At 63.0% G+C, this 57,671-nt stretch carries 48 protein-coding genes and 4 tRNA genes (1 of these 52 running past the window's edge); 44 read left to right on the plus strand and 8 right to left on the minus strand.

The window, feature by feature from the left end:
• Window positions 1-143 precede the first annotated feature (143 nt).
• From sucC to SAJA_RS08030, 5 genes are all read left to right on the plus strand, one after another.
• On the plus strand, window positions 144-1,307 hold the full coding sequence (sucC, locus tag SAJA_RS08010) for an ADP-forming succinate--CoA ligase subunit beta (protein WP_123658152.1): 1,164 nt from the start codon (window positions 144-146) through the stop codon (window positions 1,305-1,307).
• 46 nt (window positions 1,308-1,353) lie between these two features.
• Window positions 1,354-2,223: a succinate--CoA ligase subunit alpha gene (sucD, locus tag SAJA_RS08015; protein WP_123658153.1), complete on the plus strand. Its 870-nt coding sequence runs from the start codon at window positions 1,354-1,356 to the stop codon at window positions 2,221-2,223.
• Window positions 2,224-2,836: 613 nt separating this feature from the next.
• A complete protein-coding gene (locus tag SAJA_RS08020; protein ID WP_123658154.1) occupies window positions 2,837-3,259 on the plus strand; it encodes a GFA family protein in 423 nt (140 codons plus the stop codon).
• A gap of 108 nt (window positions 3,260-3,367) precedes the next feature.
• The gene (locus SAJA_RS08025; protein ID WP_184999803.1) at window positions 3,368-3,814 is read left to right on the plus strand and encodes a GFA family protein; all 447 of its coding nucleotides are present in this window, start codon (window positions 3,368-3,370) and stop codon (window positions 3,812-3,814) included.
• 11 nt (window positions 3,815-3,825) lie between these two features.
• Window positions 3,826-5,442 (plus strand): NAD+ synthase, encoded by a 1,617-nt coding sequence (locus tag SAJA_RS08030; protein WP_123658156.1) that lies wholly within the window; start codon window positions 3,826-3,828, stop codon window positions 5,440-5,442.
• 78 nt (window positions 5,443-5,520) lie between these two features.
• Here SAJA_RS08030 and SAJA_RS08035 read toward each other — a convergent pair whose 3' ends face one another.
• Entirely contained in the window at window positions 5,521-6,447 is a 927-nt protein-coding gene (locus SAJA_RS08035) for an outer membrane protein assembly factor BamD (protein WP_184999804.1), read from the minus strand.
• Window positions 6,448-6,566: 119 nt separating this feature from the next.
• Between SAJA_RS08035 and rluD the strand changes: the two genes are divergently transcribed.
• Together rluD and pgeF are read left to right on the plus strand one after the other, a co-directional pair.
• Complete coding sequence (gene rluD / locus SAJA_RS08040; protein WP_123658158.1) at window positions 6,567-7,541, plus strand: 23S rRNA pseudouridine(1911/1915/1917) synthase RluD; 975 nt, start codon at window positions 6,567-6,569, stop codon at window positions 7,539-7,541.
• Complete coding sequence (pgeF, locus tag SAJA_RS08045) at window positions 7,538-8,293, plus strand: peptidoglycan editing factor PgeF (RefSeq protein ID WP_123658159.1); 756 nt, start codon at window positions 7,538-7,540, stop codon at window positions 8,291-8,293. Before rluD ends, pgeF begins: the two co-directional genes overlap by 4 nt.
• A gap of 805 nt (window positions 8,294-9,098) precedes the next feature.
• Here the strand turns inward: pgeF and uvrA are convergent.
• A complete protein-coding gene (uvrA, locus tag SAJA_RS08050; RefSeq protein ID WP_123658160.1) occupies window positions 9,099-12,044 on the minus strand; it encodes an excinuclease ABC subunit UvrA in 2,946 nt (981 codons plus the stop codon).
• A gap of 210 nt (window positions 12,045-12,254) precedes the next feature.
• Between uvrA and SAJA_RS08055 the strand changes: the two genes are divergently transcribed.
• Window positions 12,255-13,628 carry an MFS transporter gene (locus tag SAJA_RS08055; RefSeq protein WP_123658161.1) on the plus strand — a complete coding sequence of 458 codons (1,374 nt, stop codon included), beginning with the start codon at window positions 12,255-12,257 and terminating at the stop codon, window positions 13,626-13,628.
• A gap of 35 nt (window positions 13,629-13,663) precedes the next feature.
• Window positions 13,664-14,203, plus strand: a complete 540-nt coding sequence (gene ssb / locus SAJA_RS08060; RefSeq protein ID WP_123658162.1) for a single-stranded DNA-binding protein — start codon at window positions 13,664-13,666, stop codon at window positions 14,201-14,203.
• Between the two features lie 277 nt (window positions 14,204-14,480).
• Here ssb and SAJA_RS08065 read toward each other — a convergent pair whose 3' ends face one another.
• On the minus strand, window positions 14,481-15,302 hold the full coding sequence (locus SAJA_RS08065; protein ID WP_123658163.1) for a TlpA disulfide reductase family protein: 822 nt from the start codon (window positions 15,300-15,302) through the stop codon (window positions 14,481-14,483).
• 15 nt (window positions 15,303-15,317) lie between these two features.
• Window positions 15,318-15,770, minus strand: coding sequence for a protein tyrosine phosphatase family protein (locus tag SAJA_RS08070; RefSeq protein ID WP_123658164.1), 453 nt, complete (start codon window positions 15,768-15,770; stop codon window positions 15,318-15,320).
• Between the two features lie 214 nt (window positions 15,771-15,984).
• Between SAJA_RS08070 and SAJA_RS08075 the strand changes: the two genes are divergently transcribed.
• Window positions 15,985-16,878, plus strand: a complete 894-nt coding sequence (locus SAJA_RS08075) for a GNAT family N-acetyltransferase (RefSeq protein WP_123658165.1) — start codon at window positions 15,985-15,987, stop codon at window positions 16,876-16,878.
• Here the strand turns inward: SAJA_RS08075 and SAJA_RS08080 are convergent.
• From SAJA_RS08080 to SAJA_RS08090, 3 genes are read right to left on the minus strand one after another with little or no spacing between them, the layout of a single operon-like run.
• Window positions 16,852-17,928: an ABC transporter substrate-binding protein gene (locus SAJA_RS08080; RefSeq protein ID WP_123658166.1), complete on the minus strand. Its 1,077-nt coding sequence runs from the start codon at window positions 17,926-17,928 to the stop codon at window positions 16,852-16,854. The genes SAJA_RS08075 and SAJA_RS08080 overlap by 27 nt on opposite strands.
• A gap of 2 nt (window positions 17,929-17,930) precedes the next feature.
• Window positions 17,931-19,319, minus strand: coding sequence for a sensor histidine kinase (locus tag SAJA_RS08085; RefSeq protein ID WP_123658167.1), 1,389 nt, complete (start codon window positions 19,317-19,319; stop codon window positions 17,931-17,933).
• A complete protein-coding gene (locus tag SAJA_RS08090) occupies window positions 19,316-19,984 on the minus strand; it encodes a response regulator (RefSeq protein WP_123658168.1) in 669 nt (222 codons plus the stop codon). The genes SAJA_RS08085 and SAJA_RS08090 overlap by 4 nt, the downstream gene beginning before the upstream one ends.
• 152 nt (window positions 19,985-20,136) lie before the next feature.
• On the opposite strand from SAJA_RS08090, the gene SAJA_RS08095 reads away from it, so the two are divergent.
• From SAJA_RS08095 to SAJA_RS08230, 29 genes are all read left to right on the plus strand, one after another.
• Entirely contained in the window at window positions 20,137-21,138 is a 1,002-nt protein-coding gene (locus SAJA_RS08095) for a Bug family tripartite tricarboxylate transporter substrate binding protein (protein WP_123658169.1), read from the plus strand.
• On the plus strand, window positions 21,138-21,590 hold the full coding sequence (locus tag SAJA_RS08100) for a tripartite tricarboxylate transporter TctB family protein (RefSeq protein WP_123658170.1): 453 nt from the start codon (window positions 21,138-21,140) through the stop codon (window positions 21,588-21,590). The genes SAJA_RS08095 and SAJA_RS08100 overlap by 1 nt, the downstream gene beginning before the upstream one ends.
• 9 nt (window positions 21,591-21,599) lie before the next feature.
• A complete protein-coding gene (locus SAJA_RS08105; RefSeq protein ID WP_123658171.1) occupies window positions 21,600-23,096 on the plus strand; it encodes a tripartite tricarboxylate transporter permease in 1,497 nt (498 codons plus the stop codon).
• A 117-nt stretch (window positions 23,097-23,213) separates the two neighbouring features.
• The gene (locus SAJA_RS08110; RefSeq protein WP_123658172.1) at window positions 23,214-24,464 is read left to right on the plus strand and encodes an acyltransferase family protein; all 1,251 of its coding nucleotides are present in this window, start codon (window positions 23,214-23,216) and stop codon (window positions 24,462-24,464) included.
• A gap of 37 nt (window positions 24,465-24,501) precedes the next feature.
• Window positions 24,502-25,884 carry a tRNA (N6-isopentenyl adenosine(37)-C2)-methylthiotransferase MiaB gene (gene miaB, locus SAJA_RS08115; RefSeq protein ID WP_123658173.1) on the plus strand — a complete coding sequence of 461 codons (1,383 nt, stop codon included), beginning with the start codon at window positions 24,502-24,504 and terminating at the stop codon, window positions 25,882-25,884.
• Window positions 25,885-25,923: 39 nt separating this feature from the next.
• Entirely contained in the window at window positions 25,924-26,916 is a 993-nt protein-coding gene (locus SAJA_RS08120; protein WP_221180169.1) for a PhoH family protein, read from the plus strand.
• The gene (ybeY, locus tag SAJA_RS08125) at window positions 26,913-27,386 is read left to right on the plus strand and encodes an rRNA maturation RNase YbeY (RefSeq protein WP_245963268.1); all 474 of its coding nucleotides are present in this window, start codon (window positions 26,913-26,915) and stop codon (window positions 27,384-27,386) included. Before SAJA_RS08120 ends, ybeY begins: the two co-directional genes overlap by 4 nt.
• Before the next feature lie 54 nt (window positions 27,387-27,440).
• Window positions 27,441-28,286 carry a CorC family transporter gene (locus SAJA_RS08130; RefSeq protein WP_123658174.1) on the plus strand — a complete coding sequence of 282 codons (846 nt, stop codon included), beginning with the start codon at window positions 27,441-27,443 and terminating at the stop codon, window positions 28,284-28,286.
• 7 nt (window positions 28,287-28,293) lie between these two features.
• Window positions 28,294-29,847, plus strand: a complete 1,554-nt coding sequence (gene lnt / locus SAJA_RS08135; RefSeq protein ID WP_123658175.1) for an apolipoprotein N-acyltransferase — start codon at window positions 28,294-28,296, stop codon at window positions 29,845-29,847.
• A gap of 794 nt (window positions 29,848-30,641) precedes the next feature.
• Window positions 30,642-33,083, plus strand: coding sequence for a leucine--tRNA ligase (leuS, locus tag SAJA_RS08140; protein WP_123658176.1), 2,442 nt, complete (start codon window positions 30,642-30,644; stop codon window positions 33,081-33,083).
• Window positions 33,084-33,087: 4 nt separating this feature from the next.
• Window positions 33,088-33,654: an LPS-assembly lipoprotein LptE gene (locus SAJA_RS08145; RefSeq protein ID WP_123658177.1), complete on the plus strand. Its 567-nt coding sequence runs from the start codon at window positions 33,088-33,090 to the stop codon at window positions 33,652-33,654.
• 4 nt (window positions 33,655-33,658) lie between these two features.
• Complete coding sequence (locus tag SAJA_RS08150; protein ID WP_123658178.1) at window positions 33,659-34,249, plus strand: nitroreductase family protein; 591 nt, start codon at window positions 33,659-33,661, stop codon at window positions 34,247-34,249.
• A 125-nt stretch (window positions 34,250-34,374) separates the two neighbouring features.
• The gene (gene rplM / locus SAJA_RS08155; RefSeq protein ID WP_123658179.1) at window positions 34,375-34,803 is read left to right on the plus strand and encodes a 50S ribosomal protein L13; all 429 of its coding nucleotides are present in this window, start codon (window positions 34,375-34,377) and stop codon (window positions 34,801-34,803) included.
• Between the two features lie 3 nt (window positions 34,804-34,806).
• Complete coding sequence (gene rpsI / locus SAJA_RS08160; protein WP_123658180.1) at window positions 34,807-35,199, plus strand: 30S ribosomal protein S9; 393 nt, start codon at window positions 34,807-34,809, stop codon at window positions 35,197-35,199.
• Window positions 35,200-35,253: 54 nt separating this feature from the next.
• Window positions 35,254-35,327 (plus strand) — tRNA-Gln (locus tag SAJA_RS08165).
• Between the two features lie 990 nt (window positions 35,328-36,317).
• A complete protein-coding gene (locus SAJA_RS08170) occupies window positions 36,318-36,704 on the plus strand; it encodes a hypothetical protein (RefSeq protein WP_123658181.1) in 387 nt (128 codons plus the stop codon).
• A gap of 214 nt (window positions 36,705-36,918) precedes the next feature.
• Window positions 36,919-37,131, plus strand: a complete 213-nt coding sequence (locus SAJA_RS08175; RefSeq protein ID WP_123658182.1) for a hypothetical protein — start codon at window positions 36,919-36,921, stop codon at window positions 37,129-37,131.
• A gap of 567 nt (window positions 37,132-37,698) precedes the next feature.
• Entirely contained in the window at window positions 37,699-37,902 is a 204-nt protein-coding gene (locus SAJA_RS08180) for a hypothetical protein (protein ID WP_123658183.1), read from the plus strand.
• Between the two features lie 278 nt (window positions 37,903-38,180).
• A complete protein-coding gene (locus tag SAJA_RS08185) occupies window positions 38,181-39,239 on the plus strand; it encodes an ABC transporter ATP-binding protein (protein WP_123658184.1) in 1,059 nt (352 codons plus the stop codon).
• A 2-nt stretch (window positions 39,240-39,241) separates the two neighbouring features.
• A complete protein-coding gene (locus tag SAJA_RS08190) occupies window positions 39,242-39,883 on the plus strand; it encodes an ABC transporter permease (protein ID WP_425471657.1) in 642 nt (213 codons plus the stop codon).
• Complete coding sequence (locus SAJA_RS08195) at window positions 39,880-40,635, plus strand: ABC transporter permease (protein ID WP_221180170.1); 756 nt, start codon at window positions 39,880-39,882, stop codon at window positions 40,633-40,635. The genes SAJA_RS08190 and SAJA_RS08195 overlap by 4 nt, the downstream gene beginning before the upstream one ends.
• 66 nt (window positions 40,636-40,701) lie before the next feature.
• Complete coding sequence (locus tag SAJA_RS08200; protein WP_184999805.1) at window positions 40,702-41,586, plus strand: ABC transporter substrate-binding protein; 885 nt, start codon at window positions 40,702-40,704, stop codon at window positions 41,584-41,586.
• A gap of 424 nt (window positions 41,587-42,010) precedes the next feature.
• Window positions 42,011-43,315, plus strand: a complete 1,305-nt coding sequence (locus SAJA_RS08205) for an MFS transporter (RefSeq protein ID WP_221180171.1) — start codon at window positions 42,011-42,013, stop codon at window positions 43,313-43,315.
• A 236-nt stretch (window positions 43,316-43,551) separates the two neighbouring features.
• Window positions 43,552-43,704, plus strand: a complete 153-nt coding sequence (locus SAJA_RS15120; protein ID WP_184999806.1) for a hypothetical protein — start codon at window positions 43,552-43,554, stop codon at window positions 43,702-43,704.
• Window positions 43,705-43,735: 31 nt separating this feature from the next.
• Entirely contained in the window at window positions 43,736-45,016 is a 1,281-nt protein-coding gene (locus SAJA_RS08210) for an NAD(P)/FAD-dependent oxidoreductase (protein ID WP_123658188.1), read from the plus strand.
• Complete coding sequence (locus SAJA_RS08215) at window positions 45,016-47,706, plus strand: nitrate reductase (protein ID WP_123658189.1); 2,691 nt, start codon at window positions 45,016-45,018, stop codon at window positions 47,704-47,706. The genes SAJA_RS08210 and SAJA_RS08215 overlap by 1 nt, the downstream gene beginning before the upstream one ends.
• Before the next feature lie 211 nt (window positions 47,707-47,917).
• A complete protein-coding gene (locus SAJA_RS08220) occupies window positions 47,918-49,867 on the plus strand; it encodes a NirA family protein (protein ID WP_123658190.1) in 1,950 nt (649 codons plus the stop codon).
• Between the two features lie 303 nt (window positions 49,868-50,170).
• Window positions 50,171-51,739: a sulfite reductase subunit alpha gene (locus tag SAJA_RS08225; protein WP_123658191.1), complete on the plus strand. Its 1,569-nt coding sequence runs from the start codon at window positions 50,171-50,173 to the stop codon at window positions 51,737-51,739.
• A gap of 65 nt (window positions 51,740-51,804) precedes the next feature.
• On the plus strand, window positions 51,805-52,371 hold the full coding sequence (locus SAJA_RS08230) for an EF-hand domain-containing protein (protein ID WP_123658192.1): 567 nt from the start codon (window positions 51,805-51,807) through the stop codon (window positions 52,369-52,371).
• Window positions 52,372-52,468: 97 nt separating this feature from the next.
• Here the strand turns inward: SAJA_RS08230 and aldA are convergent, their stop codons facing one another.
• The gene (gene aldA, locus SAJA_RS08235; protein WP_245963269.1) at window positions 52,469-53,944 is read right to left on the minus strand and encodes an aldehyde dehydrogenase; all 1,476 of its coding nucleotides are present in this window, start codon (window positions 53,942-53,944) and stop codon (window positions 52,469-52,471) included.
• Window positions 53,945-54,104: 160 nt separating this feature from the next.
• Between aldA and SAJA_RS08240 the strand changes: the two genes are divergently transcribed.
• From SAJA_RS08240 to tig, 5 genes are all read left to right on the plus strand, one after another.
• A tRNA-Arg gene (locus SAJA_RS08240) sits at window positions 54,105-54,180 on the plus strand.
• Window positions 54,181-55,228: 1,048 nt separating this feature from the next.
• A tRNA-His gene (locus SAJA_RS08245) sits at window positions 55,229-55,304 on the plus strand.
• A 15-nt stretch (window positions 55,305-55,319) separates the two neighbouring features.
• A tRNA-Lys gene (locus tag SAJA_RS08250) sits at window positions 55,320-55,394 on the plus strand.
• 115 nt (window positions 55,395-55,509) lie between these two features.
• Entirely contained in the window at window positions 55,510-56,505 is a 996-nt protein-coding gene (locus tag SAJA_RS08255; protein ID WP_123658193.1) for an aldo/keto reductase, read from the plus strand.
• A gap of 137 nt (window positions 56,506-56,642) precedes the next feature.
• Window positions 56,643-57,671: the 5' portion of a trigger factor gene (gene tig / locus SAJA_RS08260; RefSeq protein ID WP_123658194.1), read on the plus strand. The gene runs 297 nt beyond the window's last position; the window shows 1,029 of its 1,326 coding nt (coding positions 1-1,029); it begins with the start codon at window positions 56,643-56,645; its stop codon lies off the right edge, out of view.

Raw genomic sequence — 57,671 nt, forward strand, 5'->3', positions numbered from 1 at the left:
CGGACACGATTTGCGGTCTCCAACGCGGCGCTCGTATGAAACGGCAACAGACCCTAGGCCAGGCAAGTTGTGGTCACGGACACATCACGCGACAATGCCTCCCGATTTACGAGTCGGTTTCGATCCTTAAGTGAGGCGATGAGATGAACGTTCACGAATATCAGGCCAAGGAAATATTCGCGCGCTACGGCGTGCCGGCGGGTGTGGGCAAGGTGGCCCATTCGGCCGATGCGGCACTGGCCGTGGCCAACGAGCTCGGCGGCGAGCGCTGGGTGGTCAAGGCCCAGGTCCATGCCGGCGGGCGCGGCAAGGCCGGCGGCGTGAAGATCTGTGATTCCGTGGACGAGGTGAAGAAGGTCGCCTCCGAGATGATCGGTTCGACCCTGGAAACCAAGCAGTCCGGCGGCGTGGCGTTGCCGATCAACTGTGTGTATGTCGAAAAGCCGGCCGATATCGAATCCGAGCTGTATCTGTCGGTACTGGTCGATCGCGCCACGCGCCGCGTGACCTTCATCGCCTCGCCGGAAGGCGGCATGGATATCGAGGAAGTGGCCGAGGCCACGCCCGAGAAGATCATGCAGATCGCCATGCACCCGGCGGCCGGTTTCCAAGCGTTCCAGGCGCGTCAAGTCGGGTTTTTCCTGGGCCTGGACAAGAAACAGGTCGGTCAGTTCGTCAAGGTCATGAAAGGCCTGTACGAGATGTTCACCGAGTGCGACGCCTCGCTGGTGGAGATCAATCCGCTGGTCACCACTGCCGACGGCGGTCTGGTGGCCCTGGACGGCAAGCTCAATTTCGACGACAACGCGCTGTTCCGCCACGCCGAATTCGCCGAGATGCGTGATGTGAGCCAGGAAAACGAGCGCGAGGCCAAGGCCGCCGAGTTCGATCTCAACTATATCCAGCTCGATGGCAACATCGGCTGCATGGTCAACGGCGCAGGCCTAGCCATGGGTACGATGGATCTGGTCAAGCTGCACGGCGGCGAGCCGGCCAACTTCCTGGATGTCGGCGGCGGTGCCACCACCGAGCGCGTGACCGAGGCGTTCAAGCTGATCACTGCCGGTGAAGGCGTCAAGGCCATTCTGGTCAACATCTTCGGCGGTATCGTGCGATGCGATCTGATCGCCGAAGGGATCATCACCGCGGCTAAGGATGTCGGTATCAAGGTGCCGGTGGTCGTGCGTCTGGAAGGCACCAACGCCGAGGAAGGCCGTAAAGTGCTGGATGAGTCCGAATACGACCTCATCGCTGCCCAGGACCTGACCGACGCGGCCAAGAAGGTCGTCGCCGAGGCCGGCAAGTAAGCGCTGCCGTCGTCAAGCCACACGATTTCAAGATCAGGATCGATTCATGAGCATTCTCGTCAATAACGACACCAAACTCATCGTCCAGGGCTTCACCGGCAGCCAGGGCACGTTCCACTCCGAACAGTGCATGGCCTATGGCACCAATATCGTGGGCGGTGTCACACCCGGCCGCGGCGGTGAGACCCATCTCGAGCGCCCGGTGTTCAACACCTGCGCCGAAGCCGTTCGTGAGACCGGCGCCAACGCAACGATGATCTACGTGCCGGCGCCGTTCGCCGCCGATGCCATCCTCGAGGCCGAGGCTGCGGGCATCAAGACCATCATCTGCATCACCGAGCATATCCCGGTCATGGACATGCTCAAGGTGCGCGCGGTGCTGGATGAGTCCGACTCGGTACTCGTCGGGCCCAACTGCCCGGGCGTGATTACGCCGGGTGAGTGCAAGATCGGCATCATGCCGGCGCATATTCACCAGAAGGGCAAGATCGGCATCGTGTCCCGCTCGGGCACGCTGACCTATGAAGCCGTCTTCCAGACCACACACAACGGCCTGGGCCAGTCCACCTGTGTCGGCATCGGCGGTGACCCGATCCACGGCCTGGACTTCATCGACGTGCTGGAGATGTTCGAAAACGACCCGCAGACCGAAGGCGTGGTCATGGTCGGCGAAATCGGCGGCACGGCCGAAGAAGAAGCCGCCGAGTTCATCAAGCACAGCATGAAAAAGCCCGTCGTGGCTTATATCGCGGGCGTGACCGCGCCCCCGGGCAAGCGCATGGGCCACGCCGGGGCGATCATCTCCGGCGGCAAGGGCACGGCCGACGACAAGTTCGCCGCTCTGGAAGCCGCCGGTGTCGCCACCGTGCGCTCCACCGCCGAAATCGGCACCAAGATGGAAGAAGTGCTGGGCTAAGTTCCAATCCGCTTCCGGCTGATGAAACCGGCGTCCTTCGGGGCGCCGGTTTTTTTTCGGCTTTGTTTTTTAAGACGATCCGCAGATTGCGCAGATTTTGGGCGGATTACCCGTGAGTCGTAGCGGTCTCGGGGCGCCACATTTGTCCCAGTCGTTGCTGCGAGATTTTTTATCCGCAGATGGACGCAGATAAACGCAGATGGGCGGTGCGATGTTAAGTCGTTTCGAAATCGCGGCGCCACGGCCTTCCGCGTCGTAGTCGCCAAGAATGAAAAGTCTGTTCACGTTCTTGGGCCCATCATTTTTTAGTAGCCGCTTACGATGCCGCAAGCCGTGGCGCCCGTGTGGCTTCGTTCGAGCTTCTTGCTAGTCCGCCATCTGCGTTTATCTGCGTCCATCTGTGGATCAATGTCTTAAAGAACCGACTCGAAAACGGTGGCGCCCCGAAGTCGCCACGACGCCCGGGCCGTCCGCCCAAAATCTGCGCAATCTGTGAAATCTGCGGATAGACTCAAAGAACGAAGCCGCAAGGGTGACTAGAGTTACCAGGGTTATAGGATTACATCGCCGGTACGTGCTGTCATGGCGTCAACACTCGAAAGCGTTCAACACCATGAGCGAGACGTACGAACTGAGCTGTGACTGTGGTCACGTGACGATGACGGCCAAGGGCGAGCCGAAGCTGTCGCTGTTCTGTCATTGCGGCAGTTGCCGCCAGCTTTATAACGCTGACATGCTGTCGGCCACGGGCTGGGCGCATGACAACGTCGAGCTGCCGGACGAGTCCAAGCTGTTCGTTCACAAGATGGACGGCAAGGACATGACGCGTTACGGCTGCCCGAGATGCGGCATGACGATGTACGGCGTGCACAAGCCGGGCATTCCGGTGATTCCGCATGCGTTGTTCCGCAAGATCAACGGCGGCGAGCTGCAAGACGAGCTCAAGCCCACGCTGCATCTGTTCTATCGTGATCGGGTCGTCGATGTAGACGATGATCTCGAGAAATCGCAGGGCGGCGAGGCTGTCGGTCTGTAAGCGTCGGCCAGGTCTTTGAGCGCCATGCCGGGCACCGGAAACGGGCCCGGCATTTTTATTGCCGATAAGGCATGCGATGATGACGCGCTTTCGAGCGGAGAGCCTGTCTTGGCCACGATCTATCATCTCGCCTGTGACTGCGGCGCGGTCGAACTCGATGTCAGCGGTACGCCGGTCGTCAGTGCGTATTGTCATTGCCGAAGCTGTCGCGAGATGTATGGCGTGGAGATGCTCTCGGCCAGCGCCTGGGCCAACGATGCCGTAACGCGCCGCGTTGCGGCCGGCACCGATCTGATCGCGCATCGCCAGCCCGGGCGGCGCATGTGGCGTTATCACTGCGCGGCCTGTGGCCGCCTGGTTCACGGGCGTAACCGCCATGGCTATCTGGTCATTCCCACCGAGCGCTTTCGTGTGGCCGGCGACGACCGTCTGCCCGGCCCGCTCGAGCCCACCGTGCATCTGTTCTACGATCAGCGTGTGATCGACATGGGCGATGAGCTGCCCAGACACGCCGACGACGGCGATCTGTTTTCCAAATCCCACACCGAGGCTTGAGGGCGTCACGCATGGCAGACCATTCGCTTCGTATCGCCATGGCCCAGCTCAATGTCTGGGTCGGCGATATCGCCGGCAACACCCGACAGATCATCGAGGCGGCCCATACCGCCCGGGATCGTGATCGCGCGGATATCGTCGTGGTTCCCGAGCTGGCCCTGATCGGCTATCCGCCGGACGACCTGTTGCTGCGGCGCGGCCTGCCGGATGCCATTGCCGCAGCGCTGGATGAGCTGCAGGCCGGTATCACCGGCATCACGGCGGTGGTGGGCTATCCCGAATACGCGGGAGAGGCGATCTACAACGCCGCCCGCGTGATCCGCGACGGCCAGGCCATTGCCCATTACCGCAAGCAGTGCCTGCCCAACTACGGCGTGTTCGACGAGCGCCGGCACTACAGGCCGGGTGACGCGCCCTGTGTATTCGAGCAGGCCGGGCACGCGATCGGCGTGACCATCTGTGAGGATATCTGGGAGACGGGCCCGGCGGCGCAGGCTCGTGCGGCCGGGGCCGAGATGCTGGTCAACCTGAACGCTTCGCCGTTCCATGCCGACAAGCAGCCCGAGCGCGAGCGGCTTCTGGCCGGGCGGGCCACGGACAACGACGTGGCGATCTGCTACGTCAACTGTGTTGGCGGCCAGGACGAGCTGGTCTTCGACGGCCAGTCGTTTGCCGTGGCGCGGGACGGCACCGTGGCGGCCCGCGCACCCGCCTTCGAGGCTGGGGTGTTCACGGTCGAGATGACAGGCACTCGTTCGAGCGGTGATATCGCCGAGCGCCCCGCGCCCGAGGCGCTGGTCTATGACGCGCTGGTACGCGCCACGCGCGACTATGTCGATCGCAACGGCTTTCCCGGGGCGCTGATCGGGCTGTCCGGCGGCATCGACTCGGCGCTGGCATTGGCGATCGCTGTGGATGCACTCGGCGGTGATCGGGTCTGGGCGGTATCGCTGCCCTCGCGCTACACCGCCGATATCAGCAACACTGATGCCGCCGACCAGGCCGAGCGCATGGGCGTGCGCTACGATGAGATGCCCATCGAGGATGGGTTTTCCAGTCTGTTGAATACGCTGGCGCCGCTGTTTGGCGATCGGGCCCCGGACACGGCCGAGGAGAACCTGCAGTCGCGTATTCGCGGCGCGCTGCTGATGTCGTTGTCCAACAAGTTCGGCCACGTGGTGCTGGCCACCGGCAACAAGTCCGAGATGGCGGTGGGCTACGCCACGCTCTACGGCGATATGTGTGGCGGCTTTGCCCCGCTCAAGGATGTCTACAAGACCTGGGTCTATCGCCTGTCGAATTTTCGCAACACCCGCGGTGCGGTGATCCCCGAGCGGGTGATCACACGTCCGCCCTCGGCCGAACTGCGTGATGATCAGGCCGATACCGACACGCTGCCCGAATACGACGTGCTCGATCCGATCATCGAGGCCTGGGTCGAGGAGGGCGCATCGATCGACGACATCGTGGCGCGCGGCTTCGTGGAGGCCGATGTCCGTCAGGCCGCCGGTTTGATCCGGCGCAACGAATACAAGCGTCGTCAGGCCGCACCGGGGCCCAAGATCACGCATCGGGCCTTCGGGCGTGACCGGCGCTATCCGATCACCGCCGTCTACGGTGATCTCTAGCTGTGTAACCCAGCCGTTCGCCACGCACAAAAAAGCCGAGGCAGCACCTCGGCTTTTTTGTGCCCGAACGCTTATCGTTCAGCCGGCGTTGGCCCTATCCGCATCGCCGGTGGCGGTGTCGTTTGTACCATCGATCGGCGCGCCGCTGGCCGGTGTGCTGTCCATGGCCGGCAGCTCGTAGTCCGGTGTCTCGCCGGCCTGCTGGCGATAGAACTCGTCGCGGTGCAGGAGATAGTTCGGGTAGGAGGCCTGCAGAATCGCGCGGCTGTCCTCGGCCAGATCCGGCTGATTGAGCTTGGCGTAGGAGACCTCCATGATCTCCAGCGCGCGGGGCACGGCATTCGAGCCCTGATAATCCTCAACCACCTGTTCGGCACGCCGGGCGGCTGCCACGTAGGCATGCCGCTTGAGATAATACTCGGCGATATCCAAGTCAAAATGCGCCACACGATTACGGATATCGATCATGTGCAGCTGGGCGTCCTTGGCATAGACGCTGTCGGGATAGTTATTCACCAGCAGGCTGAAGTCGTTGAACGACTGTTTCAGGTACTCGACGTTGCGCCGATCCGGGTTGGCGCTGATCAGGCTCTGCTGGTTCTGGGCATAGTTGGATACGCCGCGCATGTAATAGACGTAATCGATATGCTGATTACGCGGATGCTGCTTGATGAAACGATCGGCCGCGTCGGTGGCCTGGTCGTAGTCTTCGGCTTCGTAGTGCGCAGTGATCGATTCCAGCTCGGACTGCGGCGCGTAAGGCGTAAACGGGAAACGCGCGGTCACCTCGGAGTACAATGGCAGCGCCTGTTCGGGCTGGCCGTGCATGAGAAAGTCACGAGCCGAATCGTACAGGCGCGCGGCATCCGCGGATTTCAGCTTTTCGCCCTTGCGGTTGACCAGCGGCGTCTTGCTGTAGCCGGTGTCTTCGATGCTCTTGTCCGAAGCACAGCCGGTGACCAACAGTGCCGCGGTGATGCCGAGCGCGAGAACGATGTGTCGCATTGAAGCCCCGAGCGCGTCCCCGCGCTTTTCCAAGCAAAACAAAGCGAAAGTATACCTATGATGATTCCAGCGAGTCATACGCGTGGCCGTTTCGTGGCTTGTACGCGAGGCATGGGCCGATGAGTGCCCCGGCCGACGCGGCGGTACACGATTTCCTGCTGCCCGAGAGTGCGGCCGGCAAACGCCTGGACAAGGCACTGGCCGAGGCCTTGCCCGACTACTCGCGCTCGCGTCTGAAACAGTGGCTCGAACAGGGCGCGCTGACCGTGGACGAGGCCACGCCCGCGCCCAAGACCGCCGTGGGTGGCGGCGAGCGGATACGACTGATCGTGCCCGAGACGCCACACGACGAATCGGTCGAGCCCGAGCGGATGCAGCTCAACATCATCCACGAGGACGCCTCGATTCTCGTGCTGGACAAGCCCGCGGGCCTGGTCATGCATCCGGGGGCGGGCAACCAGAGCGGTACGCTACAAAACGCGCTGGTGGCCTACGACGAATCCCTGGCGGCCTTGCCGCGCGCCGGTATCGTGCATCGCCTGGATAAGGACACCTCCGGCATCCTAGTGGTTGCCAAGACGTTTGCCGCGCACAAGCAGCTTGTTGATGATCTGGCCGAGCGCACCATCAAGCGCGAGTACGAGGCCGTATCGGTCGGCGTGATGACGGCTGGTGGCCATGTTGATGCCCCGATCGATCGGCACCCGGTCGATCGCAAGAAGATGGCGATCCGCGAAGAAGGGCGCGAAGCCGTCACGCACTATCGCGTGATCCATAAATATCGCGCGCACACCCATATCCGTTGTCAGCTGGAGACCGGGCGTACGCACCAGATTCGGGTCCATATGGCCTACGTGCGCTTTCCGCTGCTGGGCGATCCGGTCTATGGCCGGCGTCTGGCGCTGCCCAAGGACGCCAGCGAGGCCTTCGTTGGTGCCCTGCGCGGCTTCAAGCGCCAAGCCCTGCATGCCGCCACGCTCGGCCTGACCCATCCGGAAACCGGCGAGGCCATGCAATGGAGCGCGCCGCGCCCAGCCGATTTCGAAGCCCTGTTGGCGGCCCTGGCCGCCGACGCACGCGAGCACGGCAAATGAACCCGGTCAGCGATATCGTCTGGGCCGACTGGCCGGCCCTGGCCGGCGTGCGGGCCGGCACGACGCGGCGCACCGGCGGCGTGAGCGCGGCCCCATTCGCGTCGTTGAATCTCGGGGATCACGTCGGCGATGCCCCCGATGCCGTGGCATTGAACCGCGCGCGTCTGGTCGACACCTTGGCACTCCCCAGCGCGCCCGCCTGGCTGAGCCAAATCCACGGCACGCGGGTCATTGATCTCGACCAAGAAACAGGCGAGGGCATCGAAGCCGATGCCGCGGTCACACGGGATCCCACACGGGTATTGGCGATCCTCACGGCTGATTGCTTGCCGGTGGTGTTTTGCAACGCCGAGGGTACGGCTCTAGGGGCGGCCCATGCCGGCTGGCGCGGCCTGGCCGCTGGCGTGCTCGAAGCCACGATCGAGGCCATGCCCGGCCCGCCGCGTGAACTCATGGCCTGGCTCGGACCGGCCATCGGCCCCACGCGCTTCGAGGTTGGCGCCGACGTGCGCGCGGCGTTCGTCGATCACCACAGCGACGACCACGCCGCCTTCCGCGAGGCCCGCCGCCCCGGTAAATTCGTGGCCGATATCTACGCGCTGGCCCGGGCCCGCCTGCGGCGCGCCGGCGTTATCAACGTCACCGGCGGTGAACACTGCACGATCAGCGATCGCTGCTTTTTCTCGCATCGCCGCGACAAGGGCCAGACCGGGCGCATGGCGACACTGGTCTGGCAGGTGGAGCGTTTTTGAAGAACATCGTCCGCAAATGAACGCAAATCAATACAGACATTTATCCGCAGATGAACGCAGATGAGCGCCGATGAGCGCCGATGAAGAAGACGATGGTCTGGATATAGCCGCTTATCGGGCAAGATATTCATCCGCAGATTACGCAGATTTCACAGATTAAAAGACAAGGTTTTTATCGATTGATCTGGTGAGTGCGACGACTCCGACCTCATCGCATCGGCCAATCAATCTGCGTCATCTGTGTAATCTGCGGATTGTCTTTCTGTCTGTATTCATTCGCGCTCATTCGCGTTCATTGGCGGACGATTCAGAGAGAACCGCCGACCGCCGGTGAAGACGATGATGGTTTGAAGATAACGGCTGATCGGACAAGATATTCATCCGCAGATTTCACAGATTAAAAGACAAGGGTTTTATCGATTGATCTGGTGAGTGCGACGACTCCGACCTCATCGCATCGGCCAATCAATCTGCGTCATCTGCGCAATCTGCGGCTTGTCTTTCTGCCTGTATTCGTTCGCGCTCATTTGCGGACGATTCAGAGAGAACCGCCGACCGCCGACCGCCGATGAAGACGATGATGGTTTGAAGATAACGGCTGATCGGACAAGATATTCATCCGCAGATTTCACAGATTAAAAGATGAGATTTTATCGATTTACCCGGTGAGTCCCACGACTCTGATCTGAACGCATCGACCAACCAATCTGCGTCATCTGTGTAATCTGCGGATTGTCTTCCTGTCTGTATTCATTCGCGCTCATTCGCGTGTATTGGCGGACTGTTCAAAGAAGAGCCGCCAAGCCTATTTACGCTTGGCGACCATGCCCTTGGGCTGTGGTTTTTTCTCTTTCTTTTCTTTTTTCGGCGGCAGGGCGAGGTCTTTCTTGTCGCCGGCGGTGTTGTGCCCGGTGCCGGGACGGCCTGTGCCCAGCATGGGTTTGAGGAAACGACCCGTGTGTGAGGCTTCCACGTCGGCCACGTCCTCGGGGGTGCCGGTGGCGATGATTTCGCCGCCGCCGGAGCCGCCTTCCGGGCCGATGTCGATGAGCCAGTCGGCGGTCTTGATGACGTCGAGATTGTGTTCGATCACGACCACGGCGTTGCCGGCTTCGCGCAGGCGCAGCAGTACGGCCAGCAGTTGCTTGATGTCGTGGAAATGCAGGCCGGTGGTGGGTTCGTCCAGCAGATAGAGTGTGCGCCCGGTATCGCGCTTGGACAGCTCGCGGGCCAGCTTGATGCGCTGGGCTTCGCCACCGGACAGGGTGGTGGCGTTCTGGCCGAGCTTGACGTAGGACAGGCCCACATCCATGAGCGTGTCGAGCTTGCGTTTCAGGCTGGGGACCGGCTCGAAGAACTCGGCCGCGGCCTCCACGCGCATATCCAGCACCTCGGCGATCGTCTTGCCCTTGTAGTGGACCTCCAGCGTCTCGCGGTTATAGCGCGCGCCGTGGCAGGTCTCACAGGTGACATACACATCCGGCAGGAAATGCATCTCCACCTTGATCACGCCGTCGCCCTGACAGGTTTCGCAGCGCCCGCCCTTGACGTTGAACGAGAACCGCCCGGGCTTGTAGCCGCGCTGCCGGGCCTCGGGCGTATTGGCGAACAGATCACGGATCGTGCCGAACAGGCCGGTATAGGTCGCCGGGTTGGATCGGGGGGTGCGCCCGATCGGCGCCTGGTTGATATCGATGACCTTGTCGAGATGCTCCAGGCCCTCGATGGCGCTCACGGGCGCGGCGCGGGCCACGGCCCGGTTGACCTGGCGCGCTGCGGCCGGGAACAGCGTTTCGTTGATCAGCGTGGATTTACCCGAGCCGGATACGCCGGTGATACAGGTCAGCTGGCCCATCGAGAACGCGGTGTTCACGTTCTTGAGATTGTTGCCCCGCGCGCCCTTGATGCGGATCTGGCGGGTCTTGTCGTAGGCGATGCGCTCGGCCGGAATCGGGATGCTGGCCTTGCCGGAAAGATATTGCCCGGTCAGCGATTCCTCGCAGGCCGCGACATCTTCAGCCGTGCCCTGGGCGATGAGCCGGCCGCCGTGATCACCCGCACCCGGGCCCATATCGACCAGATAATCGGCCTCGCGGATGGCGTCTTCGTCGTGCTCGACCACGATCACGGTGTTGCCGATATCACGCAGGTGCTCCAGCGTGTTCAGAAGACGGCGGTTGTCGCGCTGGTGCAGGCCGATCGAGGGTTCGTCGAGCACATACATCACGCCCACCAGCCCGGCGCCGATCTGGCTGGCCAGGCGGATACGCTGGGCCTCGCCGCCGGACAGCGTCTCGGCCGAGCGCGACAGGGTGAGATAGTTCAGGCCGACGTCCAGCAGGAACTTCAACCGCTGGCTGATCTCTTTGAGGATCGGCTCGGCGATCTCGGCGCGATGGCCGGGGATATCCAGAGCCTCGACGATGTCGTAGGCGCCGGCGATGCTGGCGGCGTTGATCTCGGGCAGCGTCTGGTCGGCCACGCGCACATGCCGGGCCGCCACGTTCAGCCGCGCGCCGTTACAGGCCGGGCAGGACTTGTCTGATAGATACTTGGCCAGCTCTTCGCGCACGGCCATGGAGTCGGTTTCGGCGTAGCGGCGCTGCATGTTGTCCAGCACGCCTTCAAAGGCATGCTTGCGCCGGCGCGTGTTGCCGCGGGCGTTGGTATAGCGGAACTCGATCTTTTTCGATCCCGAGCCGTGCAGGATGACCTGCCTGGCCTCGTCGGAGAGTTCGTGCCAGGGCTGATCCACGTCGAAGTTGTAGGTCTCGCCCAGCGACTCGATCAAGCCGAAGAAATAAGGGTTGCGCCGGTCCCAGCCGCGCACGGCGCCGCCGGCCAGGCTCAAGGTGTCATCGGTGATCACGCGGTCGACGTCGAACACGCTCTGCGAGCCCAGGCCGTCGCAGGTGGTACAGGCCCCGTGTGGCGAGTTGAACGAGAACAGCCGCGGTTCCATGTCGTTGATGGAGTAACCGCATTCCGGGCAGGCGAACTGGGAGGAAAAGACCTCGGGCTCGCCGTCGCCGCGCCAGGGCATGATCCAGGCCATGCCCTCGGACAGGCGCAGCGCGGTTTCAAATGATTCGGCCAGGCGCTGCTGGATGCCCTCGCGGATCTTGAAGCGATCGACCACCACTTCCAGGTCGTGTTTCTTCTTGGGATCCAGCTCGGGCACGCCGTCGTCCAGCTCGATGATATCGCCGTCCACGCGCATACGCACGAAGCCGGCGCCGCGCATCTGCTCGAAGATCTCGCGGTGCTCGCCCTTGCGCGAGCGGATCACCGGGGCCAGGAGCATCCAGGCGGATTCGTCTTCCTTGGTCAACGTCTGATCGACCATCTCCGACACGCTCTGGGCGGCCAGGGGTTCGTCGTGGTGCGGGCAATAGGGCGTGCCGGCGCGGGCGAACAGCAGCCGCAGATAGTCGTGGATCTCGGTGACCGTGCCGACCGTGGAGCGCGGGTTGTGCGAGGTCGATTTCTGTTCGATCGAGATCGCCGGCGACAGCCCCTCGATGGAATCCAGATCCGGTTTTTCCATCATCGACAGGAACTGGCGCGCATAGGCCGATAGCGACTCGACGTAGCGGCGCTGGCCCTCGGCATAGATCGTGTCGAAGGCCAGAGAGGATTTGCCGGAACCGGACAGGCCGGTGATCACGATCAGCTGATCGCGCGGCAGGTCGACATCGACGCCGGCCAGGTTGTGCGTGCGGGCACCGCGAATGCGGATATGGCTTTCCATGCGACGAACTCGCCAACAGACCAAACCACACAGTATAGCCCCCGTCACAAGTCAGACCGATAAAACGGCCGATCACGAAACAGGCCGGCTCGGGCGCTGTGTTAATCTTTCGCGCCTGTTGCCGGACGCCGGCCGGAAACGCGCCGGACGCCTCGGCCGACCCATCAGCTGCGTAGTCATGCAGCATTCAAGACGTATCCAGGGCGGCCCATGACACCAACTGAATCACGCGCGGCATTCTCGCTGGCCGGTATTTTCTCGCTGCGAATGCTGGGCCTGTTCATGATCTACCCGGTGTTCACGTTCTATGCCGAACACCTGGCCGGCTCCACGCCCACCACGGTCGGCCTGGCGCTGGGGGCCTACGGGCTCACCCAGGCGCTGCTCCAGATTCCTTTCGGCTTTGCCTCGGACCGCATCGGGCGCAAGCGCATGATCGCCATCGGCCTGCTGATCTTTGCCGGTGGCAGCGTCGTGGCCGCGCTCTCCACCACGATCTACGGCGTGATCTTCGGGCGTATCCTGCAGGGCGCGGGCGCCGTAGGCTCGACGATTCTGGCGCTCAACGCCGATCTGACCCGCGAGGAATCGCGGACCAAGGCCATGGCGACCATCGGGCTAACGATCGGTCTGGCGTTTGCCCTGGCGCTCGTCGCCGGGCCGGTGATCAACGCCTGGGCCGGCGTACCGGGCATCTTCTGGTTCACGGCCGTGCTGGCGATCCTGGGCATCGGCGTGCTGTATCTGGTGACGCCGACGCCGGCGAACATCCGCTCGCACCGGGATACCCAGGCCGTTCCGGAACTCTTTGGCCGCGTGCTGGCCGATCGCGAACTATTGCGCCTGGATTTTGCGATCTTCGCGCTGCACGCGATTCTCACGGCTAGTTTCATCGCGTTGCCGAGCATGCTGCGTACGGTGCTGGGTATTCATCAGGACTGGCAATGGGTGGTCTATCTGCCAACGCTGGCGGTGTCGGTGGCCATCATGGTGCCGGCGATCATCGTCGCCGAGTCCAAGCGCCAGATGAAGCCGGTGTTCGTGGCCTCGGTGGCCGTGCTGTGTATTGCGCCCGGCATTCTGGCGTTCTATCGCGATAGCCTGGTCGAGATTCTGGTACTGCTAACGCTGTTCTTCGCGGCCTTCAATATCATGGAGGCCAGCCTGCCGTCGCTGATTTCCAAGGTGGCCCCGGCCGATGCCAAGGGCACGGCCATGGGGATCTACTCGTCGTCGCAGTTTTTCGGCATCTTTGTGGGCGGCACGGTGGGCGGCTGGGCCTACGGCCAGTTCGGCACCGGTGGCGTGTTCGGCTTTGCGGCACTCGTCGGGCTGATCTGGCTGGTCATCGCCGCCGGCATGCCCAAGCCACGCTTTGCACGCTCGCATATGGTCAATGTCGGTGCGATCAGCGATCATGAGGCCCGTCGTCTGGCGGCCGAGATCGAGGCCGTCGAAGGCGTGTTCGAAGCGGTCGTCGTGCCGGCCGACCAAGTCGCTTACATCAAATTCGACGGCCGTGTGGTCGAGCCCGATGTGCTCAACCGTTTCGCACCGTCTCATTCCACGCCAGCGCCGGCCTGAGGCCGGGGCGTCGTTCATCGAGCAGGGAGGCCGTCATGGCCAGTCGAGGCATCAATAAAGCCATCATCGTCGGGAATCTCGGCGCCGATCCAGAAACTCGCTACACCGCCGGCGGTACCGCCGTGACCAACTGCAACGTCGCGACCTCGGAGACCTGGCGCGACAAGACTTCGGGCGAGATGCAGGAGCGCACCGAGTGGCATCGCATCGTGTTCTTTGCCCGTCTGGCTGAAGTGGCCGGGGAATACCTGAAGAAAGGCTCCAAGGTCTACGTCGAAGGGCGTATCCAGACCCGTAAATGGCAGGGCCAGGACGGCCAGGATCGTTACACGACCGAGATCGTGGCCAACGAGATGCAGATGCTCGACTCCCGTGGCGGCGGGGGCGGCCAGGGTGGCGGCAGTGCCCCGTTTGGCGGCGGTCAACAACGAAGCAGCGGGGGCAGCCAGCAGCAGGGCGGCGGCACCGGCGGTGGCAATCAGGGCGGCGGTGGCGGCCAGCAGGGCTACCAACAGCCACAGCCGGCCAGCGAACCCGGCTTCGATGACGATCTGGACGACGATATTCCGTTCTAGGGGCTGTTGCCGTTTCGTACGAGTCCGCGCCAAGCGCTGTTTTGCGGCAAGACGAAGCGTAGCTCACGCCGCGCAGTCATTCTGCGCCAGTGGGCTAGAACGCTGGATTCCCGCAAAACAGCGCTTGTCCCGAAGGGTTGGGCCCAAAATCTGGCCATGCCGCTGGATCACCTTGATCGTGGCACGCCACGACCTGCGGCTCGCGCCTTGCCTGGCCAGATTTTGGGCTCCAACGCGGCGCTCGTACGAAACGGCAACAGCCCCTAGCTCAGACGCGCTAAGAACCCGTCAGGCCACGTAGTCGTGCGGCCAGCGTGGCCGGCGATAACAGGCCGGTATGACGCGCCTGGCGCTTGCCGTGGCCGTCAAAGAACAGGGTTGTCGGATAGCCGCGCACGGCCCATGTTTCGGCCAGTCGATGTTGTGTATCGATCAGTTGATGCTTGAGTTTCAGCCCGGCGTCGGAGAGAAACCGCTGCATGGCGGCGCGGCTGTCGTCTTCGTTAACGAACACGAAGACGACGCCCGGGTATTGTGTCTGTGCCCGGGCCAGCATCGGCATCTCGCGACGACACGGCCCGCACCAGCTGGCCCATAGATTGACCACCATCGGCTTGCCGGGGGCCGCGTCGGCCAGGCCGGCAAGCGAGATGTCGGCCTGATTCGGGCGTGCCAGCGGTATCGTGGTCAGGTGGGTTGGCTGGGTATCGAGTGCGGCCAGCCCCCAGAACCCCAAGCCAGCACTCAGCCCGCCGGCCGCCAGTGCCCCGGCCAGAGGCAGGCGAAGTGCGGGGACGCGGCAGCCGGCAACGAGCGCGTAGAGTGCTGCGCCCGCCAACCCGCCCCAGAGATCGAACCCCTGGTCGCGCAGGTCCAGAATCTGTAGCGGGTGGGGCGCGTAGAGCGCGGCGTAGCGCGCCACGAACACCAGGCGTGCCGCTACCAGCCCGACGAATGCGAGCGCGAACAGGCGATCGACAAGTCGGGCACGTCGTGCTCGGGCCAGGATGATGCCCGCCAGCACGGCCACGCCGAAGGCGGCTAACCAGACGAGCCGATCCCCGCCAATCAGAAACGGCCCGATAGCCACGAGAGTCACCGTGTTAGCGGCGGGTCAGTTGGTCACGCCGAGCTTGTCGCGCATGGCACCCAGCAGCGGTGAGCTCGGGTTGAGCCCGGTATCCAGGCCGATCTGTAGCGCGCTTTCGGCCGGTTCGTTGTGCAGATAGCGGGCGCGATAAGCCATCAGAGCGCCCACGCGATTACTGCTGGCACAGTGCACCAACGCTGGCGTGCCGCCATCCAGGGCATCGTCGAGCTGCTTGGCGTTGCCGGCGTTGATGTCGTCCGGGCCGGCCACGGGAATCACGAGATACGTCATGCCGGCCGCGGCCACGGCTGCGGCCTCGTCGTATTCGTTGAACTCGCCGGCCGGGCGGAGATTGATGACCGTGCGTACGCCCTCGCGGGCTGCGGCCTGGAGCTGGGCCTCGCTCGGCTGGCCGGCGGTGACGATCTCGTTGCCGTAACGTGCGGCGTGGCTAAGATCACTCGTGTAGTCGCTCATGTGGGTTCCGTTTGGAAAAGTCCTGTCTGCATGATCGCGTTTCGTGCGCCAGAGACAAGCGGTGCGACATCATTTTAGCGCGCATGCCCGGATGCCGACCGATCATTCGCGTCATGAAAATGACTTGAAAACAGTTGGTTGCATCACGTCCTGTCACAAATGAGTCATTTTGCGATGATAAGGTTTCGCTCTACACTCATCGAGCAGCTGCGACATGGCTTATCGATTCACGCCGTTTGTTCTGCCTATGCGAGCGCCGTGGCAGGGCTCACTGTTCGAGCGCTTGCCCAACCGACTGGTCAGGCAAGCGCGCTGTCGAATGATCCGCTCACGTTTCCCGGCCCTGATATGGGATAACGTTCCCGAGCAGATGTCGCCCGCGACTCGCGTGTGGCTGCGCAGCGCTTTCGTGCCCTTGGCACAACGTGTTTTCGACCGTACCAGTCGTCGATTCTGGTTGACGTGGTTATCCGACGACAGTTTGAATCAGCTCAAGCGTTTCATTCTGGTGTTCGATCAGACGGGCCAGCCGATCGCCTGGGCCGCGGCCGGTGCGTTCGAGGTCGATGGGCGACGGTGTTTTTACGGCAGCTCGGCCGGGGTCGATCCGGCCTGGCAGGGTAGCGGCATCACAAGCTCGGCAGCACGCCACCTGTTCCTGCCGGCGCTGGGCGCGGCCGCTCCGCGCACGTTGTATGCCGTGGTGCGGACCGGCAATCCGCTGGTCTACAGCGCCTGGCAGGCCGGCCAGGTCGGCCGGCAGCCGATTTATCCCGCGCTGGATGGGCGCGAGCCGCCGGCCGCCATCGCCGCGATCGCTCGCGAGGCCGCGGATCGGCTGGGTCACGGTGATCGGCTCGATCCGACGACGTTGATCATGCGTGATTGCTATAACGACGAGGCCGCCGGGCTGTGGTCGAAACGCCCGCCCTGCGACGACGACACCGTGGGCCGATGGTTCAACGACAATCTTACCGCGCACGACGGGGTCATGATGGTGGTGCCGTTCGACCCCGCCGCCACGTTTGCCCAGGAAAGCATGCGCCTGGTTCAGAAACGCCTGGGGCTGAACACCGGTCGATCATCGCGACGGGCCAGCGCTGCCTGAGGCGCCACAGCCGGGTTGGCCGGGCACTGAAAAGCGCGCCTGCCATTGGGCCAGATCACGACGGCGTTGGGCCGGGTCAACTTGTGCCAACAGGCCGGCGTCGAGTGCGATCGGCATGATGCGTGCCTGATCGGCCGGGCGCGTCCCGTTTGAGCGGTCGGTCGATGTGCCGGCACGGGGCGGGCCGGCAAGTTGTGTCTGGCGCGTCAATACGCGTTGGCCTTGCCCGGAGAGTAGATAGGTGACGAATTTATGCGCGGCTTCGGGGTGTGGGGCCGCGCGATGCACGAACACCATACGACTGAGCATCAGCGTGTAGTCCCTGGGTGCGACGATGCGAATCTCTGGATGGCGGCGGGCATAGCGTCTGGCATAAGCGCCCAGCAGGTTATAAGCCAGCACGAACCGGCCCTCGGACAGCCCGGTTAGCATGGCGCGGGTATTGGACACCTGGCGGGCGCGGGCCTGGCCAAAGGCGCTGACCAGTTGCCAGAAGCGCGCGGTATGGCCGGCATCGGCCTGATAGAGGGCATACCCCACGGCACTTCGCGCCGGGTCATAGATCGCCACGCGCCCACAGAATCGGGGGCGCCGGTCGGTGAGTGCGCGGTAGAGCGCGCCGTGGGAATCCAGCGCGATGTCGGCCGGCAGCAGATCCGCGCGATAGGCGAACACCACGGGCTCGAACGTGAAGCCGAACACCGAGTCGCGCCATTTGAAACGCGCCGGCCAGCCATCAATCACCGGCCCGGACAGACGCGCGGCATAGCCGGCGTTGGCGGCCGCCAGCTGTGAGGGCATCGCTGAGCTGATGACCACATCCGGTGGCCGGCTCATGTCGTGAATACGGCGCTCGACCGCACGGGTCGCCAGATCGGCGTAGCGGATATCGATATCCGGATGGGCGCGTTCAAAGGCTGCCAGCACGGGGGCGATGGCTGGTCGGTCCAAGGCCGCGGCGATATGCAGCGACGTGGCGGCCGGTGCCGAGGCTGCCGTGCCGGAGAGGCAGAGTGCGAGCAGCAGACAGGCACAAGGCAGGCGGCGCATCGTCACGGCCTGGCGCGCGGCAGGCACAGACAGGCCCGGCAGCCGCCGGCGGCGCGCTCGTCGAGCGAGAACGAGCCGCCGTGGGCCTCGGCGATCGAGCTCACGATCGCCAGCCCCAGCCCGGAGCCGGGCTGCTCGGTGTTCTCGCCGCGACGAAACGCAGCGCGCAACGCCTGCGGCGACGCACTGGCCAGCCCCGGCCCATCGTCGATGACGCACAGCCAGAACACGGCGTCGCGTTCGGATAACCGCACCGTAACGGCCGTGCCTGCCGGCGTATGGACGAGCGCGTTATCAATCAGGTTACGCAGCGCCTCTTGCAAGGCCCAGCGCGTGCCGGTCACGGCGGCCGGGCCGGTTAGCGCGTTGATATAACTGAGCTCGTGCGGGGGGCTGTCGCAAAGCGCGACCTGTTCGGCGTGTTCGCGCGTGATCTGCTCGGCGAGTGTGGCCAGCTCGATCGACTCGTCGCCGGGTGTGGTGTCGTGGCTTAGACGGGCCATGTGCAGAAGCTGGCCGGCCAGACGGCCGGCATGTTGGGCCGTGGCATGAATACGCGCCAGCGCAGCGTGCCAGACAGCGGGGTCATCCGATTCGAGCGCGGCCTCGCTGGCATTGGCCAGGCCGGCCAGCGGTGTCTTCAGCTGATGGCTGGCATCGGCGGTGAAACGCAGCAGGCTGTCGCGTGCGGCGCGCTGACGCGTGAACAGGCTATCGAGCGTGGCGGCCAGCGGGGCGATTTCGCCCGGCACACGCGCATCCAGCGCGCTGAAATCATCCGCACGCCGTGCGGCCAGGCGGTCACGCAGCCGGCGTACCGGTGCCAGCGTACTCGCGATGGCCACCAGGCCCAGGCCGCCGGCGGCCAGGATGAGAATCACGAATCGCATCACGGCCGGCTCGAACAACCGGGCCGCCAAGGCACGGCGCCCGCCCAGGGTCTGGCCCATCCAGATCGTCAGCGACGTATGCGCCGACCAGCCCGCCAGATCAAGCTGGCGGCCGTGCAGGCGCCAGCGCGTGCCGTCATGGCTGACGGTGCGCCAGGCCGGCAGGGTCGGGTGGCTGCCCGGCTCGACCGGCAGATCCAGGTTGGCCGTCAGGCGCTGCCCGGCCTGGTCGAACACGCCGTAATACACGCGTGCCTCGGCCGTGCCCGACAGGATACGCAGCGCCGCCGCCGGTACGGTCACCACAGGCTCATCGCCGGCCCAGCGGATAGCATCGGCCATCGTCAGGGCCGCGGCGGTAAGCTGGGCGTCGTAGGCGCGCTGTGCGTTTCGGGTGGCCGAGATATGGGCCTCGATGAGCAGAATCGTGCCCAGGGCGGTGGCGCCGGCCAGCAGCCAGAGCATCAGGCGCGCGCGCAGGCTGGTGGTGATCCGGATCAATGGCCGTCGTACTCAAGCCGATAGCCCAGCCCGCGCAGGGTGCGGATAGCAAGCCCCGAGCCGGCCAGGCGCTTGCGCAGGCGGCTGATATAAACTTCCAGCGCGTTAGAGCCCACGGCATCGAAGCCGAACAGCTGGGCCTCCAGCGTCTCGCGCGCGACGATGCGCTGGGCGTGGCGCAGCAGGTTCTCGGCCAGGCGCAACTCGCGCCGTGGCAGATCGAGTGCCTGGCCGGCCAGGGTCAGCGTGCCGGTCACCGGGTCGAAGACCAGCGCGCCCAGTACCAGCCGATCATCGACGCGTTGCTGGCTGCGCCGGCCCAGCGCGCGTACCCGGGCTCGCAGTTCGGCCAGCGAGAAGGGCTTGGCCAGATAATCGTCGGCGCCCAGATCCAGGCCGCGCACCCGGTCGTCCACGCCGTCGCGGGCGGTGATGATGAGCACGGGTGTGTCGTCATCGGTGCCGCGTAGCTGGGCCAGCACATCCAGGCCGCTGCCATCGGGCAGGCCCAGATCCAGCAGCACCAGATCGAAACGCTCACGGGCCAGCGCGGCCTGGGCCTGGCCCGCACGGGCCAGCCGATCGACGGTATGTCCGACCGCCGTCAATGACATGGTCACCGACTCGGCGATGAGCGTGTCGTCTTCGATCAGCAGCAGGCGCATGCGACTAAAGTCGGCGCGAATCGGCTCGGTTCTGACAGGTTCATGACAGCAGGCCTCCCTAGCATGGTTCGCACGATCACAAGAGCATAACGACCCCGTCGTGTGCCAGCACGTGCCCGGCGCTGCCGCCGGGCCGTATCGAGGAGAGTCTCATGCAAGAGCCTGCCCGCCGCGGCGCAGCCCGGTGGTGGCGCGTCGCGTCTATCGCGCTCGTCGCTATCGCGTTGATCGGCTGCCAGAAACAGGTCGCCGGTGATCATCCGGAGTGTATCGCGCCCGCCAAGCCCGGTGGGGGTTATGACCTGACCTGTCGTCTGCTGGCCAACGGCCTACAGAAGACCGGCCTGATGACCACGCCCATGATCGTGAGCTATATGCCTGGCGGCATCGGGGCGGTGGCCTACAACCACGTCAACGCCACCCGCGATCACGACGGTGATCTGGTTGTGGCCGCCAGCACCGGGGCGGCGGTGAATCTGGCGCTTGGTAAGTTCGGTTCCTACGACGCCGACGCCGTGCGCTGGCTGGGCGCGTTTGCCGCTGATTACGGCGTGCTGGTGGTGGCCGCCGATTCGCCCTACAAGACGCTGTCCGATCTGGTGGCGGCACTGAAAAAAGATCCCGGCAGCGTCGTCGCCGGGGCCGGTGGCTCGATCGGCAGCCAGGACTGGATGAAGATCGCGCTGGTGGCCAAACGTGCTGCCGGCGTGGCGCCCAAGGATCTGCGCTTTGTGTCTTATGAAGGCGGCGGGGAGGCCATGGGCAGCCTGCTGGGCCATCACATCGATGTCTTCACCGGCGATGCCTCGGAGATGGCCGGTCATATCGGCTCGGGCAAGATCCGGGTGCTGGCGATTCTGGCCGATCAGCGCCTGGGCGGTGTCTATAGCGATATTCCGACCGCCAAGGAGCAGGGCTATGACATCGAGTGGCCGACCTGGCGTGGCTTCTATATGGGGCCGAACGTGACCGATGCCAATTACGAAACATGGGTGGCGCGCTTGAAAAAGCTGGCGGCCACCGATCAGTTCAAGACCATGCGCACCAAGCAGGGGCTGTTCCCCGAGGCCCGCTTTGGCGCGGATTTCGATGATTACGTGGTCAACCAGGCCCACGAGTTCGAAGCACTGGCACGACAGGTAGGGCTCAAGTGATGTCGGATTCTTCCACGCACAACGATCGCATCTTCGCCGGGCTGCTTCTGGTTCTGGCGATTGGTTTTGGTGCCATGGCGCTGGCCATGCACGTCCCGTTTGCCTATGACCCGTTGGGGCCCACGGCGTTTCCGCTGATCCTGTCGGGCGCGCTTGGCGTCATGTCGATCACGTTGATGCTGCGCCCGGCGGCCGGCACCGGTCTGCCGGGTGGGCGCGTGGGCGCCCAGCTGGTCGGTGTGCTGGTTGTACTCATCGCCTACGCCGCGCTGTTCACCCGCGCCGGTTATCTGGCCAGCACCGTGGTGGCGATGATCGTGCTGGCGCGGATCTTCGGTGCGACCTGGGTTAAGGCGATTATTTCCGGTGTGGTCCTGACGGCCGCGAGCTACGGCCTGTTCGTCTGGGCGCTGGGCATCGTGCTGCCGGTCGGCAGCTGGCTTGTTTACTAGGAGACATCGATGTTCGATTTCATGATTCACGGCTTCGATGTCGCGCTCACGCCCCTGAACCTGGGGCTGGCGCTCTGCGGGGCCATTCTTGGCACGTTCTTCGGTGCGCTGCCGGGCATCGGGCCGATCAACGGCATCGCGATTCTCATGCCGTTGGCCTACACGCTGGGTCTGCCGGCCGAGTCGGCGTTGATCTTGTTGGCGGGTATCTATACCGGCGCCGAATACGGCGGGCGCATGTCGTCGATTCTGCTCAACGTGCCGGGCGATGCCGGGGCGGTGATGACCACGCTGGACGGTCATCCGCTGGCCAAGAAAGGCCTGGCCGGACCGGCATTGGGGCTGTCGGCGGTGGCCTCGTTCGTAGGTGCGACCATTGCGATAATTGGGCTCACCCTGTTCGCCCCGCTGTTAGCGCGGGTAGCGGTGATGTTCGGCCCGGCCGAGTTCTTTGCATTGATGATCTTCGCCTTTGCCTCGATGTCGGTGATGATGGGCAGCGACCCGCTCAAGACCGGCATCGCCGCCGTGCTGGGCGTGATGATCGCCATGATCGGCGTGGATTCTTCCACCGGCGTATTGCGCTATACCTTCGATATGCCCGAGCTGTATGACGGCATCGATTTCGTGGTGCTTATCATCGGGCTGTTCGCGGTCAGCGAGATTCTGCTGATGCTGGAGCAGGCGGCCCGCGACGGCGTGACCGATATGCCGGCGGTGGGCCGTGTGTTCGTGAAGTTCAAGGAAGTGATCGCCTGTCGCGGCGCGATCCTACGCTCGGGATTTATGGGCTTCGTGATCGGCACGTTGCCGGGTACCGGCGCCTCGGTGGCTTCGGCCGTGGCTTACACCACGGAAAAACGCATCAACGATCGCGAGGGCACGTTTGGTGAGGGCGACATGCGCGGCCTGGCCGCCCCCGAGGCGGCCAACAACGCCTCGGCCGTGGGCTCGTTCGTGCCGCTGCTCACGCTGGGCATCCCCGGCTCGGGCACCACGGCCGTGCTGCTGGGCGCGCTCATGCTCTACAACATCACGCCCGGGCCCATGATGTTCTCCGAGCGGCCCGAAGTGGCCGGCGGGCTGATTGCCTCGTTGTATATCGGCAACGTCGTGTTGTTGCTTTTGAATCTGCCGCTGGCCGGCCTGTTTGCCAAAGTGCTCACGATACCGCGCTGGGTGCTGGTGCCGTTCGTGGCCTTGTTGGCTTTCGTTGGCGTGTATCAACTGCATTCCGATCCGATCGCCATCTACACCATGCTGGCCGTGGGTGTGTTCGGTTATGTACTGCGCAAGTTCGGTTTTTCGTTGGCGCCGGTGATTCTGGGTTACGTGCTGGGCGGGCTGGCCGAGGTCAATCTACGCCGGGCGCTGGCGATCAGCGGCGGCTCGCCGGATGTGCTCTGGGCCTCGGGAATTTCGATCGGGCTGTATATCGCGGCCGTGGCGTTGCTCGTCGCGCCCTGGCTGATCGGGCGTCTGCGGCCACGAAAATACGCTGACTGATCACAGCCGGCCCGCGAATGGCTGCCCGCCACCGCGGCTGACGGAACGATTCGGCCCATGCGGCGTCAATGACAACGTCATTCGTCTGTCGGGCCGGCCGTCGGCCAAGCGAGCATCATGTCGGGCGCGTCGTCTTCGCGGATCCACGCTTTTGATTCTCTGCGGGGGCTGGCTGCCTGTGCTGTTGTCTTCGGACATCTGATTCAAGTGCTGCAAGGCCAGAGTGATCCGGTCTATGCCACCTTCTTCGACTGGACGCGCGTGGCGGCATTCACGCCGCTGCATGTGCTCTGGCAGAGTCAGGCCGCTGTCGTGCTGTTTTTTACGCTGAGCGGCTTCGTGTTGTATCTGCTGCTCCAGAGGGCACGGTTGTCGATGGCCGGCTATGTGGTCAAACGCGTGATGCGTCTGTACGTCCCTTATGCTGCGGCAGTCATGATTGGAGTCGTCGGGGCCTACGGTGTCGATGGCGATACGCTGACCGGCTTCAACAGCTGGATCAGCAAGTTCTGGTCATGGCCGGTGACATGGCAGGCCGTTGCCGAGCACGCGATTTTTCTCGGCCAGTTCAATGCCGATCGTTACGATTTCACGGTTTGGACGCTTGTTCACGAGATGCGGATCTCGTTGTTGTTCCCGCTAATCTTCTGGCTGGTGCGTCGCTTGCCCGGGTGGGCCGCACTCGGGCCGTTCGTGTTGGCTAGCGTGGCCGTGGCCTGGATCGGCCAGCCCGGCGTCGAAGCCGGTTGGCCATGGCTGAACGCGGTGGCCGGTGTTGCTGATCGTGGTGGGCTGACGGCATATGTCTTGACCGTACACTACCTGCTGGCCTTCGCCATCGGTGCGAGCCTGGCGCGACATCGAGAGACGTTGATTGCGGCTTATCGCCGGCTGTCTCCCCGCACGCGGCTGCTTCTGGCGATATTGACCTTTCTACTCTGTGTACACGGCGGTCAGGCCATGCAGGTCTTCGGGCTGGCGACCATGGTGCCCTATGACTGGCCGTTAATGGCCGGATCGGCGCTGTTGTTGATCACCGCGGCCGCGGCACCGCGGTTTCGACGCTGCCTGGAACACCCGGCGCTGTGTTACCTCGGGCGAATCTCTTACAGCCTGTATCTGTTTCACCCGCTGGTGCTCTTGGCGATGCTGCATGTCTTCGCCGACCGTCTGTCGTTGGTCGTGCTGTTGCCAGTCACGTTGGTCTCGATGTTCGGTGTGGCGGATTTGGCATATCGCATGCTGGAGCGGCCAGCGATCGCGCTGTCATCGCAGGCGGCTGCGTACGTCATGGAGGCACAGCGCCGACTGATGGCTCGCCGGCGACGGCAGGGGCTACGAGGCGGCCAGCCAGATGCGTTAGACTAGCGGGTCATATCCTGGCTGCTGCCGGAGCCGATCATCTATGTCCGAGACCATCGAAAACGCCAACACGCCGCGTGTGTTCGTGGCCACCTGGGGCTGCCAGATGAACGAGTACGACTCGGCCAAGATGGTCGACGTACTGGCCAAGAACCGCGGGGCCACGCGCGTGGCGACTCCGGAAGAGGCCGACATCATTCTGCTGAACACCTGCTCGATTCGTGAGAAGGCGCAGGAGAAGGTGTTCTCGCAGTTGGGCCGCTGGAAGCCGCTCAAGGACGCCAACCCGAATCTGGTGATCGGCGTGGGCGGCTGCGTGGCCTCGCAGGAAGGCCACGTCATCCGTGAGCGGGCCCCGTTCGTGGATATGGTCTTTGGCCCGCAGACGCTGCACCGCCTGCCTCAGATGCTCGATGACGTGGCCGATAACGGCGCGGGCATTGTGGATATCGCCTTCCCCGAGATCGACAAGTTCGATGCCATGCCGGCGCCACGGGCCGAGGGCGCGACGGCGTTCGTTTCGATCATGGAAGGCTGCTCGAAGTATTGCAGCTTCTGTGTGGTGCCCTATACCCGCGGCGAAGAGATCAGCCGGCCGTTTGACGATGTGATTCTGGAAATCGCCGAGCTGGCCGAGCAGGGGGTGAAGGAAATCACGCTGCTGGGCCAGAACGTCAACGGCTATCGCGGGCCCATGGCCGACGGCTCGATCTGTGATCTGGCCATGCTCGTGGAGTTCGTGGCCGAGTTCGAGGGCATTGAACGTATTCGGTATACCACCAGCCACCCGCTGGAGTTCTCGGATGCGCTGATCGAGGCCTATGCCCGTGTACCGAAGCTGGCCAATGTTTTGCATCTGCCGGTGCAGTCGGGTTCCAACGCCGTGCTGGAGACCATGAACCGTGGCTACAGCGTCGAGCACTTCATCGAGCGCATCGAAAAGCTGCGCGCGGTGCGCCCGGACATCAGCCTGTCGACGGATATCATCGTGGGCCATCCGGGCGAGGGGGCGGCCGAGTTCGAGGCCACGATGGATCTGATCGAGCGGATCGGTTTCGATGCCGCGTTTTCGTTCATCTACAGCAGCCGGCCGGGTACGCCGGCCGCCGATATGGCCGACGACGAGCCGCGGGCGTTGAAGAAACAACGTCTGAAGCGCGTGCAGGATCGTATTGCCGTGTTCAATCGCCAGCTCATGACCGATATGGTCGGCACCACGCAGCGCGTGCTGGTCGAGCGCGAATCCAAGCGCGGTGGCGGCCAGATGGCCGGGCGGACAGACTCCAACCGCTGGGTGAACTTTGAAGGCCACCCGCGCATGGCCGGGCATTTCGTTGAAATCGAGATCACCGAGGCCTTGGATAATTCACTGCGTGGCCGCATCAAGACTCATGAAACCGTCGTAGAGCCGCTGGCGCCTGCCTGAACCGGCAACGCCCACGCTCATCAACCGTGTCGAGGCCCCTTGGCTGAAGAACTGCTGAAAAAAACCATCGAGCTCGATCCGCCGGACATCGCGCGTCTGGCCAACCTGTGCGGCCCACAGGACGGGCATCTGCGCCTGATCGAGAACACGTTGGACGTGGCCGTGCATAACCGCGGACATCTGTTTCAGATCGAGGGCAGTGAGAACGCCGCCGAGGCGGCGATCGACACCCTGAACGAGCTGTATGCCGCCACCGCCACGGGCGCGCTGGATACCGAGCGCGTGCACGTGGTGGCCCGCACGGCCGAGCGCGAGCGGATCGAGGCCGCCGCCAACAACCCGGCCGAGCCCACGCGCGACGTGGTCATCAAGACCCGCAACGGCATGGTGCGCGGGCGCGGGCCCAACCAGCGGCGTTATCTGGCCAATCTGGCCAACAACGACCTGAACTTCGGCATCGGCCCGGCCGGTACCGGCAAGACGTATCTGGCGGTGGCTGCGGCGGTCGACGCGCTCGAATCCGAGCGTGTGCGCCGGCTACTGTTAGTGCGCCCGGCGGTCGAGGCGGGCGAGAACCTGGGTTTTCTGCCCGGCGATCTGGCCCAGAAGATCGACCCTTATCTGCGCCCGCTCTATGACGCGCTCTATGAAATGCTGGGCCACGAGCGGGTCGGCCGGCTGATCGATCAGCAGGTGATCGAGATCGCGCCGCTGGCCTACATGCGCGGGCGTACGCTCAACGAGGCGTTCATCATTCTCGACGAAGCTCAGAACACCACTGTGGCCCAGATGAAGATGTTCTTGACGCGTATCGGCTTCGGTTCGACGGCGGTGGTCACGGGCGACATGACCCAGGTCGATCTGCCGTCGTCCAAGGCCAGCGGGCTGGCGCATTCGGTACGCCTGCTCAAGGGCATCGACGGCATCAGCGTGACGCGCTTTGCCGCCAGCGACGTGGTGCGTCACCCGCTGGTGCAGAAAATCGTGGCGGCCTACGACGCCGAGGCCGAGGACGGCGCGGCCCCCTCGTGATCGAGGTCGATACCACCGGCGAGGCCGCCGGTTTTGCCGGTATCCAAGCCGTGGATATCGAGGCGGTGGTGGCAGCCGTTCTGGACACCCAGGGCATCGATCACGCCGATGACGAGGTCTCACTTGCCGTGCGCCTGGTTGATCGCGATGAATCTGCCGCACTCAACGCGGCGTGGCGCGACAAACCCCATGCCACCAACGTGCTGTCGTTTCCGGCCGATGTCGCGTTGCCCGGGTTTCGGGCGCTGGGTGATCTGGTGATCTGTATGCCGGTGGTGGCCGACGAGGCCGCCACACAGGGTAAATCGCTGGCCGCGCACTTCACGCACATGATCGTGCACGGCAGCTTTCACTTGCTCGGCCATGATCATATCGATGATGATGAGGCCAAGATCATGGAAGCGGCCGAGCGCCGTGTGATGGCCGGGCTTGGCCATCGCGATCCCTACGCATTGCCGAACGAGGCATAAGCGCGACCCCGCGCCTGAACCATCGATAGAGGAGGCGGCCCAGGCCGCACGAGCATGAGCGACGACGATCCCGACCCGTCTAGAGGCGGCTGGCTGCGCCAGATCGGCATGAGCCTGGCCGGCCCGCCGCGTGATAGAGAAGAACTGGTCGAGGTGCTGGCCGAGGCCCAGGAAAACCAGCTGCTGGATGTCGACGCGCTCTGGATGATGCAGGGCGTGTTGCGCGTATCCGAGCAGCAGGTGCGCGATATCATGATTCCGCGCTCGCAGATGGTGGTCATCGACTCCGACGCCGAGCTGGCCGAGGTGAGAGCCACGGCCGCCGAATCCGGGCACTCGCGTTTTCCGATCATCGGGGAATCACGCGATGAGGTCGTGGGGATTCTGCTGGCCAAGGATCTGCTGGGCGTCGAGGGCGCCGATGGCGATGCCTTCGTGCTGGATGCCATCGTGCGCCCGGCGGTGTATGTGCCCGAATCCAAGCGCGTGAACGTGCTGCTCAAGGAGTTCAAGGCCTCGCGTAATCATATGGCCGTGGTGGTCGATGAATACGGCGGCGTGGCCGGGCTGGTCACGATCGAAGACGCGCTCGAGCAGATCGTGGGCGAGATCGACGACGAATACGACGAGGCAGAGGGCGCGAATATCCTGCGCCAGGAAAAGAACCGCTATCAGCTGCATGCACTTACGCCGGTCGATGAGTTCAATCGTTACTTCGGCACCGACTTCTCCGACGACGAGTTCGATACCGTCGGCGGGCTGGTGATGCACGAGTTCGGACATATGCCCGGGCGCGGTGAGACAACGATCATCGATCGCTTCCAGTTCAACGTGCAGCGCGCGGATTCGCGCCGTATTCATCTGTTTCAGATGACCGTTCTGCCGGAAGGCGCGGAATGATCCGATCATGAGCGCCTGGCGCAGGATCGTCTTCGACTGGCTCGTGCCGGCCGCACTCGGCGGCGTGGCTACGTTGGGCTTTGCCCCCTATAACCTGTACCCGCTGACGCTGCTGGCCGTGCTCGGCCTGGTCGCGCTCTGGCGCGGGCACGGCCCCGTGCGTTGTGCCTGGCGCGGCTTCGTGTTCGCGAGCGTGCATTTCGCCACCGGCGTGTACTGGATCTATGTCGCCATGCACGGCCATGCCGGCGTACCCGCTGCGCTCGCGGTGTTGTCGGTGGGTGGCCTGTCCGTTTATCTGGCGTTCTATCCCGCACTGGCCGGTGCACTGGCCGGGCTGATGCGGCGGCTGCCATTGACGCTCTGGGCGTTGTTGGCCGTGCCGGCAGCCTGGACGATCGGCGAATGGCTGCGCGGCTGGGTGTTCACCGGCTTCGACTGGCTGGCACTTGGCTATATCGGCACCGAGATACCGGTCAACGGGCTGGCGCCCATCATCGGCGTGCACGGCCTGTCGTTTCTGGTCATGGCCGCGGCCGGCACTCTGTACATGCTCTATGTCGGGCGCGTGCCGGCCCGGCTTGTGGCACTGGTGCTGATTCTGGCGACTCCGGTCTTGTTGTGGTGTCTGCCGCCGGCCGTGCACTGGACACACCCGGCCGGCCCGGCCATGAAGGCCACGGTCGTTCAGGGCAACACGCAGCAGTCCGAGAAATGGGACCCGGCAACGCTGGCCCCCACGATGGCGGGCTATGAGCGCATGACCGAAACCAGCGATGCCGATCTGGTGGTCTGGCCCGAGGTCGCTATCCCGGCGTTGGCCCAGCGCGTGGCCACGCCGCTACGCCGGATCAGCCGGCAGGCCGCGGCCAACGATCAGCTCGTGCTGGCCGGCCTGCTGCGCCTGGACCCGGACGGCCAGCGTTATTACAACAGCCTGATCGCACTGGGCGCCGGGCGCGGTGAATACCACAAGCGTCATCTGGTGCCGTTTGGTGAATACGTGCCGGGGCCGAAATGGCTCGGCGCGTTGCTGGACGGCATGGGGGCCCCGATCGGTGGCCTGGCGATCGGCGAGCGCGTGCAGCCGTTGTTCTACAAGGGGGATATCGCCCTCGGCGCCTCGATCTGTTTCGAAGATGTCTTCTCGCGCAATATTCTCACCGAAATGCCACGGGCCAATATCCTGGTCAACGTGACCAACGATGCCTGGTTTGCCGGCAGCAACGGCCCGCCCCAGCATTTGCAGATCGCGCGCATGCGTGCCGCCGAGATGGGCCGGCCGATGGTGCGCGCGGCCAATACCGGCATCTCGGCCCATATCGACTTCACCGGCCGTGTGTTCGCCCGAACCGACGAAGACGTGCGCACCCGCCTGACCGGCATGGTCGTACCCCGTGAAGGGGTAACCCCCTTCGTGCGCTACGGCGAAACCCCGGTCGTGGCCGGCTCGGGCACGATCGTGCTACTAGGGCTTCTGAGTGCGGCCGCCGGCGCCCTGCGTCGTCGCGGCCAGAACCGCGTGGCCGATCGCCGCCGTGCTCTGGCCGGGCGCGTGTAGCTTCGTTTCGGGTCTGCGGGTGGTTCTTTGTGGGCTATCCGCAGATTGCACAGATTTTGGTTCGGGGGAGCGCCTGGGCGCGTGCGGGACTGTCGTGGCGGTTTTGCGTGGCAGGTGTTTGTTATTCATCCGCCGATGCACGCCGATGGCCGCAGATGAAAGAAGACAGATGTGATGAATAGGTTGGTGGCTAGGCAGTAGATCGCGACGGCCCACCGGACAATCAACGAATTTTTCTTGCGTGTCTTATCCGCGCTCATCGACGTGCCTCGGCGGATCAATAAAAAGCAGAAAACTCGCCTGAGCGTCCACGCCAGTCCCGCAACCGCTGGCGCGCCCGCAGACCCAATCTGTGCGATCTGTGAAATCTGCGGATAGCTCTTAAAGAACGAAGCCCGCGAGAGGATTCGCGTACGCGGCTACGCGATACCACGCACGAGCACATCAATAGTCGTGTTTTTCATCTGCGGACATCGGCGTTAATCGGCGGATAAATAACAATCCATCCGCCGCACCAATACCACCGCGCCAGTCCCGCACAACGCCAAGCCCCACCCGAGCCAAAATCTGTGCAATCCGCAAAATCTGCGGATAGCTTTGAAAGAACGAAGCCAGCGGCGCATTTCATTGGCTGCCGCCTGATACGACACGAAAGTGCATTTACAGCCACGTTCTTCATCTGCGGCCATCGGCGTTCATCGGCGGATAGCCTTCAAACAACCAAGCCTCGGGACACGACAAGGCCAAGGCATTACACTTTCGCCCCTATTGCCTTGCCAAAGATTCGCGCGCCCATGGAAGCCAGCTATCGTTTCGACACCATCGAGTCCGATGTCCAGCAACGCTGGGATGCGGCCGATGCGTTTGCTGTCAAAGCCGACGATCGCGAGAAGTTCTATTGCCTGTCGATGTTCCCCTATCCCAGCGGCAAGCTGCATATGGGGCATGTGCGCAATTACACCATTGGCGATGTGATCAGCCGCTATCACCGCATGTGCGGGCGTAACGTGCTGCAGCCGATGGGCTGGGATGCCTTCGGCCTGCCCGCGGAGAATGCCGCCATCAAGAACGGCGTGCCGCCGGCCCAGTGGACGCGCGAGAACATCGCGGCCATGCGCGAGCAGTTGAAGCAGCTGGGTTTTGCTTATGACTGGTCGCGCGAGATCGCCACCTGTGATCCGTCGTACTACCGCTGGGAACAATGGCTGTTCATCAAACTGTTCGAGAAAGGCCTGGTCTATCGCAAGGAATCGGTGGTCAACTGGGACCCGGTGGATCAGACCGTGCTGGCCAACGAGCAGGTGGTCGACGGGCGCGGCTGGCGTTCGGGCGCGCTGGTCGAGCAGCGCGCAATCCCGCAGTGGTTCGCGCGCATTACCGACTATGCTGACGAGCTGCTGGATGATCTGGACGGCCTGGACGGCTGGCCCGAGGCGGTCAAGACCATGCAGGCCAACTGGATCGGGCGCTCGACGGGGCTGGAGATCGACTTCGCCGTGGCCGGCCACGACGCACCGCTGACGGTCTACACCACGCGGCCGGACACGCTGCACGGTGCGACCTATATGGCGCTGGCCGCCGATCATCCGCTGGTGGCCGCCGCCGCCGATGCTGACCCCGACCTGGCCGTGTTCTGTGACGAGTGCCGCACCGCGGGCACCGCCGAGGCCGATCTGACCACGCGCGAGAAGAAAGGCTATCGGCTGCCGGTCGAGGCGGTGCATCCGTTATCGGGCGCGTATCTTCCGATCTATGTGGCCAATTTCGTGCTCATGGGCTATGGCACCGGGGCGGTAATGAGCGTGCCGGCCCACGACCAGCGCGACTGGGAGTTTGCCACCGCCTATGATTTGCCGATCGTGCCCGTGGTGGCCGATGCCAACGGCAACGCGCCAGACATCAGCGAAGGGGCCGTGGCCGAGAAGGGCGTGCTCGTCAACTCGGGCGAGGACAACGGCCTGGATTTCGAGGCCGCCTTCGCGGCCATCGCCGACCGCTTGGAAGGCCGCGGCATCGCCCGGCGCAAGACCCAATATCGACTGCGCGACTGGGGCCTGTCGCGCCAGCGCTACTGGGGCGCGCCGATCCCGATCATTCATTGCGATGATTGTGGCCCGGTGGCCGTGCCCGAGGCCGATCTGCCGGTCGAACTGCCCGAAGACGTGACCCCACAAGGCGCGGGCTCGCCACTGCCGGACATGCCCGAGTTCGTGAATGTGGATTGCCCGGCTTGCGGCAAGGCCGCCAAACGCGAAACCGATACCTTCGATACGTTCATGGAGTCGTCCTGGTATTTCGCGCGCTTCACGTGCCCCGATGCGAACGCGATGATCGATGAGCGTGCGCACTACTGGATGGCGGTCGATCAATACATCGGCGGCATCGAACACGCGATCCTCCATCTGCTCTATGCCCGCTTCTTTCAAAAGCTGATGCGCGACCTGGGCCTGGCTGTCCACGACGAGCCGTTCAAGGCCTTGCTCACCCAGGGCATGGTGCTCAAGGACGGCGCCAAGATGTCCAAATCCAAGGGCAATACGGTCGATCCGCAGGCACTGATCGAGACCTATGGCGCTGACACCGTGCGTCTGTTCTCGATGTTTGCCGCCCCGCCGGATCAGTCGCTGGAATGGTCGGATGCCGGCGTGGAAGGCGCCAACCGGTTTCTCAACCGGCTCTGGCGTCTGGTCGCCACGCACGTGGCTGCAGGCGCTGTCGCCCCGGCCACGTCGGCCGAAGGCGAGGGCGCCGAGTTGCGGCGCAAGCTCCATGAAACCATCGCCAAGGTCGGCGACGACGTGGGCCGGCGTTATACCTTCAACACCGCGATCGCCGCGATCATGGAGCTGGTCAACGCGCTGGGGCGTCTGGACGATACGCCGAGCGCGGATCTGCAAGGCGTGCGCCAGGAAGCACTGACGGCCATCGTGCGCATGCTGGCCCCCATCGCCCCGCATATCTGTGACGCGCTCTGGCGCGAGCTGGGCCACGACGGGCTGGTGATGAACGCTGACTGGCCTGTGGCCGACGAGGCCGCCTTGGTTCGCGATACGCTCACGCTGGTGGTCCAGGTCAATGGCAAGGTGCGCGCGCGTATCGAGGTGCCGGCCGACGCCGATCGCGATACAGTGGCAGCCGCTGCGGTGGCCGACGAGAACGTCACCCGGCATATCGACGGCCAGCCGATCAAGAAAACGATCGTGGTGCCCGGCAAACTCGTCAACCTGGTGGTCTGAGGCTATGTTTAAATCCACGATCGCCGCCGGCGGCCTGTCAAGCGCGACGCGCCTCGCAACGGCCCTGCTGGGCCTGCTCGTCATCAGCGGCTGTGGTTTTCACCTGCAGGGGCGTTCGGTCCTGCCCGATAACGTCGAGCAGATGGCCGTGCTCTACGACAACGACTACACCGTGGGTGACCCGGAAGTCGTGCGGGTGCTCAAGCAACGCCTGCGCCAGCGCGATCAACTGGGCCGCGCCACGGCACCGGCGGTGCTGCGTATCGTCAGGGTCGCCCAGAACCAGCGCACGATCGCGGTCAGCCCGGTGGACGGTGATGCCGCGGTGTATCAGCTGAGTGTGCAGGTCACCTACAACTACACCGTCAACGGCGAGGCCCGCCTGGCCGGTGAGCGCGTGGTGGCCGTGCGCGATTACAGCGTCGAGGCCAGCCAGCGGCTGTCCATCGACGACCAGCGACGACACACGCTGGAACAGATGCAAAACGATCTGGCCGACCAGATCCTGGCGCGCATCTCTCAGGCCAATCAGGCCATAGACGCGTCAAGCACGGCCGAAACGCCCGAGTGATCGTATGACCGACAGTACGCGCCTGACCGATAGTCCGGTCGCCCCGGCGGATGCCGCGGCCTTGTTGCGCGGGCGACGCACAGTCGACCGCTTCCGCGATGACACCGTGCCCGACGCCGCGATCGTGCATGAGGCGATCGAGGTCGCGCGCTGGGCGCCTAATCATCACCTGACCGAGCCCTGGCGGTTTGCGCTGATCGGCGCGGCTACCAAGGCCCGGATCATCGAGCTCAACACCGCGCTGGTCGCGGCCAGCAAGGGTGACGACGTGGCCGAGGCCAAGCGCGAGCGCTGGTCACAGATGCCCGGCTGGCTGGCCGTGACGTGTCTGCGCCATGATGACCCGATCATGGCCGGTGAGGACTATGCGGCCTGTGCCTGCGCGATTCAGAACCTCTCGATCTATCTGCACAGCGCGGGTATCGGCACCAAATGGGCCAGCGGGGCGGTCACCCGTGAAAGCGCCTTTCTACAGGCCATCGATGCCGATCCGACACGCGAGTATTGTGTGGGTCTCATCTGGTATGGCTATCCGTTGCGTCGTCCGAAAAGCCGGCGCAAGGCGCTTTCCGAGATCATTCGACACTGCGACTGAGCGTGCGGCGCGCTGGGCGATCACACGGGGTTAAGAAAAGCGTTGCAAAGCCCGGGTTACGGCTATAGAATTGCGCGCTTTCGCAGCGGCGCTGCTGTGTTTCGCTACGGCTGACGAGTATTGCAATGAAGACGTTTTCCGCGAAGAAAAACGAGGTCCCCGGCGATTGGTTCGTCGTTGACGCTACCGATAAGACACTGGGTCGTCTGGCCTCCGAGATCGCGTTCCGCCTGCGCGGCAAGCACAAGCCGGAGTACACACCGCACATGGACGTCGGCGATCATATCGTCGTCATCAACGCTGCCAATGTGAAAACCACCGGCAAAAAGCCGCAGCAGAAAGTTTATTATCGCTTCACCGGCTACGTCGGTAACATGAAGTCGATTACCCTGGAAAAGCAGCTCGCCACGCATCCGGAGCGCGTGATCGAGCATGCGGTCAAGGGCATGCTGCCCAAGGGTCCGTTGGGTCGTGACATGGCGCGCAAGCTGCGTGTCTATCCGGCCGCCGATCATCCGCACACCGCACAGCAGCCGCAGACGCTGGAGATTTAAAGCATGGCAACCGAACAGTCCTACGGCACCGGCCGTCGCAAGACCGCCTCCGCTCGTGTCTTCATCAAGCCGGGATCCGGTCAGATCACCGTCAACAAGAAGACACTGGACGAATACTTCGGTCGTCCGACCTCGCGCATGATCGTGCGCCAGGCGCTCGAAGCCACCGACGCGACAGGCCGTTTCGACATCACCGTCACGGTCCACGGCGGCGGCCCGAACGGCCAGGCCGGCGCGATCCGTCACGGTCTGGCCCGTGCTCTGGTCGACTACGACGAAGGCATGCGTCCGGCACTGCGTGCCGCCGGTTACATGACCCGCGATGCGCGTAAGGTCGAGCGTAAGAAGATCGGCCTGCACAAGGCCCGTAAGTCGCCGCAGTACTCCAAGCGCTAAAGCGACTGCTCGGTACGCCGGCTTTTTAGGGCTGGTGTACCGACAACCAGTTGATGGGGAATCGTCTAGTGGTAGGACTGCGGACTCTGACTCCGCCAGCGGGGGTTCGAATCCCTCTTCCCCAGCCATAAGGAAGGCCCGCCTCGAGCGGGCCTTTTTTATGGCTGGCGTAGCGGCCCTGATGAGAATCCCGTGGTTCGAAAGGGCGCCGTAGGCGCCCGCCGACAGTCGAACTTTGTTCGACTGGGCCCGAAGGGCCGAGCAGTCGGCCTATGGCCGAATGCGAGCAATCCCTCTTCCCCAGCCATAAGGAAGGCCCGCCTCGAGCGGGCCTTTTTTATGGCTGGCGTAGCGGACCTGATGAGCACCCCGTGGTTCGATGGGCGAGCAAGCTCGCCCAGACAGTCGAGCGTTAAGCTCGACTGGGCCCGAAGGGCCGAGCAGTCGGCCTAAGGCCGAATGCGAGCAATCCCTCTTCCCCATCCATAAAAAGTGTACCTCCTTTGTCGCATTTGAACGCAACAAGGAAGACGCTATGGCAGGCGAAACACGCGCACAGCTCAACCATGACACCGCTTGGACGTCAGCCATTGCCGCTGGCGCGGCACTTATTGCATTACACGTATACGAACACGGCATCATCGGCGCGGTACTCAGTGTCAGCCAAGTGACTGCCGTCTTTGTCGTGGCCGTGACCCTCGGCCTATTTTGTAAGAAGCACCGACGGGACGTCGATATCTGGCTGGGCCGATATGTCGGCTACGGATTGCTCGGGCTGGTCTATCAGATACTCTGGGCGGGCTGGCCGGTATCCTCGCCGTCACCTTGGTGCAGGGCACGGACGTTATGCCCGACCGTGGGCTGGTGTTGTACGTCACGCTGGAGACGCTGGGGCTTGTGGCAATCCTGTTGCCGGGTTTGATGACGTTCTTGACTCGGCCGAAGGGTAAGCCCGGCGCGAGGTAGGAAGGCGGCACTACGGCTGGCTAATGGCCGGCTGTAGGTAGGCGTTAGGTGGCTCGGTGGGGAGACTCGCCGGGCTTTTCTGACTGTTAAGTCGACAGCTCAAGAATCCGCTATTGTATGGTTAAGAAACCAATGAAGATGACGGGGAACTCATGACTGACAACAGCGAAGACCAGCTTAAAAACGGCTTTACAATTCAGCGTCAAGACGCTCCTAATTTGTCGACAGCATTTGGTCCTTTGGTGAGTATCATGGGCCCTTTCAACGGCTATTTTGTGGTTCACTTTGCATGTGAAAGTGCCCGCATAAAGGAAGAGCAAGTCGTCCCTGTCACCAACTCAGAGGGGCAGGTTAATCCTGACGAGCATGGTTTTGCTGAGATGCAAGTCCGTGTATCCCCTGAGTCACTCCATCCTGTACGTGAGACGACAGCACGTATTCTTGTTCCTGAATCTCAAATAGAGAGTATGGCCGCGGCCTTTCAACAGGCGGCTGAGGATTATCGCAACAACAAGATGACGTCCGGCACGTCGAAGTAATTTGAAGTCGATGAGCGAAATTCGGGCAAACGACTGGGGCTCAGGCGGAGTCCATCTTTATACTCAAGGTGGTAGATATATTCCCCCGAGAGAGACTCCACCTCTTACAAACAGGGAAGGCGAGCAGTACACTAAGTTTGGCGCAGACCATGTCCATCTGTTCCCTGGCGTGGGTCGGTTTGATTATCAAGAACCGAAACTCTACGGAGCCAGTATGAAAGATATATATGAAAAAGTTGAGAAGATAGAAGATCAAGTCGAAAAGATTAAGGTAGACATGGCAACGGTCAAGACTGACCTCTCCTATAAGCCTTCCAATGGGAAGCTCTACGGTGTAATGGCTACTGCCACTACGATTATACTTGCCGGCTTGTCTATAGCAGTTATTGTGTTGCTTAACTTTTTAGGGCCAGCCTTAAATCCATAAGCCGGGCTAAAAATACCGCAGATTTTCGAGGGGTATCTAATAATGAAGACGCGCGCGTTTACCCCCGTGCTACCCCCTTCGCTGACACACAGCCGGTCCCATAATTGAGGCCCCAACCTGGGGCCGGGGGTGTCCGGCGGCTCGGGCTGCGACAAGACCAGCTCGCACTTAGGGCGCCACATCCCTTTACGCCCGGCCCCGCGGCTGACCAAACGAACTGCACGATGGCCACACCCAGGGCAGGGTCCGCCTGCTTGGTCCTGGCCTGTAAATCGATAATGCTCGTTCGTTACCGCTACGACTTCCCGCAGCGCGTCGAGCAGCGCGCTAAGAGCTTCGGCTCGCGATGGCGCTACCGCGTACAGCGTGGCGCGTTTATCACCGCTGGGCGTGTGTCTAAGTACGTAGGCGTGCCAACCTACCGATAGATCACAGTTAGGCGTTCAAGACAGGCGAGCGAGCCCGACCCGAAGTATCGGCGCAATAAGAAAACCCTTGATCGCTGTTCTTTGCGTCAAGATTCGGCGATAGTGTTTTGAAACAACACGCCTACGCCGAGAGCGCAAAATGTCATATGAAGTAACGTATCGCCTGCCTGAGTCCGGCGAGATACAGCCCGTTCAATTGATCAAGCTCGTCAACTCAGACGGCAAGGATGTGACCACTCGTTTCAAGGCATGGACCAAATCATCCCGAGTATCCATGAATACGGCCGACGAGCTATCAGAAGCCATCATCAACTTCCGCGAGTTCGAAAGCGACGATAGCTGAAACAGGTGCCCGCGCAGCAAAAAGCCGCTCAGGCACGGCCGTAAGCGGGCTTTTCGCAACCCTGCGTTGCCCGGTTTTGGAAACGAGCCGCGGCGGTTGGATAGCCCATCGCGCGTTGGCTTCGACGCGCTATCTTTTCGAATCGGTATCGGCCCGCGGGGCGTACATGGGCGGTTGCCGATAAAAGATAACGGTTCAAGAGAGGCCGCCAGGCCACAGGGAGACAGGGATATGGGCCAGTTGATACATGGCCATGGCGTGCATGAGAACACGCCACTGTGATCACGTTCGAGCAGGTCACGAAACGCTACGGCGATCAGACAGTGGCCGTCGACGGTCTGGATCTTACGATCGCATCGGGAGAGTTGACGGTTCTGGTCGGCCCCTCCGGGTGTGGCAAGACGACCACGCTTCGCATGATCAACCGGCTGGAGCCGGCCTCGGCCGGGCGGATCGCCATCGATGACCGGGCGATCGATTCGCTGGATGCGATGACGTTGCGGCGTGGCATTGGTTATGTCATGCAGCATTCCGGGTTGTTTCCGCATCGTTCGGTGTTCGACAACATTGCCACGGTGCCGCGGCTGCTGGGCTGGAAGAAGCCGGCCGTGCAGGAGCGCGTGCACCGCTTGATCGAAACCGTGGGTCTGAGCCCGTCGCTGGCCACGCGTTATCCACATCAGCTGTCGGGCGGGCAGCAGCAGCGGGTGGGTGTCGCGCGTGCGTTGGCGGCCGATCCGCCGATTCTATTGATGGATGAGCCGTTCGCGGCAGTGGACCCGATCGTGCGCCGACGCCTGCAGGACGAGCTGCTGGATCTACAGGCCCGGCTGCAGAAGACCATTGTGTTCGTGACCCACGATATCGACGAAGCGATCCGTCTGGGCGACCGTATCGCGATCTTTGCCGTCGGCGGGCGGCTGGCGCAGTTCGACACACCCCGCAACCTGTTGGCCGCACCCGCCGATGATTTCGTGGCTGATTTTCTAGGCCGGGATCGTGAGCTCAAGCGTCTGGCGCTGCTCGACGTGCGCCAGGCGCCGCGCATGCATGCGCCGCCCCTCGTGGACAACGACCGTGCGGTACCCGAGGCGAAGGAGAGCACTGTCCACGACTGGGTTGTGGTGCACGACAACGCCGGCCGACTGTTGGGCTGGCGCCACCGGGGTGCCAGCGCGCTGCAACCGTTCACCGATACGGTTTCGCCGACAACCGCGCTGGATCGCGTGCTGGCAGCCGCCTTGCGCAGCCCGATCGGCGTGGTGCCGGTGGTTGACGACGACGGGTGCCTGGATGGGCTGATCGGGCCGGCCGAACTGCGCAAGGCACTGGCATGAGTCTGGTTCAGTGGGACTGGGTGGCCCGTCATGGCGGCGAGATCGGCGCCCAGCTCGGCCAGCATGTGCTGCTGACCGGGCTGGCTCTGGGTTTCGGGTTGCTGATCGCTTTTCCGTTGGCGCTGGCGGCCGTACGCTGGCCGCGTTTCTACGGGCCCTCGCTCGGGCTGACCGGCATTCTGTTCACGGTGCCGTCACTGGCGCTGTTCATCCTGTTGATCCCGTTCACGGGGCTGTCGATTGCCACGTCTCTGATCGGGCTCACGATCTATACCCTGCTGATTCTGTTTCGCAATATCGTGGAAGGCCTGCGTGGTGTGCCCGCCGATGTGTCCGAGGCGGCGAAAGCGCTCGGCTATTCGCGTGGTCGTCGGCTCGTGCAGGTCGAGTTGCCGATCGCGCTGCCGGTCATCATGGCCGGTGTTCGTATCGCAGCGGTCACCACGATCGGCATGGTCACGGTGACCGCATTGATCGGTCAGGGCGGACTGGGGCAGCTGTTCATCACCGGTTTCACGCTGCATTTCACGACGCCGCTTCTGGTGGGTTTCGTGCTCTCGATTGCTTTGGCGGTGAGCGTGGATCTGCTGCTCGCCGGCCTGCTGTGGTGGCTTACACCCTGGCAACGCGGGCGTGCGACATGAGCCGGTACGTCTTGGTTTTGGTCGCGATGATGCTTGGCCTGCTGAGCCTGCCCGCGCAGGCCATCGGGCTCGAGGCCGACGGGCTGGGCGTGGCGGGCCAGCTCGTGGACTGGTTCGTCGCCCCCGCGCAGTGGCACGGCCCAACGAGCCTGCCGACGCGTATCGTCGAGCATCTGTATTACATGACGAGTGCGATGGCGATCGCGCTGTTGATCGCACTGCCGGTGGGCATTGGGCTCGGCCATTGGGGCCGTGGCGGGCTGTTGGCGATCAACGTGGCCAACATGGGGCGTGCGGTGCCGTCCTTCGGGCTTGTGATTCTGATGTTTCTGCTCGTGGGGTTCGGCTTCGTGCCGGTGCTGGTCGCCCTGGTGGCATTGGCGATACCGCCGATGGTCACGAACAGCTATGTCGGTATGCAGGCCGTCGATCCGGCGGTACGCACGGCAGCGATCGCGCTTGGCCTGTCGCGCTGGCAGCGGCTGTTTCAGGTCGAGCTGCCGATCGCCATGCCGCTGGTGATGGCCGGAATCCGCACCTCGGCGGTGCAGGTGTTGTCCACGGCCACACTGGCGGCCTATGTCGGGCTTGGCGGGCTGGGGCGTTATCTGATCGATGGCCTGGCCCAGCAGCAGCTGGCGCAGGTGGTTGGCGGCGCGCTGGTCGTTGCTGTCCTGGCCGTGCTGCTCGAGGCCTTGCTGGCCGGCCTGCAACATCTGCTGGTTTCGCCCGGGCTGCGCCGTGAGGGATGAGCCCGGGTTGCGGCGCCGCGCGCCACACCACAAGATCCTGTCATGACCCGTTCAAACTCTATCTTGATGCCAACGTTCCAACTGATTCGTCGTCTTGCTGCTGGCGCGGCGCTGATAGCGCTTGCCGTACCTGCAACCGCATTGGCGGCAAAGCCACTCGTGGTGGGCTCCACCAATTTTCCCGAGCAACTCGTTCTGGCCAATATCTATGCCGAGGCGCTTGCCGATCACGATATTGCGGTCAAGAAACGCCTGAATCTCGGCTCGCGAGAGATCGTGTTTCCGGCGCTTAAAAACGGCGAAATCGATGTGTTGCCCGAATATTCCGGCGCGTTGCTGGGCTATCTCAGTAACGGCAAATCCAAGGCCGGGAAGCCGGATGCCGTGATGGCCGCACTGAAAAACACGCTGCCGTCTGGTGTTGTCGCACTGGCGCCGAGCCCGGCCCAGGACAAGGATGGCCTCGTGGTTACGCCCGACACCGCCAAGCGTTACGACCTGGAGACACTGTCCGACCTGGCGCCGGTTGCTTCCAAGCTCACGCTGGGCGGCCCGCCGGAAACCCAGACGCGCTATGTGGGCGTGCCGGGCCTGAAAGCGGTCTACGGCATCGAGTTCGGCCAGTTCCGCGCGCTGGATGCTGGCGGCCCGTTGACGCAAGGCGCGCTGTCCAGCGGGGCGATTGATGTGGCTCGGATGTTCACCACGCAGGGCGTGATCGACGAGCGCGGCTGGATTCTGCTCAAGGACGACAAGAATCTGGTGCCGGCCCAGAATATCGTGCCGGTGGCCCGCAAGGCCACGCTGACCGATGAGATACGCGACGTGCTGAACGCGGTATCGGCCCAGCTGTCGACCGCCGATCTGCAACGGATGAACCGTCGCGTATCGGTTGATCACGCCGATCCCAGCCAGGTCGCCCACGACTGGCTCGAACAGCACGAGCTGTAGAGACAAATACAGGCCCAGGCCTGATCGCACCAGCCCGGGGCATTCTGCCTCGGGTTTTTTTATGCGCGCGGGCCGAACGGGTCATTCCATCCAACATGTCGATCTCTGATTTTTCAGGCGGCCGCGGCGGTTTCTTGTCGTTGCCTTGGCGGCGTGCAGCGATGCGCCGGCCGCCCGACGGGATGCGCTTTTCTGGTGCCATTGATTGCTGCCTCGGCGTGCACGACGCGGTGGTGGTGGCCCGCGTCAAAAGAGCCGTCATGAACGGCTCAATAAGGCCAAGCGATTGATCCAGATATGGTTTTCGCTTTTTTTTAAGCAGTGTCTGACGTCCTTGGCACGGTTCCTGCTTCCTGCACGGATGGACGTGCTTGGATCGCTCGCCGCACGAGCTGCGTTGCGATCGATGGAAAGGGAGAGCCGCTTGAAGACCCATAAAGTAGAGCAGTTGATCATCGCGACCGTCGGTTTCTTCTGGTGTTTTTTGATGTGGTTCGCCACGGCGGCCTTCAGTCCCAGTATTGCTGATCACTACGGCCTGTCGGTGGCGGCACTTGGCCTGCTTGCCAGCTCGGCTCTCTGGATGGCCCCGATCGGGCGCATCGTGGCCGGGTGGACGGCTGACCGGTTCGGCGCGCCGCGAACCTTTGCCGTGATTCTCGGCGTTTGCGGCATCGTCTCGATTGCATCCGGATTCACCACGAACTACACGCTGCTGTTCATCGAGCGGGTGATTGTGGCTATTGCCGGGGTGTCTTTCGTGGTGGGTATCCAGCACGTGGCCCAGTGGTTTGACAGCGACGAGATCGGCACGGCCGAAGGCCTGTATGCCGGTACGGGCAATGTCGGTGCCGGGGTGGGGGCCTTGCTGCTACCCCGGATATTCGGCCTGGATTACCAGGGGGCGTTCATATTTCTGGGGATCGGCGCGCTGGTCATCGCGGTTTGGTATCTCTGGCGCGGCGAAGCCGCTCGTGATCACGCCACGCGTGATGCCACGGCCAAGGGCGCGGCCGATTGGCGCGGCACGGTCTTTGTGTGGAGCCGCTATATCGCGATTGCGTTGATGCTGGCCTATGCCATGTCCTTCGGGCTGGAGATCGCGCTGAACTCGTGGCTGTCGAGTTATTTCGCGGAAGGTTTCAAGGCCGAGATCGCCGCCCTTGGCTTCACGACGGTGGCCGGCGTACAGGTGGCCGCCGGCACGTTCGGCGCCGTGCAATCGTTCATGGCCGCGCTTTTTCGCCCGTTTGCCGGTTTCATGTCCGACACCTTCCAGAAAAAAGGCTGGACACCGCTGCCGGTGGTGGCCAAGACGCTGCCCTACGCGCCGCGCCTGCATTGGCTGGCCATTGCGCTGTTGTTGATCGTGGCCGCCATGCTGGCCCTTACGGTCGCCGGCATGGCCGGGCTGTTGCCGGTCTCGATCGTGGCCCTGGTCGCACTCGGCTTGTTCATCAGCTTCGGTACGGGCGGCACGTTCGCACTCGTGCCCCTGTTATTCCCGACCCGGCCCGGGGTGGCAGCCGGCTTCATCGGTGGCCTGTCCTGTTCCGGCGGCATCGTCTATCCGCTGATTTTCGCCGGCGGGGCGAGCATTCACATGGGCTATGCCTATACCGCGATCTTCCTGTTCATCCCGTTCGTTATGTTTTTCTTCTGGGCCGCGCGCCACGAGCGCAGCCCGGCCGAGCACGGCATCGGCGAGTTCAAGCCGATCTCCGACTGAGCACGTTTTCCCAAAACATGTCGTCCGTAAATGAACGCGAATGAATACAGGGAATTTATGCGCATACGGCACCGAGACTTCACCGATCGAGAATGACGAGCGCATCTCTTCGTGGGTTTTGTCGCCATAGATCATGTGGTCGAAGACCATCAGGAATGCATCCGGGCGAATTGTCTCAAACCGTCTTTTTTTTATTTTCATTTGCGGACCGGGATTTCACAGGAAAGAGGCACGAAATGGCACAGCAAGCACTCGACAAGAGCCAACCAGACGCCTGGTACAAATACGGCGTTGCTTTTCTGTTTGCCGAAATGGGCATCGCCCTCTGTGTCTGTGGGTATTCGCTGTTCATGGCGTTTACGGGGACCGGCGGGTTTCCCGGTCATTGATTCGTCCGTGATGCCGGGCAACGAGGCAGCTATGCACGACAATCATCAGCCCAAACTGGATCTGGTCGTCATCGGCAACGGTATGGCCGGGCTGCGCGTGATCGAGGATCTGCTCGAGATCGCGCCCGAGCGCTACAACATCATCGTATTCGGTGCGGAGCCGCATGCCAGCTATAACCGCATCATGCTCTCGCCGGTGTTGGCCGGCGACAAGGCGTTTGCCGATATCCAGATCCACGATCGGCGTTGGTACGAAGCCAACGGCATTACGCTCTATACCGGCGAGGCCGTTGCCACGATCGATCGCCGAAGACGCATGGTCATCTCTGCCGAAGGCCGAGAGGTTGGCTACGACCGGCTGGTCCTGGCCACGGGCTCGCGGCCATTCATTATCCCCGTGCCCGGCCATGACCGACCGGGCGTGATCTCGTTTCGTGACATCACCGACGTCGATGACATGGTCAAGGCCAGCGAAAACGGCGGGAAGGCTGTCGTCATCGGCGGTGGCCTGCTGGGCCTGGAGGCGGCCTACGGGCTGCACAAGCGCGGTATGGACGTCACCATCGTGCACTTGATGGATCAGCTCATGGAGCGCCAGCTCGACCCGGCGGCCGCTGCACTCCTGCAGCACTCGTTGGCCCAGCGCGGCCTCTCGTTTCGTATGGGGGCAGAGACCGCAGCCATTACCGGCGATGACGCCGGCCACGTCAACGGCCTACGGTTCAAGGACGCCGACGACTCGACGCTGGATGCTGATCTGGTGGTCATGGCCGTCGGCATACGGCCGAATATCGATCTGGCAAAGGCCTCGGGGCTGCACTGTGACAAGGGCATTGTCGTCAACGACACGATGCAGACCTATGACCCGCGGATCTACGCGGTGGGTGAGTGCGTGGAACACCGCAAGGCGGTCTATGGCCTGGTGGCCCCGCTATGGGATCAGGCCAAGGTCTGTGCCAATCATCTGGCTTGGCGTGGGCATTCTCAATACGACGGCTCGGTCACCGCGACCCAGCTCAAGGTCACCGGTATCGATATGTACTCGGCCGGCGATTTCGCCGACGACGAGGCCGCTGACACGCTCACCTATGCCGATATTCGACGCGGCGTGTATAAGCGCATCGTGCTGCGCGAGGGCCGTATCGCCGGTGTCGTGCTCTACGGCGACACCCGCGACGGGCCCTGGTATTTCAAGCATATGCAGGCGGGTACCGATGTATCGGCGTTCCGCGATCTGTTGCTCTTCGGCAAGGCATTCGTTGAAACCGGTGCCGATGAGACGGCCGACGAACACGACGCAGAGGCCGCGTGATGACAACGACCACGCAAACCACGTGTCCCTATTGCGGCGTGGGCTGTGGCGTGACTGCCACGCTCGACGGCGATAACGCCGTATCGATCGCCGGCGACGGGCAGCATCCGTCCAACAAGGGCAGCCTGTGTTCCAAGGGCACAGCCCTGGCCGATACCGTCGATCTTGGTGGGCGCTTGTTGCACCCCAGGGTCGACGGTGTACGCGCCGACTGGGACACGGCACTGGCGCGCGTGGCCAGCGGCTTTGCTGACACCATCGCCGAGCACGGCCCGGATGCCGTGGCGTTTTATGTCTCGGGCCAGCTGCTGACCGAGGACTACTACATCGCCAACAAGCTGATGAAAGGCTATATCGGCTCGGCGAACATCGATACCAACTCCCGGCTGTGCATGTCCTCGGCCGTGGCCGGTCATAAGCGGGCTTTCGGTGAGGACGTGGTGCCGGGCTGCTACGACGATCTGGAGGCCGCTGATCTGGTCGTGCTCGTTGGCTCCAATACCGCCTGGTGTCATCCCGTGGTTTACCAACGCCTCATGGCTGCCCGAGAAGCCGATCCGAACAAGAAACTGGTTGTGATCGACCCGCGGCGTACGGCCACCGCCGACACCGCCGATCTGCATCTGCCGCTCGCCCCCGGGACAGACGTGGCGCTGTTCAACGGGCTGTTGGCTTATCTGGCCAATAACGGTTTCACGACGGATCTGCCGGGCGGGGCCGAGGCGATCGCCGCGGCCGGCCCGGGCCGTGACATTCAGGGCGGCGATATCGCCACCGTGGCCGAGGCCGTCGGCGTGGACGACGCCGATCTGCAGACTTTCTTTGAATGGTTTGCCGCCACCGAGCGCACGGTCACGGTGTTTTCCCAAGGCGTGAACCAGTCCTCGGCCGGGACCGACAAGGTCAACGCGATCATCAACTGTCATCTGTTGACCGAGCGTATCGGCAAGCCCGGGGCCTGTCCGTTTTCGATCACCGGCCAGCCCAATGCCATGGGCGGGCGCGAGGTGGGCGGGCTGTCGAGCACGCTGGCCGCGCATATGGGCTTTGATCAGGCCGATACGGTGCAACGATTCTGGGATTCGCCGGCGATTGCCCGTGAGCCGGGCTTGAAAGCGCTCGAGCTGTTCGAGGCTATCGAAGCAGGCCAGGTGAAAGCAGTCTGGATCATGGCCACCAACCCGCTGGTGAGCCTGCCCGATGCCGATCGTGCCAAGGCAGCACTCGAACAATGCCCGCTGGTGGTCGTGTCAGACGTCATGCGCCATACCGATACCGCCGATCTGGCCGATGTGCTTTTGCCTGCGGCGGCCTGGGCCGAGAAGACCGGCACGGTCACCAATTCCGAGCGGATGATCTCGCGCCAGCGTGCTTTTCTACCCATGCCGGGCCAGGCCCGGGCCGACTGGGCCATCATGTGTGATGTGGCACAGCGCATGGGCTTCGCCGATGGGTTTGTCTATGAGGGCCCGGCAGCGATCTTTCGCGAGCACGCTGCGCTGACGGCATTTGAAAACGACGGCGACCGCGTATTGAACTTGGCCGGCCTGGCCGATCTCTCGGAGGCCGATTACGACTATTTGGCCCCTACGCGCTGGCCGGTGACGACATGCCAGCCGCTACGTGCCGCCGGCGCAATGCCGGCTCGTCAGGGCGTCGATCAGCTGTTTGCCGACGGCACGTACCCAACCGCCGATGGCCAAGCGCATCTGGTGGCCGTCACACCGCGCGGGCCGGCCAACGCGGTTTCGGCCGATTATCCGCTGGCACTCAATACCGGACGGATTCGGGATCATTGGCACACCATGACGCGCACGGCCAAATCGCCGCGCCTGGCCGCGCATATCCCCGAGCCGTTCGTCGAGATCCATCCGGCGGATGCCGAACTATATGGCATCACCGACGGCGCGCTGGCGACCATCACCACCGCCTGGGGCCAGGCCGCGCTGCGCGTCATCACGACCGAGCGTCAACGCCAGGGCTGTCTGTTCGCGCCCATGCACTGGAACGACCAGTTCGCATCAAGCGCGCGTATCGGCACGGCCGCCAACCCGGCGGTCTGCCCGATCTCGGGGGAACCCGAGTTCAAGCACACGCCGGCGGCCATCGCCCCCTTGGCGGCGACATGGTACGGCTTCATCTATGCCGTCCGCCCTCTGTGGGTGCGCGCTATGGCCGGTATCGACTGGTGGATCAAGGTGCCGGGCGAGCGTTTCGTGCGCTATGAGATTGCTGGTTGCGAGACGCCCACGGATCTGAAGACCACTGCCCGGCACTGGCTTGGCGTCGCCGCGCGCGACGTGGACTGGCTGGAGGCCGCCGATCCGGCGGCCGGCACGTATCGCGCCGCCCACGTTGATGCCGGGCATCTGGAAGCGGCCGTGTTCATCGCCCCCACGCCGGAACGTCTGCCCGAGCGCAGCTGGCTGGCAGGGTGCTTTACCGGCCAGGCGATGACCGAGGCCGAGCGCGCGGCCGTGCTCGCCGGCCGCCCCGCAGATGCCAGCGCCGACACCGGCCCGCAGGTCTGTTCCTGTTTCGGGGTGGGACGCAAGACAATCCTGCGGGCGATCAAGAGCGATGGCCTGGACTCGGTCGAGGCCGTGGGCCGGGCGCTTGAGGCCGGCACCAACTGCGGCTCCTGCAAGCCTGAAATCGCCGAGCTTCTTTCTCAGGCCGACAAAGCATGAAAGGTCCGCGAATGAACGCGAACAAGCGCAAATGAATACAGACGGTTTTCATCCGCAGATGGATGTAGAAGCGCGCCCAGCCCCGCGTTGTTGCTAGCCCAACAGAGGCTAGCGATCACGGTGGATAAAGATAGGCAAATTGGTCTTTTCCATCTGCGGATTGCCTTCAAAAAAAACACGACTCGTGATCGATCACTGATCGGAGCCTGACATGACCGACAACACATTCAACGAAGATCAGGAACGCTATCTCAAGGGCGTGACCGCGGGCTTGCATATCGCCCGCGGCGTGCCGGGCATGACCGGCCTGACCGGGGCCAAGACCCTGCGCCCGGACGACTGGCATGCTCAGGCACGCATTCGTGCCCAAGCCATGGGCGGCGAGCTGGCCAGCCAGGAGCAAGCCAAGTCTGAGTGCAACCCGCTGGATATGTGGGACCGCATGACCGAGCTGGCCGCAAAGGGCGCGTATCCCAAGGGCGACGATGTGTTTCTGATGAAAGGCAACGGCCTGTTCTATGTCGCGCCCAACCAGGATTCATACATGTGCCGGCTACGCATGCCGGGCGGCATCTGGTCGACCCACCAGGTGCGCGGTGTAGCCGATCTGGCCAAGGCTTACGGCGGCGGCTATACCCACGTCACTACCCGCGCCAATCTACAGATCCGCGAGATCGGCCCGAAGGACCCGCTCAACGTCGAGACCGGCCTGGCCGATATCGGCGTGCTCAATCGTGGTTCGGGCGGCGACAATATCCGTAATATCACCGGCAGCCCGCTGGCCGGTATCGATCCCGACGAGCTGATCGATGTCACCCCGTATTGCCGGGCCATGCATCACCATATCCTGAATCATCGCGAGCTCTACGGCCTGCCGCGCAAGTTCAATATCGCCTTCGATGGCGGCGGGCGTATTTCAGCACTTGAGGGCACCAATGATGTTGGCTTTTCTGCTGTGCTGCCCAAGGCCGATGGCCCGTTGCCACAACGGCCTTATTTCCGATTGGGGCTTGGCGGTATTACCGGACACAAGGATTTCGCCCGCGATACCGGGGTGATGCTCAAGCCTGAAGAGTGCGTGCCGGTCGCCCACGCCGTGCTCAAGGTGTTTCTCATGAACGGCGATCGCACCGATCGCGACAAGGCCCGGCTGAAATACGTGCTCGATCGCTGGGGTTTCGACAAGTTCATGCGCGAGGTTCAGAAAGAACTGGACTTCCCGTTGCGCTGGTTCGACCTGAAACGCTGCGAGCCGCGCGCGGAGATCCAGCGCGCGGGGCATATGGGCGTTCACGATGCGTCCCAGAACGGCATGCACTACGTCGGCGTGATCTGTCCGGTCGGCCGGCTGTCGGTCAAGCAGATGCATCAACTGGCCGATATCGCCGACAAGTACGGCGACCACAAGATCCGGGCGACCGTTTGGCAGAACGTGGTACTTGGCGGCATCGCCAAGTCCGATATCGATAAGGTCAAAAAAGCCGTGGCCAAGACCGGCCTGCACGTCGAGGCCAGCCCCGCGCGTACCGGCATGGTGGCCTGTACCGGCAGCTGGGGCTGCAAGTTCGGCAATGCTGAAACCAAGGGCAACGCCATGACGCTGGTCGAGCATATCGAGGCCACGCTTGAGCTCGACCAGCCGATTAATTTCAATATCACCGGCTGCCCCAACTCCTGTGCCCAGCACTATATCGGCGATATCGGCCTGCTCGGTGCCCGGGTGGACGACCCGGATGCTGCCGACCCGGAAGAAGCCGATCAGGTCGACGGGTTTCATGTCTTCATCGGCGGCGGCTACGACGATCAGGAAGGCATTGCCGAAGAGCTGGCCGCTAGCGTGCCCGCGAGCCGAATGCCGGTCTATATCGAAAGTCTACTGGGGCTGTATCTGGACGAGCGTCGCAGCGGCGAGCCGTTCGTGACCTATGCCCGGCGCCAGGACATGGCTGATCTGCGAGAACGCTTGGCCAAACGCTCGGCCGCCGCCGCGGCGGCCCAAAACGCCACCGAGCAGGCCCCGGCCACCGATGCCGAAACGCCCGAAGGTGCCAAGACCGCGCTCGAGCCGACCGTGGAATCCGAGGCAGAAGTGACCCAGCACCCACAGGATGCCGACGCCAAACGAGAAGAAGACGAGGACGATCAGACCAACGCGGCCTGATCCTTGTCAGACGTTCATCCACAAATTCCGCAGGTTTAAGGCAAGAAAGCATTTATCCGCCGATGGACGCAGATAACGCAGATGGCGGTTTGGGTTTGGCGACAACTATTGATGGGCGGCGCCACGGCGCGGTGCGCCTTCGTTAGCTTGGTTAAAGATAGAAAGCGAAAGACATTTTTTTGAACGACGCCGCCGCAAATCGCGGCGCCCGGTGGTTACAACGACTTGGCTGCTGCTCGTCATCTGCGTTCATCCGCGGATAAGAAAGAGAACCCTTCTCGTGCGTAAAAACGAGGTAAAAACATGCCCACACAAGTCAATCTCATCCCGGAAGACGCCCCGTTCGAGGCGGGCCAGCGGGAATGGCTGAACGGCCTGATTTCGGCGTTGGCCGGCTGGGAGGGTTCGCTCGGCGGGGCCGAGCAGGGCGGCGGCGAGGCGAAAGAGTCGTTTCCCTGGCATGACCCGGCCATGGCGATGGAGGAGCGCATGGCGCTGGCCGAGGGCAAGCCCTACGAGCGCCAGCTCATGGCGGCGATGGCCCAGCTGGACTGTGGCCAGTGTGGCTATCTGTGCAAGACCTACGCCGAGGCCATCGCCTTTGACGGCGAGGCGGTGAATCGTTGTGTACCCGGGGCCAAGGAAACCGAACGCAAATTGAAGGAACTGGTCGCCGAGCATGAGGCGGCCAATACCGGTAATAAGGCCGATGAATTCGCTGAAGCGAAACCTGCGCCCAAGCCGAAAAAAACAGCGCCGCTGGGCACACGCGACAACCCGCTCATGGCCCGGCTTAAATCCAGCACGCCGCTCAACGCCGACGGCTCGTCAAAAGACACGCGCCATGTGGTGGTCGACCTGGGCGATTCGGGCGTTGAATACACCGCCGGCGACTCGATGGGCATTTTTCCGGAAAATGACCCGCGCACGGTCGACGCTATCCTGGCTGACCTGGATGTCTCCGGCGGCGAGAGCGTACGCGTCGAGGGTCAGGACAAACTGCTGCGCCAGGCCTTGCTCAAGGATCGTGACGTCACCAAACCCTCGGATGAGGTCATCGCACTTCTGGCCGAGCACGCCGGCGACGCCGACGAAGCCGAGGACTTGAAGATGCTGGCGGGCCGCGGCGCCGAAGAAGGCCAGACGTTGCTCGAGCTCTTGCGGGTGTATCCGAGTGCCCGGCCGCCGTTACAAGGGCTGGTCGACGAACTGGGCCCGCTGCAGCCGCGGCTGTATTCCATCGCCTCGTCGTCGAAACAGCACCCGGCTGAAATTCACACGACCGTCGCCGTGGTGAAGACCGCGGTTTATGGGCGCGGTTACAAGGGTGTGGCGTCAACGTTTCTGGCCAAGCGCCTGTCACGGCATGGCGAAGTACCGATCTATATACAGCGATCCGATGAGTTCCGCGTCAACGCCGACCCCGATCACCCGGCGATCATGATCGGCCCCGGAACCGGTATCGCCCCGTTCATCGCGTTTCTACAAGAGCGCGAGGCGCTCGAGCACGCCGGCAAGAACTGGCTGTTCTTCGGCAATCCGGAATCGGCCAAGGATCATATTTATCGCGACCAGCTCGAGGTCTGGCGCAAGACGGGGCTGATCAGCCGCCTGACGCTCGCCTTCTCGCGCGATCAACAAGACAAGGTTTATGTTCAGACCCGCATGCTGGAACAAGCCCGCGAGTTCTGGGCCTGGCTACAGGCCGGGGCGGTGATTTATATCTGCGGCGATGCCTCGCGCATGGCCAAGGATGTTGATGCCGCGCTTCATCGCATCGTGGCCGAGCAGGGCAACATGAGCGACAAGGCCGCCGCCCGCTATGTCGCCGCCTTGTCCGATCATCATCGCTACCTGCGAGATGTCTACTGAGCTTGCAATCGGGGCAGGTCGAGCTGTTACGGTCGATTCATCACTAAACGACGCTAAAAAACGTCATGAAAAAACAAGTCGCACTGACTGCTGCTATCGCTTCGCTGTTTGCCGCACCCGTGGCGATCGCCCAATCCAGTGATTCGGGCAAGAACATGCAGAACGGTCCGCAATCGGATAACAGCCTGTTGTTCGGCATGCTGGATAGCGATAACGACGGCACGCTGAGCGAAAAAGAGCTGTCCAATCTGCCGCAGGCGGTCGCGAAGATGGCTTATCGTCAGATGGACTACGACGGTAATGGCAACGTCTCGCAGATCGAGTACACCACGGCTGCCAAAGCCCGTGCCCTGCGTACGTTCGGCGCGCTGGACAGCAACGGCGACGGCTCGCTGAACACCGATGAAATCACCTCGGATCAGGCACAGCAGAGCGCGCAGATGTCGCAGCAGCAGAAAAACTATTACAACCAGATGTCCGAGAAAATGGACCAGAACGGCGATGGTGAAGTCTCGCGCAGCGAGTGGATCCAGGCGTTCATAGGCGATGCGGCTAGCGATAACGCGTCGCCGGCAACACAGACGCAGGGTGAGTCGAAAAACACGCAGCAGCAGAACGAGCAGAACGGCTAAGTTCGGTTCTGGCATACATAAAAAAGCCGGCGTGGCAGCGCCGGCTTTTTTGTGTCCGGCGCCTGTGAAGCGGCGCCGGAGCAGTCGATGAAACGCGTTAGAAGTGGACGTACATCGTCTTGTTCTTCACATAGGCCTCCAGACCGTACTTGCCGTCTTCGCCGCCGATACCGCTGTTGCGATAGCCCTTGTGAAAGCCCTGTACCGACTCGCCGCCGCCGCGATTGACATAGATCTCGCCGAAATCCAGATCGTGCACGGTGTTCATCAAGCGTTTGACGTCGTTGGTGAACAAATAGGCCGACAGGCCGTACTCTGAAACATTGGCATAGTCGATGGCCTGTTCGAACGAATCGACCTTCATGATCGGCACGACCGGGCCGAAGATCTCTTCCTGCATGATCTCCATATCGTTTTGCACGCCCGTGAGTACGGTCGGCGCATAGTAGAAGCCTTCGTCGTACTCGCCGCCGGTCAACCGCTGGCCGCCGGTTTCCAGGGTGGCGCCGGCCTTGATCGCGCGCTGGACCATGTCATGAACCTTGTCCAGCTCGCCGCTGGAGATCTTGGGGCCCAGGTCCACATCTTCGTGCTTGAGCGGATCGCCGACCTTGAGCTCATCGACACGCTGTTTGAAGCGATCAAGGAAGGTATCGTAGATGCCGGCGTGCACATACATGCGCTCGTTACAGGTACACACCTGGCCGTTATTGGAGAAACGCGAGACGATCGCGGCTTCCACGGCGCGCTCCATGTCAGCATCGTCCATGACGATGAAGGGCGCCTTGCCGCCCAGCTCCAGGCGCACGATCTTCAGGTGCGGGGCTGCGGCCTTGGCGATTTCACGCCCGCCGCGCACGCTGCCGGTCATGGAGACAAGCTGTGTGATGTTGCTGGTCACCAGATGGTTGCCAACATCCTGGCCGTGGCCGTTGACCAGGTTGATCACCCCGTCAGGAATACCCGCCTGACGGGCCAGCTCGACCACTTCCATCGCGGTCAGCGGCGTCTCCTCGGACGGCTTCAGCACGATCGTATTGCCGGCAGCCAGGGCAGGGCCCAGCTTGCGTCCGATCAGTGCGGCCGGGAAGTTCCAGGCCGTGATGCCGGCGACCACGCCGTGGGGCACCTTCTGGATCCAGATCTGCTCATTGGGATCATCCGCGGGCACGATATCGCCCTCGATTCGGCGCGTGTTTTCTGCCGCGAAACGGATCAGATCCGCACACATGCCGACATCCGCGCGGGCCTCGGTCAGCGGCTTGCCCTGTTCGGCCGTGATCAGATTGGCCAGACGCTCGGTGTCGTCGTGCAACAGATCGACCAGTTTGAACAACAGATCGGCCCGATGCTTGGCCGTGGTACGGCGCCAGGACTCAAAGGCGCGATCGGCAGCCTCGAGCGCGTCCTGTGCATCGTTGGACGTCGACAGATTCAAACGACCCACCACGGCGCCGGTGGCCGGGTTAGTCACATCCAGCGATTCGCCGTGGCCGTCGGTCCACTGGCCGTCGATGAACTGTCGATAGACAGAAACGCCGTCCTGCTCGTGTTTCATGGAATGTTGCGACATCGTCTTGGCTCCCGGTGTCGGGGACTGGATTGAATGCCACCACCTTACAAGGCTGTTTTGGTCGTCTGCTACCGGGAATCACCGGATGAACGACCGACTGATGGATCACACCTAGTGACCCTGCCGCGGCGATGGCACAATGACGTCGCCGCAAGGCAATGCGCTCGTAGCTCAGGGGATAGAGCAGCGGTCTTCTAAACCGCTGGTCGCTGGTTCGAATCCAGCCGGGCGCGCCATTCATGTAGGCCGTGCGCAGCGCGGCCTACATGAATGGCATATCGACTAGATATTCGAACCAGCGACAATAAAAATGATGGTTCGACGGCTGCGTGAAGCGCAGACGAACGGGACGGCACCAGCCGTACCGGCCCCGAAGGGGTGAGCCGGCACGGCCGGCGAATAATCCAGCCGGGCGCGCCATTCATGTAGGCCGTGCGCAGCGCGGCCTACATGAATGGCATATCGACTAGACATTCGAACCAGCGACAATAAAAATGATGGTTCGACGGCTGCGTGAAGCGCAGACGAACGGGACGGCACCAGCCGTACCGGCCCCGAAGGGGTGAGCCGGCACGGCCGGCGAATAATCCAGCCGGGCGCGCCATTCATGTAGGCCGTGCGCAGCGCGGCCTACATGAATGGCATATCGACTAGACATTCGAACCAGCGACAATAAAAATGATGGTTCGACGGCTGCGCGAAGCGCAGACGAACGGGACGGCTCAGCCGTACCGGCCCCGAAGGGGTGAGTCGGCGCAGCCGGCGAATAATCCAGCCGGGCGCGCCATTCATGTAGGCCGTGCGCAGCGCGGCCTACATGAATGGCATATCGACTAGATATTCGAACCAGCGGCAATAAAAATGATGGTTCGACGGCTGCGTGAAGCGCAGACGAACGGGACGGCACCAGCCGTACCGGCCTCGAAGGGGTGAGCCGGCGCAGCCGGCGAATAATCCAGCCGGGCGCGCCATTCATGCAGGCCGTGCGCAGCGGCGCCTACATGAATGGCATATCGACTAGATATTCGAACCAGCGACATAAAAATAATGGTTCGACGGCTGCGCGAAGCGCAGACGAACGGTACGGCACCAGCTGTACCGGCCCCGTCTCGGCCTGAATCGATCGCGCGGCATGCCATTCCTGCAGACCGACCCCGTCGCTTGCAGCCGCATAGGCCCCGGGTTCGGCCAAGAATCCACTGCAACGGTTGGCAAGCCGAGGCAACCGGGCTAGAATGCGCAGCTCGTTACGACGATTGGTTCGTCGCAACGTGTCAGACGATGGTGGGCGTAGCTCAGTTGGTAGAGCCCTGGATTGTGATTCCAGTCGTCGTGGGTTCGAGTCCCATCGTCCACCCCACCGTCTGCACCGGTCGGGCCGTTAGCTCAATGGTAGAGCAGTTGACTCTTAATCAATTGGTTGAGTGTTCGAGTCACTCACGGCCCACCAAACCTGTTTGATGAAAAGCCGGCCCTGGCGCCGGCTTTTTTGTGCCCATCGCAGCGCTTGAATGACCGGCAATAGCGCCCATCTCCTGAATAGCAAAGATATCAGGAGCAGCGGCTTGGAAACACACGATCTCAACGGCCACGGACTGAACGCATCGCGTATTGGTCTGGGTACCTGGGCCATTGGGGGCTGGATGTGGGGCGGCACGGACGAGGCCGAATCGATCCGTACGATTCAGGGCGCCCCGGACAAGGGCGTGAACCTGATCGATACCGCGCCGGTCTATGGTTTCGGGCGCTCTGAGGAGATCGTGGGCAAGGCCGTGGCCGAGGCCAAGATGCGCGATCAGGTCGTGCTGGCCACCAAGTGTGCGCTTGAATGGGACGACAAGGGCGGTGTTCAGCGCAACGCCTCGAAAAAGCGCGTGCTTAAGGAAGCCGATGATTCGTTGAAACGCCTGCGCACCGACGTGATCGATCTGCTGCAGGTGCACTGGCCGGATCCGGTCGTGGATGTACGCGAAACCGCTGAAGCCATGGCCGAGCTGAAAGAGGCCGGCAAGATTCGAGCGGTGGGGGTGTCGAACTTCTCGCCGGAACAGATGGATGCTTTCCAGGAAGTGGTCGCCATCGATGTCGCTCAGAACCCGTACAACCTGTTCGAGCGCGATATCGATCACGACGTGCTGCCCTGGGCCGAGAAACACGACACGCGTTTGCTGGCCTATGGCGCGCTGTGCCGCGGCCTGTTGTCCGGGCGCATGCACGCTAGTCGCGAGTTTCCGGGCGACGATCTGCGCAATAACGACCCGAAATTCGCCCAGCCGCGTTTCAACCAGTATCTGGCCGCGGTCGATGCACTCGAGGCATTTGCGCAGAAGCACTACGACAAGCACGTGCTGGATCTGGCCATTCGCTGGCTGCTCGATCAATACGATCATGCCTTCGCGCTCTGGGGCGCGCGCACGCCGGACCAGCTGGATGCCGTGGCCAACGTGCCCGGCTGGCATCTGAACGGTGCGGCCCGGGCCGAGATCAAGGCCATCGTCGATCAGCACGTGACCGACCCCGTTGGCCCGGAATTCATGGCGCCGCCCTCTCGCAAGGATTGAACACGGTGCCCACCGGCCCCACATCGGTGGGTTCGGCAGATAAAGGCCGGTTGCTATACTGCCCGGTCGTTCGAGGCGGCGTGGCGCGTCGCCTCGTTGTTATTCAATAAAAGATTCAAGTTTCCATCGAGGTAATAATGGACGTCTCCGTAGAAAATCCCGGCGGCCTGAAGCGACGCCTGAAAGTCCAGATTCCCGCCGAGCGAGTCAACGGCGCGGTGGACGAGAAGGTCAAACGCGTCGGTGCCAACGCGCGTATTCCGGGGTTTCGTCCGGGCAAGGCGCCCACCAAGATCCTGTATCAGCGCTACGGCGAGCAGGCCCGCCAGGAAGTCGTGTCCGAACTGGTCCAGCAGACCTATCCGGAAGCGCTGGAACAATCCGAGTTGAACCCGGCCGGCCAGCCCGAGATCGAGTTCGATGGCTTTGGTGAAGATGGCTCGCTCGCCTACGCCGCCAACGTCGAGGTTTATCCCGAGATCGAGCTGAGCGGTCTGGACGATATCAGCGTCGAAAAACCGCAGACCGAAGTCGACGACGGCGATATCGACAACACGCTTACGCGTATTCGCGAGCAGAACAAGACTTATGAAGACGTCGAGCGCGAAGCCGCCGACGGCGACAAGGTCACGCTCGATTACGTCGGGCGTATCGACGGCGAGGCCTTCGAAGGCGGCTCGGCCGATGACATGACCATCACGCTGGGCGAGCAGCAGTTCCTGCCCGACATGGAGCGTGGTCTGGTCGGTCACAAGGCCGGTGAAGACTTCAATCTCGACGTTACCTTCCCCGAGGAATACGGCGCCAAGGAGCTGGCCGGCAAAACCGCGACGTTCGAGATCAAGCTGAAATCCGTCGCCGGGCCCAAGTCGGCCGAGCTGACCGAGGACTTCATCAAGGAGATGGGGATCGAGGAGGGCACGGAAGAAGCCCTGCGGGCCCGCGTGCGTGAATCGCTCGAGCAGGAAGTCAAGCACGCTATCGAAACCAGCGTGAAAACGCAGGTCATGGATAACCTCTATGAGGCCAATCCGATCGAAGTGCCCCAGCCGATGGTGGCCCAGGAAATCGAGCGGATGCGCAAGGAGGCCAGCCAGCGGCTGCCCGAGCAGCTTCAGAACAACCCCGAGCAGCTCAAGCAGATGCTGCCCGACGAGGCGTTGCAG

The organism is Salinisphaera japonica YTM-1, assembly GCF_003788585.1.
Taxonomy (GTDB): Bacteria; Pseudomonadota; Gammaproteobacteria; order Nevskiales; family Salinisphaeraceae; genus Salinisphaera; species Salinisphaera japonica.

Excerpts from the sequence above, each read along its gene's own strand:
- SAJA_RS08180 (WP_123658183.1), top strand. The coding sequence starts at position 37,699 with ATGTCATATGAAGTAACGTATCGCCTGCCTGAGTCCGGCGAGATACAG.
- pgeF (WP_123658159.1), top strand. The coding sequence starts at position 7,538 with ATGAACCCGGTCAGCGATATCGTCTGGGCCGACTGGCCGGCCCTGGCC.
- SAJA_RS08230 (WP_123658192.1), top strand. The coding sequence starts at position 51,805 with ATGAAAAAACAAGTCGCACTGACTGCTGCTATCGCTTCGCTGTTTGCC.
- sucC (WP_123658152.1), top strand. The coding sequence starts at position 144 with ATGAACGTTCACGAATATCAGGCCAAGGAAATATTCGCGCGCTACGGC.
- SAJA_RS08170 (WP_123658181.1), top strand. The coding sequence starts at position 36,318 with ATGACTGACAACAGCGAAGACCAGCTTAAAAACGGCTTTACAATTCAG.
- SAJA_RS08195 (WP_221180170.1), top strand. The coding sequence starts at position 39,880 with ATGAGCCGGTACGTCTTGGTTTTGGTCGCGATGATGCTTGGCCTGCTG.
- SAJA_RS08200 (WP_184999805.1), top strand. The coding sequence starts at position 40,702 with ATGCCAACGTTCCAACTGATTCGTCGTCTTGCTGCTGGCGCGGCGCTG.
- SAJA_RS08090 (WP_123658168.1), bottom strand. The coding sequence starts at position 19,984 with ATGCGCCTGCTGCTGATCGAAGACGACACGCTCATCGCCGAGTCGGTG.
- ssb (WP_123658162.1), top strand. The coding sequence starts at position 13,664 with ATGGCCAGTCGAGGCATCAATAAAGCCATCATCGTCGGGAATCTCGGC.
- SAJA_RS08150 (WP_123658178.1), top strand. The coding sequence starts at position 33,659 with ATGACCGACAGTACGCGCCTGACCGATAGTCCGGTCGCCCCGGCGGAT.
- SAJA_RS08225 (WP_123658191.1), top strand. The coding sequence starts at position 50,171 with ATGCCCACACAAGTCAATCTCATCCCGGAAGACGCCCCGTTCGAGGCG.
- SAJA_RS08105 (WP_123658171.1), top strand. The coding sequence starts at position 21,600 with ATGTTCGATTTCATGATTCACGGCTTCGATGTCGCGCTCACGCCCCTG.
- SAJA_RS08210 (WP_123658188.1), top strand. The coding sequence starts at position 43,736 with ATGCACGACAATCATCAGCCCAAACTGGATCTGGTCGTCATCGGCAAC.
- SAJA_RS08055 (WP_123658161.1), top strand. The coding sequence starts at position 12,255 with ATGACACCAACTGAATCACGCGCGGCATTCTCGCTGGCCGGTATTTTC.
- SAJA_RS08130 (WP_123658174.1), top strand. The coding sequence starts at position 27,441 with ATGAGCGACGACGATCCCGACCCGTCTAGAGGCGGCTGGCTGCGCCAG.
- uvrA (WP_123658160.1), bottom strand. The coding sequence starts at position 12,044 with ATGGAAAGCCATATCCGCATTCGCGGTGCCCGCACGCACAACCTGGCC.
- SAJA_RS08175 (WP_123658182.1), top strand. The coding sequence starts at position 36,919 with ATGAAAGATATATATGAAAAAGTTGAGAAGATAGAAGATCAAGTCGAA.
- SAJA_RS08070 (WP_123658164.1), bottom strand. The coding sequence starts at position 15,770 with ATGAGCGACTACACGAGTGATCTTAGCCACGCCGCACGTTACGGCAAC.
- rluD (WP_123658158.1), top strand. The coding sequence starts at position 6,567 with ATGAGTGCCCCGGCCGACGCGGCGGTACACGATTTCCTGCTGCCCGAG.
- aldA (WP_245963269.1), bottom strand. The coding sequence starts at position 53,944 with ATGTCGCAACATTCCATGAAACACGAGCAGGACGGCGTTTCTGTCTAT.
- leuS (WP_123658176.1), top strand. The coding sequence starts at position 30,642 with ATGGAAGCCAGCTATCGTTTCGACACCATCGAGTCCGATGTCCAGCAA.
- lnt (WP_123658175.1), top strand. The coding sequence starts at position 28,294 with ATGAGCGCCTGGCGCAGGATCGTCTTCGACTGGCTCGTGCCGGCCGCA.
- SAJA_RS08035 (WP_184999804.1), bottom strand. The coding sequence starts at position 6,447 with ATGCGACACATCGTTCTCGCGCTCGGCATCACCGCGGCACTGTTGGTC.
- SAJA_RS08215 (WP_123658189.1), top strand. The coding sequence starts at position 45,016 with ATGACAACGACCACGCAAACCACGTGTCCCTATTGCGGCGTGGGCTGT.
- SAJA_RS15120 (WP_184999806.1), top strand. The coding sequence starts at position 43,552 with ATGGCACAGCAAGCACTCGACAAGAGCCAACCAGACGCCTGGTACAAA.
- rplM (WP_123658179.1), top strand. The coding sequence starts at position 34,375 with ATGAAGACGTTTTCCGCGAAGAAAAACGAGGTCCCCGGCGATTGGTTC.
- SAJA_RS08075 (WP_123658165.1), top strand. The coding sequence starts at position 15,985 with ATGGCTTATCGATTCACGCCGTTTGTTCTGCCTATGCGAGCGCCGTGG.
- SAJA_RS08020 (WP_123658154.1), top strand. The coding sequence starts at position 2,837 with ATGAGCGAGACGTACGAACTGAGCTGTGACTGTGGTCACGTGACGATG.
- rpsI (WP_123658180.1), top strand. The coding sequence starts at position 34,807 with ATGGCAACCGAACAGTCCTACGGCACCGGCCGTCGCAAGACCGCCTCC.
- SAJA_RS08100 (WP_123658170.1), top strand. The coding sequence starts at position 21,138 with ATGTCGGATTCTTCCACGCACAACGATCGCATCTTCGCCGGGCTGCTT.
- SAJA_RS08080 (WP_123658166.1), bottom strand. The coding sequence starts at position 17,928 with ATGCGCCGCCTGCCTTGTGCCTGTCTGCTGCTCGCACTCTGCCTCTCC.
- sucD (WP_123658153.1), top strand. The coding sequence starts at position 1,354 with ATGAGCATTCTCGTCAATAACGACACCAAACTCATCGTCCAGGGCTTC.
- SAJA_RS08145 (WP_123658177.1), top strand. The coding sequence starts at position 33,088 with ATGTTTAAATCCACGATCGCCGCCGGCGGCCTGTCAAGCGCGACGCGC.
- SAJA_RS08030 (WP_123658156.1), top strand. The coding sequence starts at position 3,826 with ATGGCAGACCATTCGCTTCGTATCGCCATGGCCCAGCTCAATGTCTGG.
- miaB (WP_123658173.1), top strand. The coding sequence starts at position 24,502 with ATGTCCGAGACCATCGAAAACGCCAACACGCCGCGTGTGTTCGTGGCC.
- SAJA_RS08095 (WP_123658169.1), top strand. The coding sequence starts at position 20,137 with ATGCAAGAGCCTGCCCGCCGCGGCGCAGCCCGGTGGTGGCGCGTCGCG.
- SAJA_RS08110 (WP_123658172.1), top strand. The coding sequence starts at position 23,214 with ATGTCGGGCGCGTCGTCTTCGCGGATCCACGCTTTTGATTCTCTGCGG.
- SAJA_RS08220 (WP_123658190.1), top strand. The coding sequence starts at position 47,918 with ATGACCGACAACACATTCAACGAAGATCAGGAACGCTATCTCAAGGGC.